The sequence below is a fragment of the Enterobacter sp. BIDMC92 genome (assembly GCF_001030225.1).
GTDB classification, from domain to species: domain Bacteria; phylum Pseudomonadota; class Gammaproteobacteria; order Enterobacterales; family Enterobacteriaceae; genus Enterobacter; species Enterobacter sichuanensis.
This window is the reverse complement of sequence record NZ_KQ087598.1, coordinates 1,090,988-1,147,783: the sequence shown is the minus strand read 5'-3', so window position 1 is coordinate 1,147,783 and position 56,796 is coordinate 1,090,988. Positions and strand designations below refer to the sequence as shown.

The 56,796-nt window shown below is 55.3% G+C and carries 56 protein-coding genes, 1 other RNA gene and 1 other annotated feature (1 of these 58 running past the window's edge); of the genes, 17 read left to right on the top strand and 40 right to left on the bottom strand.

The genetic code is table 11. The features are described 5' to 3' along the window. The 9 genes from SP99_RS05135 to SP99_RS05095 form a co-directional block, all read right to left on the bottom strand. Positions 1–146 carry the 5' portion of an inosine/guanosine kinase gene (locus tag SP99_RS05135; protein WP_025756143.1) on the bottom strand. 1,159 nt of this gene lie to the left of the window's left edge, so the window shows 146 of its 1,305 coding nt (coding positions 1–146); the start codon lies at positions 144–146; its stop codon lies beyond the left edge, outside the window. 62 nt (positions 147–208) lie between these two features. After that, complete coding sequence (hemH, locus tag SP99_RS05130) at positions 209–1,171, bottom strand: ferrochelatase (protein WP_025756144.1); 963 nt, start codon at positions 1,169–1,171, stop codon at positions 209–211. A gap of 124 nt (positions 1,172–1,295) precedes the next feature. Then, entirely contained in the window at positions 1,296–1,940 is a 645-nt protein-coding gene (gene adk, locus SP99_RS05125; RefSeq protein WP_006809841.1) for an adenylate kinase, read from the bottom strand. Between the two features lie 195 nt (positions 1,941–2,135). After that, the gene (gene htpG / locus SP99_RS05120) at positions 2,136–4,010 is read right to left on the bottom strand and encodes a molecular chaperone HtpG (RefSeq protein ID WP_047957907.1); all 1,875 of its coding nucleotides are present in this window, start codon (positions 4,008–4,010) and stop codon (positions 2,136–2,138) included. Positions 4,011–4,120: 110 nt separating this feature from the next. Further along, positions 4,121–4,726, bottom strand: coding sequence for a recombination mediator RecR (recR, locus tag SP99_RS05115; RefSeq protein ID WP_006809843.1), 606 nt, complete (start codon positions 4,724–4,726; stop codon positions 4,121–4,123). Continuing rightward, on the bottom strand, positions 4,726–5,058 hold the full coding sequence (locus SP99_RS05110) for a YbaB/EbfC family nucleoid-associated protein (RefSeq protein ID WP_003858972.1): 333 nt from the start codon (positions 5,056–5,058) through the stop codon (positions 4,726–4,728). The genes recR and SP99_RS05110 overlap by 1 nt, the downstream gene beginning before the upstream one ends. Before the next feature lie 54 nt (positions 5,059–5,112). After that, complete coding sequence (gene dnaX, locus SP99_RS05105) at positions 5,113–7,038, bottom strand: DNA polymerase III subunit gamma/tau (RefSeq protein ID WP_047957906.1); 1,926 nt, start codon at positions 7,036–7,038, stop codon at positions 5,113–5,115. Beyond that, positions 5,719–5,783, bottom strand: a sequence feature (DnaX frameshifting element). Its footprint overlaps the gene before it by 65 nt. Positions 7,039–7,126: 88 nt before the next feature. Next, entirely contained in the window at positions 7,127–7,678 is a 552-nt protein-coding gene (apt, locus tag SP99_RS05100; protein ID WP_000127359.1) for an adenine phosphoribosyltransferase, read from the bottom strand. A gap of 150 nt (positions 7,679–7,828) precedes the next feature. Further along, positions 7,829–8,206, bottom strand: a complete 378-nt coding sequence (locus SP99_RS05095; protein ID WP_025756147.1) for a DUF454 family protein — start codon at positions 8,204–8,206, stop codon at positions 7,829–7,831. Positions 8,207–8,256: 50 nt separating this feature from the next. Here SP99_RS05095 and priC point away from each other — a divergent pair, with 50 nt between their 5' ends. Continuing rightward, a complete protein-coding gene (gene priC, locus SP99_RS05090) occupies positions 8,257–8,784 on the top strand; it encodes a primosomal replication protein N'' (protein WP_047957905.1) in 528 nt (175 codons plus the stop codon). A 14-nt stretch (positions 8,785–8,798) separates the two neighbouring features. Beyond that, positions 8,799–8,972: a pleiotropic regulatory protein RsmS gene (rsmS, locus tag SP99_RS23065; RefSeq protein WP_053060137.1), complete on the top strand. Its 174-nt coding sequence runs from the start codon at positions 8,799–8,801 to the stop codon at positions 8,970–8,972. 32 nt (positions 8,973–9,004) lie between these two features. Here rsmS and mscK read toward each other — a convergent pair whose 3' ends face one another. Together mscK and acrR are read right to left on the bottom strand one after the other, a co-directional pair. Next, positions 9,005–12,361 (bottom strand): mechanosensitive channel MscK, encoded by a 3,357-nt coding sequence (gene mscK, locus SP99_RS05085; RefSeq protein ID WP_047957904.1) that lies wholly within the window; start codon positions 12,359–12,361, stop codon positions 9,005–9,007. A gap of 113 nt (positions 12,362–12,474) precedes the next feature. Next, on the bottom strand, positions 12,475–13,128 hold the full coding sequence (acrR, locus tag SP99_RS05080) for a multidrug efflux transporter transcriptional repressor AcrR (protein ID WP_047957903.1): 654 nt from the start codon (positions 13,126–13,128) through the stop codon (positions 12,475–12,477). 141 nt (positions 13,129–13,269) lie between these two features. Here acrR and acrA point away from each other — a divergent pair, with 141 nt between their 5' ends. The 6 genes from acrA to SP99_RS05050 all read left to right on the top strand — a co-directional run bounded on the left by acrA (position 13,270) and on the right by SP99_RS05050 (position 20,114). Next, positions 13,270–14,463, top strand: coding sequence for a multidrug efflux RND transporter periplasmic adaptor subunit AcrA (acrA, locus tag SP99_RS05075; protein WP_047957902.1), 1,194 nt, complete (start codon positions 13,270–13,272; stop codon positions 14,461–14,463). Positions 14,464–14,485: 22 nt separating this feature from the next. Next, on the top strand, positions 14,486–17,632 hold the full coding sequence (gene acrB, locus SP99_RS05070) for a multidrug efflux RND transporter permease subunit AcrB (RefSeq protein ID WP_047957901.1): 3,147 nt from the start codon (positions 14,486–14,488) through the stop codon (positions 17,630–17,632). A 511-nt stretch (positions 17,633–18,143) separates the two neighbouring features. Further along, positions 18,144–18,518, top strand: coding sequence for an Hha toxicity modulator TomB (tomB, locus tag SP99_RS05065; protein WP_008499288.1), 375 nt, complete (start codon positions 18,144–18,146; stop codon positions 18,516–18,518). Positions 18,519–18,551: 33 nt separating this feature from the next. Next, positions 18,552–18,770: an HHA domain-containing protein gene (locus SP99_RS05060; RefSeq protein WP_008499287.1), complete on the top strand. Its 219-nt coding sequence runs from the start codon at positions 18,552–18,554 to the stop codon at positions 18,768–18,770. 208 nt (positions 18,771–18,978) lie between these two features. Next, entirely contained in the window at positions 18,979–19,530 is a 552-nt protein-coding gene (gene maa, locus SP99_RS05055; RefSeq protein ID WP_047957900.1) for a maltose O-acetyltransferase, read from the top strand. Positions 19,531–19,646: 116 nt separating this feature from the next. After that, positions 19,647–20,114: a YlaC family protein gene (locus tag SP99_RS05050; RefSeq protein ID WP_047957899.1), complete on the top strand. Its 468-nt coding sequence runs from the start codon at positions 19,647–19,649 to the stop codon at positions 20,112–20,114. Here SP99_RS05050 and pdxR read toward each other — a convergent pair. After that, positions 20,086–21,546 (bottom strand): MocR-like pyridoxine biosynthesis transcription factor PdxR, encoded by a 1,461-nt coding sequence (pdxR, locus tag SP99_RS05045; RefSeq protein ID WP_047957898.1) that lies wholly within the window; start codon positions 21,544–21,546, stop codon positions 20,086–20,088. The two genes, SP99_RS05050 and pdxR, sit on opposite strands and share 29 nt — an antisense overlap. A 101-nt stretch (positions 21,547–21,647) precedes the next feature. Between pdxR and SP99_RS05040 the strand changes: the two genes are divergently transcribed. Further along, positions 21,648–22,358: a GNAT family N-acetyltransferase gene (locus SP99_RS05040; protein WP_047957897.1), complete on the top strand. Its 711-nt coding sequence runs from the start codon at positions 21,648–21,650 to the stop codon at positions 22,356–22,358. Here the strand turns inward: SP99_RS05040 and ykgO are convergent. Both ykgO and SP99_RS05035 read right to left on the bottom strand, forming a co-directional pair. Further along, positions 22,355–22,495: a type B 50S ribosomal protein L36 gene (gene ykgO / locus SP99_RS23060; protein ID WP_003859006.1), complete on the bottom strand. Its 141-nt coding sequence runs from the start codon at positions 22,493–22,495 to the stop codon at positions 22,355–22,357. The genes SP99_RS05040 and ykgO overlap by 4 nt on opposite strands. A gap of 2 nt (positions 22,496–22,497) precedes the next feature. Then, positions 22,498–22,758, bottom strand: a complete 261-nt coding sequence (locus SP99_RS05035) for a type B 50S ribosomal protein L31 (protein ID WP_047957896.1) — start codon at positions 22,756–22,758, stop codon at positions 22,498–22,500. Positions 22,759–22,977: 219 nt separating this feature from the next. Here SP99_RS05035 and SP99_RS05030 point away from each other — a divergent pair, with 219 nt between their 5' ends. Then, positions 22,978–24,543, top strand: coding sequence for an EAL domain-containing protein (locus SP99_RS05030; RefSeq protein ID WP_047957895.1), 1,566 nt, complete (start codon positions 22,978–22,980; stop codon positions 24,541–24,543). On the opposite strand, the gene SP99_RS05025 is transcribed toward SP99_RS05030, so the two are convergent. Then, a complete protein-coding gene (locus SP99_RS05025; protein ID WP_024906840.1) occupies positions 24,536–24,808 on the bottom strand; it encodes a metal/formaldehyde-sensitive transcriptional repressor in 273 nt (90 codons plus the stop codon). The genes SP99_RS05030 and SP99_RS05025 overlap by 8 nt on opposite strands. A 136-nt stretch (positions 24,809–24,944) precedes the next feature. On the opposite strand from SP99_RS05025, the gene SP99_RS05020 reads away from it, so the two are divergent. Beyond that, positions 24,945–25,760, top strand: coding sequence for a nickel/cobalt efflux protein RcnA (locus SP99_RS05020; protein WP_047957894.1), 816 nt, complete (start codon positions 24,945–24,947; stop codon positions 25,758–25,760). Between the two features lie 35 nt (positions 25,761–25,795). Here the strand turns inward: SP99_RS05020 and SP99_RS05015 are convergent, their stop codons facing one another. From SP99_RS05015 to yczE, 3 genes are all read right to left on the bottom strand, one after another. Further along, positions 25,796–28,882, bottom strand: coding sequence for a beta-galactosidase (locus SP99_RS05015; protein ID WP_047957893.1), 3,087 nt, complete (start codon positions 28,880–28,882; stop codon positions 25,796–25,798). A gap of 103 nt (positions 28,883–28,985) precedes the next feature. Next, on the bottom strand, positions 28,986–30,056 hold the full coding sequence (locus SP99_RS05010; RefSeq protein ID WP_047957892.1) for a LacI family DNA-binding transcriptional regulator: 1,071 nt from the start codon (positions 30,054–30,056) through the stop codon (positions 28,986–28,988). A gap of 77 nt (positions 30,057–30,133) precedes the next feature. Further along, positions 30,134–30,745, bottom strand: a complete 612-nt coding sequence (gene yczE, locus SP99_RS05005) for a membrane protein YczE (RefSeq protein ID WP_047957891.1) — start codon at positions 30,743–30,745, stop codon at positions 30,134–30,136. A gap of 86 nt (positions 30,746–30,831) precedes the next feature. Here yczE and yczR point away from each other — a divergent pair, with 86 nt between their 5' ends. Then, positions 30,832–32,253 carry a MocR-like transcription factor YczR gene (gene yczR, locus SP99_RS05000; RefSeq protein WP_047957890.1) on the top strand — a complete coding sequence of 474 codons (1,422 nt, stop codon included), beginning with the start codon at positions 30,832–30,834 and terminating at the stop codon, positions 32,251–32,253. Between the two features lie 81 nt (positions 32,254–32,334). Here the strand turns inward: yczR and SP99_RS04995 are convergent, their stop codons facing one another. The 6 genes from SP99_RS04995 to ffs all read right to left on the bottom strand — a co-directional run bounded on the left by SP99_RS04995 (position 32,335) and on the right by ffs (position 35,106). After that, the gene (locus SP99_RS04995) at positions 32,335–32,550 is read right to left on the bottom strand and encodes a hypothetical protein (RefSeq protein WP_023334722.1); all 216 of its coding nucleotides are present in this window, start codon (positions 32,548–32,550) and stop codon (positions 32,335–32,337) included. Next, a complete protein-coding gene (locus SP99_RS04990; RefSeq protein ID WP_025756163.1) occupies positions 32,547–32,798 on the bottom strand; it encodes a hypothetical protein in 252 nt (83 codons plus the stop codon). Before SP99_RS04990 ends, SP99_RS04995 begins: the two co-directional genes overlap by 4 nt. A 406-nt stretch (positions 32,799–33,204) precedes the next feature. Next, positions 33,205–33,813 (bottom strand): SH3 domain-containing protein, encoded by a 609-nt coding sequence (locus SP99_RS24975; RefSeq protein WP_082137890.1) that lies wholly within the window; start codon positions 33,811–33,813, stop codon positions 33,205–33,207. Beyond that, a complete protein-coding gene (locus SP99_RS04980) occupies positions 33,810–34,583 on the bottom strand; it encodes an N-acetylmuramidase domain-containing protein (protein ID WP_231584217.1) in 774 nt (257 codons plus the stop codon). The genes SP99_RS24975 and SP99_RS04980 overlap by 4 nt, the downstream gene beginning before the upstream one ends. Positions 34,584–34,595: 12 nt before the next feature. Continuing rightward, positions 34,596–34,847, bottom strand: coding sequence for a hypothetical protein (locus tag SP99_RS24970; protein WP_225284170.1), 252 nt, complete (start codon positions 34,845–34,847; stop codon positions 34,596–34,598). A gap of 162 nt (positions 34,848–35,009) precedes the next feature. After that, positions 35,010–35,106: signal recognition particle sRNA small type (gene ffs / locus SP99_RS23545), an RNA gene on the bottom strand. A gap of 170 nt (positions 35,107–35,276) precedes the next feature. On the opposite strand from ffs, the gene SP99_RS04975 reads away from it, so the two are divergent. Then, a complete protein-coding gene (locus SP99_RS04975; protein WP_025204849.1) occupies positions 35,277–35,588 on the top strand; it encodes an MGMT family protein in 312 nt (103 codons plus the stop codon). 33 nt (positions 35,589–35,621) lie between these two features. On the opposite strand, the gene SP99_RS04970 is transcribed toward SP99_RS04975, so the two are convergent. Beyond that, on the bottom strand, positions 35,622–36,149 hold the full coding sequence (locus SP99_RS04970) for a YbaY family lipoprotein (RefSeq protein WP_025756165.1): 528 nt from the start codon (positions 36,147–36,149) through the stop codon (positions 35,622–35,624). 203 nt (positions 36,150–36,352) lie between these two features. On the opposite strand from SP99_RS04970, the gene tesB reads away from it, so the two are divergent. Further along, positions 36,353–37,213 (top strand): acyl-CoA thioesterase II, encoded by an 861-nt coding sequence (gene tesB, locus SP99_RS04965; RefSeq protein WP_045285231.1) that lies wholly within the window; start codon positions 36,353–36,355, stop codon positions 37,211–37,213. Positions 37,214–37,379: 166 nt separating this feature from the next. On the opposite strand, the gene amtB is transcribed toward tesB, so the two are convergent. The 5 genes from amtB to SP99_RS04940 all read right to left on the bottom strand — a co-directional run bounded on the left by amtB (position 37,380) and on the right by SP99_RS04940 (position 43,296). Then, positions 37,380–38,666, bottom strand: a complete 1,287-nt coding sequence (gene amtB, locus SP99_RS04960) for an ammonium transporter AmtB (RefSeq protein WP_025756166.1) — start codon at positions 38,664–38,666, stop codon at positions 37,380–37,382. 35 nt (positions 38,667–38,701) lie between these two features. Then, positions 38,702–39,040, bottom strand: a complete 339-nt coding sequence (glnK, locus tag SP99_RS04955) for a P-II family nitrogen regulator (protein ID WP_008503304.1) — start codon at positions 39,038–39,040, stop codon at positions 38,702–38,704. A 220-nt stretch (positions 39,041–39,260) separates the two neighbouring features. Then, positions 39,261–41,042, bottom strand: coding sequence for a SmdB family multidrug efflux ABC transporter permease/ATP-binding protein (locus SP99_RS04950; RefSeq protein WP_047957889.1), 1,782 nt, complete (start codon positions 41,040–41,042; stop codon positions 39,261–39,263). Continuing rightward, on the bottom strand, positions 41,035–42,807 hold the full coding sequence (locus SP99_RS04945; protein ID WP_047957888.1) for a SmdA family multidrug ABC transporter permease/ATP-binding protein: 1,773 nt from the start codon (positions 42,805–42,807) through the stop codon (positions 41,035–41,037). Before SP99_RS04945 ends, SP99_RS04950 begins: the two co-directional genes overlap by 8 nt. Before the next feature lie 30 nt (positions 42,808–42,837). Continuing rightward, positions 42,838–43,296 (bottom strand): Lrp/AsnC family transcriptional regulator, encoded by a 459-nt coding sequence (locus SP99_RS04940; protein ID WP_047347269.1) that lies wholly within the window; start codon positions 43,294–43,296, stop codon positions 42,838–42,840. Positions 43,297–43,411: 115 nt separating this feature from the next. Between SP99_RS04940 and SP99_RS04935 the strand changes: the two genes are divergently transcribed. Next, the gene (locus SP99_RS04935) at positions 43,412–44,458 is read left to right on the top strand and encodes a PLP-dependent cysteine synthase family protein (protein ID WP_047957887.1); all 1,047 of its coding nucleotides are present in this window, start codon (positions 43,412–43,414) and stop codon (positions 44,456–44,458) included. A gap of 41 nt (positions 44,459–44,499) precedes the next feature. Here SP99_RS04935 and cof read toward each other — a convergent pair whose 3' ends face one another. Further along, the gene (gene cof / locus SP99_RS04930; RefSeq protein WP_045285227.1) at positions 44,500–45,318 is read right to left on the bottom strand and encodes an HMP-PP phosphatase; all 819 of its coding nucleotides are present in this window, start codon (positions 45,316–45,318) and stop codon (positions 44,500–44,502) included. Between the two features lie 101 nt (positions 45,319–45,419). On the opposite strand from cof, the gene SP99_RS04925 reads away from it, so the two are divergent. Beyond that, entirely contained in the window at positions 45,420–47,120 is a 1,701-nt protein-coding gene (locus tag SP99_RS04925; protein ID WP_047957886.1) for an SgrR family transcriptional regulator, read from the top strand. Positions 47,121–47,185: 65 nt separating this feature from the next. Next, positions 47,186–47,881 carry a 7-cyano-7-deazaguanine synthase QueC gene (gene queC / locus SP99_RS04920; protein ID WP_047957885.1) on the top strand — a complete coding sequence of 232 codons (696 nt, stop codon included), beginning with the start codon at positions 47,186–47,188 and terminating at the stop codon, positions 47,879–47,881. Positions 47,882–47,883: 2 nt separating this feature from the next. Here queC and SP99_RS04915 read toward each other — a convergent pair whose 3' ends face one another. The 9 genes from SP99_RS04915 to clpP all read right to left on the bottom strand — a co-directional run bounded on the left by SP99_RS04915 (position 47,884) and on the right by clpP (position 56,752). Further along, a complete protein-coding gene (locus tag SP99_RS04915) occupies positions 47,884–48,213 on the bottom strand; it encodes an addiction module antidote protein (protein ID WP_025756173.1) in 330 nt (109 codons plus the stop codon). Continuing rightward, a complete protein-coding gene (locus tag SP99_RS04910; protein WP_047957883.1) occupies positions 48,185–48,550 on the bottom strand; it encodes a type II toxin-antitoxin system RelE/ParE family toxin in 366 nt (121 codons plus the stop codon). The genes SP99_RS04915 and SP99_RS04910 overlap by 29 nt, the downstream gene beginning before the upstream one ends. 48 nt (positions 48,551–48,598) lie before the next feature. After that, complete coding sequence (locus SP99_RS04905) at positions 48,599–48,997, bottom strand: YbgC/FadM family acyl-CoA thioesterase (RefSeq protein ID WP_025756175.1); 399 nt, start codon at positions 48,995–48,997, stop codon at positions 48,599–48,601. A 97-nt stretch (positions 48,998–49,094) separates the two neighbouring features. Next, positions 49,095–49,475, bottom strand: a complete 381-nt coding sequence (locus SP99_RS04900) for a helix-hairpin-helix domain-containing protein (protein ID WP_047957882.1) — start codon at positions 49,473–49,475, stop codon at positions 49,095–49,097. A gap of 147 nt (positions 49,476–49,622) precedes the next feature. After that, positions 49,623–51,494 (bottom strand): peptidylprolyl isomerase, encoded by a 1,872-nt coding sequence (ppiD, locus tag SP99_RS04895; protein WP_047957881.1) that lies wholly within the window; start codon positions 51,492–51,494, stop codon positions 49,623–49,625. 212 nt (positions 51,495–51,706) lie between these two features. Beyond that, a complete protein-coding gene (gene hupB / locus SP99_RS04890) occupies positions 51,707–51,979 on the bottom strand; it encodes a nucleoid-associated protein HU-beta (RefSeq protein ID WP_002444653.1) in 273 nt (90 codons plus the stop codon). Positions 51,980–52,189: 210 nt separating this feature from the next. Beyond that, positions 52,190–54,544, bottom strand: a complete 2,355-nt coding sequence (lon, locus tag SP99_RS04885; protein ID WP_023334706.1) for an endopeptidase La — start codon at positions 54,542–54,544, stop codon at positions 52,190–52,192. Between the two features lie 182 nt (positions 54,545–54,726). Further along, positions 54,727–56,001 (bottom strand): ATP-dependent protease ATP-binding subunit ClpX, encoded by a 1,275-nt coding sequence (clpX, locus tag SP99_RS04880; protein ID WP_008503316.1) that lies wholly within the window; start codon positions 55,999–56,001, stop codon positions 54,727–54,729. Between the two features lie 127 nt (positions 56,002–56,128). Continuing rightward, positions 56,129–56,752: an ATP-dependent Clp endopeptidase proteolytic subunit ClpP gene (gene clpP, locus SP99_RS04875; protein ID WP_008503317.1), complete on the bottom strand. Its 624-nt coding sequence runs from the start codon at positions 56,750–56,752 to the stop codon at positions 56,129–56,131. Between the last annotated feature and the right edge of the window lie 44 nt (positions 56,753–56,796).

Below are 56,796 nucleotides of genomic sequence, written 5' to 3'. Positions count from 1 at the left end.
TTCGCTTCAATGTCCACCAGCGTCTGGTCGATACCGACGACCCAGGCCGCGCTGGTTTCATTTTCAGGCTGGATTTGCTGCAGGAGCGGATCGCGGGCATCGACGGGAAAGTAGTGTTTGGATTTGCGTTTACCGGGAAATTTCATGGTCTGAACTGTACGAAGAATATGGGCCGGGAATGGTAGCACAAACCCGGCCCGGAGTGCGATCAGCGGCTGTTCGTCACCAGCGAGACCATCATGTCGATATGTTCTGGCGAATCGTTAAGCGCCGGAATGTACTCGTACTTTTCACCGCCAGCCTCAAGGAAAAATTCCCGGTTTTGCACCGCGATCTCCTCCAGCGTTTCCAGGCAGTCAGCCGAGAAGCCCGGCGACATCACCTGAACATGCTTCACGCCCTTCTCACCGAGCATTTTGAGGGTTTCATCGGTGTACGGTGTCAGCCACGGCTCGCGACCGAAGCGCGACTGGAAGGTCATCATCACCTTCTCCGGCGGCAGGCCAAGGGCGGAGACCAGTTCGCGGGTGGTATCGCGACAGCGCTGCGGGTAATCATCCCCTTCGTTGGCGAAACGCTGCGGGATGCCGTGATAGGAGAGCAGCAGCAGATCCGGCTCGCCGTGTTTTTCAAACGACGCGCGCGCGCTGTTGGCAAGCGCCTTGATGTACAGCTCGTTATCCGCATAGTCGCGAATAAAGGTCACGCCCGGAATGCGGCGGCGGGTCGCCAGAATGCGGGCCAGCTCGTCCCAGACGGCGGCCACCGTCGAGCAGGAGTACTGCGGGTAGAGCGCCAGCACCACGATATGGTCCACGCCCTGCGCCAGCAGCGAGTCCACCGCGCTTTCCAGGGACGGTTTGCCATAGCTCATGCCGAGCGCGACGGGCATCTCCGGCAGGCGGGCAGCCAGCGCTTTTTCCTGGCGACGGCTGTAAACCATCAGCGGCGAGCCCTCTTCCATCCACACGGACTGATAGAGTTTGGCGACGCGCGGAGAACGGATCGGCAGAATGACGCCACGCAGCAGCGGCCACCACAGCAGCCGCGGAAAATCCACGACGCGCGTGTCGCTTAAAAATTGTCGCAGGTAGCGTTTTACCGCGTCTGATGTAGGTGCTTCTGGAGTACCCAGATTGGCAAGCAGGATGCCGGTTTTCGCCTGACTCATTCACGCCTCTTAACCATTTGAATGGTTGTCAATTGTAGCGGAAATGCGTTTAAACGAAACCCATTGCTGTAATAGGTAAGATGAGAATTTTTCTCACCCGGTGGCCCGGGTGAGAGAGATGCGATTAGCCGAGGATTTTTTCCAGCTCAGCACGCACGTCAGCCACGGCTTTGGTGCCGTCAACTTTCGCGTATTTGGTGTTACCCGCCTGCGCTTCTTTGGTGTAGTAGCCGATCAGCGGCGCAGTCATCTGATGGTATTCCACCAGGCGCTTACGCACGGTCTCTTCCTGATCGTCTTTACGGGTGGTCAGCTCTTCGCCGGTCACGTCGTCTTTGCCTTCAACCTTAGGTGGGTTGAATTTGATGTGGTAAACGCGGCCAGACGCAGCGTGTACGCGACGGCCAACGATACGGTCAACGATCAGCTCGTCCGGTACGTCGAACTCCAGAACGTAGTCCACGTTGATGCCCGCTTCTTTCATGGCGTCAGCCTGAGGAATGGTGCGTGGGAAACCGTCCAGCAGGAAACCGTTACGGCAGTCTTCCTGAGCAATGCGCTCTTTGACCAGAGCAATTACCAGCTCGTCGGTCACCAGCTTGCCTGCGTCCATGATGTCTTTCGCCTGTTTACCCAGCTCGGAGCCAGATTTAACAGCGGCGCGCAGCATATCACCGGTGGAGATTTGCGGAATACCGTATTTCTCCATGATGAACTGAGCCTGAGTTCCTTTACCCGCGCCCGGAGCGCCAAGCAGAATAATACGCATTGCGAAAATCCCCTCAAAAGTCGTTTCAATTTTTCAAAAGCGCTAAACAATACCACCAGAACGGGCATCGCTCAAGGAAGGCAGGAAGGCTGAAACGGTTAATGGGGGGAGATAATTTGGGATAGTGCGGTCTGGTGCCCTCACCCTGGCCCTCTCCCTCAGGGAGAGGGAGAAGACCAGGAGAGGCGTGGTCAGTTACGCCAGCAGCAGCGCATTCACACGTTTAATGAAGAGGTTAGGATCTTCCAGCGTGCCGCGTTCGGCCAGCAGGGACTGATCCAGCAGGAGTTCAACCCACTCGGCAAAGCGGGCTTCGTCCTGGGTATCCGCCGCGCGTTTCACCAGAGGATGATCCGGGTTCAGCTCGAAAATATATTTCACTTCCGGCACCGCCTGGCCCGCAGCCGCGAACAGCTTCGCCATCTGGGTGCTCATTTCATCGGCATCGGTGGTGACAATGGCCGGAGTGTCGGTCAGACGGTGAGTGAAACGCACCTCTTTTACGCGCTCGCCCAGCAGCGTTTTCACGCGCTCAATGAACGGCTCCAGCGCCTTCTCGGCTTCTTTCGCATTTTCATCAACTTCATCTGCCAGCTTGTCGATGGACTCGTCCGCCTTAGCAACAGACTGGAACGCCTTACCGTCGAACTCGGTCAGGTAGTTCATCATCCATTCGTCAATGCGGTCGGACAGCAGCAGTACTTCGATGCCTTTCTTGCGCAACAGCTCCAGGTGCGGGCTGCTCTTCGCCGCGGCGTAGCTGTCAGCAGTGATGTAGTAGATCTTCTCCTGCCCTTCTTTCATGCGGGAGATGTACTCTTCCAGCGACACGGTCTGCGCGGAGGAGTCGGTATGCGTAGAGGCAAAGCGCAGCAGTTTAGCGATGGTTTCAACGTTCGCCATGTCTTCAGCCGGGCCTTCTTTCAGCACCAGACCGAACTGTTTCCAGAAGGTCTGATATTTTTCCGCATCGTCTTTCGCCAGTTTTTCCAGCATCTGCAGCGCACGTTTGGTCAGGGCGTTGCGCAAGTTACGGGTGACGGTGCTGTCCTGCAGAATTTCGCGGGAGACGTTCAGCGGCAGATCGTTGGAATCTATCAGGCCGCGCACAAAGCGCAGGTAGTTCGGCATGAACTGCTCGGCATCGTCCATGATGAAGACGCGCTGCACGTACAGCTTCAGGCCGTGCTTGTGATCGCGGTTCCACATGTCCCACGGCGCCTGCGCCGGGATGTACAGCAGGCTGGTGTACTCCTGCTTACCTTCTACGCGGTTGTGGCTCCAGGTCAGCGGGTCGGTAAAGTCGTGGGCGATATGCTTGTAGAACTCGTTGTATTCGTCGTCCTTGATTTCAGCCTTGTTGCGCGTCCACAGCGCCTGCGCCTTGTTGATTTTCTCCCAGGAAACGACGGTTTCACCGTCTTTCTCTTCCTGTTTTTCAATCTCAACCGGCAGCGCGATGTGATCGGAGTACTTGCTGATGATGGAGCGTACGCGCCAGTCGTTCAGGAAATCATCTTCCCCTTCACGCAGGTGCAGAGTGATTTCGGTCCCGCGATCCGCTTTGGTGATGTCATCAACGGTGTATTCGCCTTCACCTTTCGATTCCCACAGCACGCCATTCTCCGCGCTGTCGCCCGCCGCGCGGGTGCGCACGGTGACTTTGTCCGCCACGATGAACGCCGAGTAGAAACCCACACCGAACTGACCGATCAGCTGGCTGTCTTTCGCCTGGTCAGAGCCCATGGACTCGAGGAACGCTTTGGTGCCGGATTTCGCGATGGTCCCGAGGTGGTCGATCACCTCGTCGCGGTTCATCCCGATGCCGTTATCGGCGATAGTCAGAGTGCGGTTCTCTTTATTGAAAGAGACGCGCACGCGCAGCTCACCGTCGCCTTCGTACAGATCCGGGTTAGACAGCGCGCGGAAGCGCAGCTTGTCCGCCGCATCGGAGGCGTTGGAAATCAGCTCACGCAGAAAAATTTCTTTGTTGGAATACAGGGAATGGATCATCAGGTGCAGAAGCTGTTTTACTTCTGACTGGAAACCGCGGGTTTCTTGTCCTTTCATCTATGTCGACCTCAACAATGCCATTTAATGGGGTTTTAAAACGTTGAGGGAGAGATGGGGATAAGGGGGGAAATTTTCAAGCGAAGGCGGCAAACGCCGCCTCCGTTTGGTCAGAAAATAATCTTGTGACGTCCTGCCAGTGAGTGGGACAACGTGGTGCCGTCCACCATCTCCAGCTCGCCGCCGACCGGCACGCCGTGGGCGATGCGGCTGGCGTCAACGCCATACTGCGCACACAGCTCAGCGATGTAGTTGGCAGTAGCTTCTCCTTCCACCGTGGGGTTGGTGGCGAGGATCACCTCTTTGATCGTTTCGGACTCAAGACGCTGTTCAAGGCGGTCAAGACCGATATCGTCCGGGCCAATACCGTCCAGCGGGGAGAGATGCCCCATCAGCACGAAATAGCGGCCGGAAAACTGCCCGGTTTGTTCGATGGCGTAGATGTCCGCCGGACTCTCCACCACGCAAATCTGACCGTTTTCCTGACGACGCGGGTTCGTGCAGATGTTACAAACATCCTGCTCGGTAAAGGTACGGCAATCCGCACAGTGACCAATCTCTGACATGGCGCGGGTTAAAGCCTGCGCCAGGCGCATCCCGCCGCTGCGGTCGCGCTGCAATAGCGTAAACGCCATGCGCTGCGCCGACTTCGGGCCAACGCCCGGCAGGCAGCGCAGTGCTTCCATTAACTGCGTGAGCAGCGGACTGGTTTGCATCAGAATGGCATCTTGAAGCCAGGCGGCAGTTGCATACCGCTGGAAACGGAGGCCATTTTCTCTTTCTGAGTTTCGTCGATACGGCGCGCAGCATCGTTAAACGCGGCAGCAACCAGATCTTCCAGCATCTCTTTGTCGTCTTCGAGCAGGCTCGGGTCGATTTCAACGCGACGGCAGTTATGTGCACCGTTGATGGTCACTTTGACCAGACCGGCACCGGATTCACCCGTGACTTCCAGCTGAGCGATCTCTTCCTGCATCTTCTGCATTTTTTCCTGCATCTGCTGAGCCTGCTTCATCAGGCCACCCAGACCGCCTTTTCCACCAAACATAGGCATCTCTCTTCTTTCACGTTTAAGGATTACAACCGTAAGTCAGACTCACGATCAAATGGGGCGAATACTCTCTTCATCCAGATCGGCGTCGAAGAACCGGCGCAGGGTCTGAATGTTGTTATCCGCAATAATCGCCTCGCGCGCCTGCGCGAGCTTCTCTTCATAAATGGCCTGACGCCACTCCAGCGGCGTTTTCACCGCCGGATTATCATCTTCAATGATAGTCAATTCAACCGGTGAACCCTGTAAAGCAGCCAGCGCCTCGGCCAGCGCCTTTTGCGCACCGGGTGAATTCAGGTGGCGTTGACCCGGACGCAGGTGCAAACGCACCTGATTGCCGTCCTGCTCTTTCCAGGCATTCAGCGCGACCTGCTCGACCAGCTTCGGCAACTGAAGCTGGCTGACCTCAGCGGCCCAGGCGTCGCGCGCAATAGCCTCTTCGGCAAGCTTCGCGGCCAGCTCCGGCGTTTTTTCATGCTCCAGCGCCTTTTTCAGCGCTTTCGGCGTGGCAACCACTTCCTTGACCGTTTCGACAACGGTGGTCGCCTTCCAGCGGTAAGCCTCTTCTTTCACCGGGGCTTTCTGCTCGAGCGCGGACGGTGCCGGACGCGACTGTACGCGCTCCGTTACCGAGGCCAGTCGTTCAAGCGCGGCGTTGTTCACCGGCCGCGCTCTTCCTGGCGCTGCCGGTTCACTCTTTTTTGGTTTGGTTACTCCCTGGGCACGCTGCAGTTGGCTGCGTGCGGCAAGCACCGAACTGGTGGCATCCGACAGCGGCACGTTCTGCGCCGGCGGTGTCGGCTGCGGCGGTACCTGCTGCGGCGACATCACCGCCGTTGGGGCGACCGGGGCGAAAGACTGCCGTGGCGCCTCAGGCTCCGGCAGCGGCATGCGCGGGTGAAACGCCAGCGCGCGCAGCAGCGTCATTTCAACGCCCATCCTCGGGTCCGGCGCGAACGGTAACTCTTTACGGCCAATCAGCAGCGTCTGGTAGTAGAGCTGCACGTCGGCAGGCGGCACGGTGCGGGCTAGTTCACGCATCCGCTGTTCAATGGCGGCCATATCCGCACCAATGGCCGACGGAGAAAGCTGCAGCATTGCCACGCGGTGCAGCAGGCTAAGCATCTCAACCAGCAGCCCTTCCCATTCAATACCCCGTGCGGCTGCGGCATTCACCAGCGACATTACGCGTTCACCGTTGGCGGCAATCATCGCCTCAATAAGCGAAAGCGCCTGATCGTCATCCAGCGTACCGAGCATGGTGCTGACCGCGTCAGTCGAGAGCTTGCCGTCACCGCTGGCAATCGCCTGGTCGGTGAGGCTTAACGCATCACGCAGGCTGCCGTCTGCGGCGCGGGCCAGCAGTTGCAGGGCGCGCGGTTCGTGGACAATCTTCTCTTCGTCAAGAATGTGCTCAAGCTGCGTACGGATCTGCTCAACGTCCAGCGCCTTCAGATGGAACTGCAGACAGCGCGATAAAATCGTGACCGGCAGTTTTTGCGGATCGGTGGTCGCCAGCAGGAATTTCACGTGCGCAGGCGGCTCTTCCAGCGTTTTCAGCAGGGCGTTGAAGCTGTGGCGGGACAGCATGTGCACTTCATCGATCAGGTAGACCTTGAAGCGGCCGCGCGCCGGGGCGTACTGGACGTTGTCCAGCAGGTCGCGGGTATCTTCAACTTTGGTGCGTGAGGCGGCGTCGATCTCGATCAGATCGACAAAACGCCCCTGCTCGATCTCCCGGCAGTTATCACACACGCCGCAGGGGGTGGCGGTGATCCCGGTTTCGCAGTTAAGACCTTTTGCCAGCAAACGGGCAATAGAGGTCTTACCGACGCCGCGGGTGCCGGAGAAAAGATAAGCGTGATGGATGCGACCTAGCGACAAGCCGTTCGCCAGGGCCGTCAGCACATGCTCCTGACCGACAACGTCAGCAAAGGTTTGTGGTCGCCATTTACGGGCTAACACCTGATAACTCATGGGCAGGCTCTGCAACGCTGGAAGGTGAATTTATGGAGGGGAATGCTATCACAACCTCACCCATTGAGCGAGGTTGTGAAAACCGGGATTAATGACCCGGGAAAGGCACCAGGCTGTAGCTGGTAATGCCCTGTTTTTCCAGGCGCTGCTCACCGCCGAGATCGAACAGGTTGATGATGAAGGCCGCGTCGGTCACTTCGCCACCCAGACGACGAATCAGCTTCACGGTTGCTTCGATAGTGCCGCCGGTTGCCAGCAGGTCGTCAACCACCAGCACTTTGTCGCCAGGCTTGATCGCATCAACGTGGATCTCCAGCTGATCGGTGCCGTACTCCAGCTCATAGCTCTCGGCGATGGTTTCACGCGGCAGCTTGCGCGGTTTACGCACTGGCACAAACCCTACGCCCATCGCCAGCGCAACCGGTGCGCCAAACAGGAAGCCGCGGGCTTCGGTACCTACTACTTTGGTGATCCCGGCGTTTTTATAACGCTCGACCAACAGTTCAATGCTGAGGGCGTACGCTTTCGGGTCTTCCAGCAAGCTGGTGACATCACGGAAAAGAATGCCAGGCTTTGGATAGTCCTGGATGCTTTTGATGCTGTTTTTCAGATATTCAAGCTGCTGTGCAGTTGCGGTCATCGGTTTTGCCTAAATGAAACAGTGTTACTCACGGCGCGCAACGAGTCGGCCAAGGCAACAATTGTTTAACCTTTGACCAGGCGCACCTGTGCTCGAAAACGGTCGAATTTACTGGCTGCGCGTGATAATTGCAACAGCCATGATGAGGCTTCAGTGCTTTTGTTGCTTTTCATCAACCACGGGGATCCGCCACATGAAGATGAGCAGACAGGTGAGTATGACCAGCAACAGGATCCGCACCCACAGCATTTTCACCAGCCATAAAGACATCGCGAAGGTGATGAGGATCACCGCGATCGCGCGCGGCTTCGCACCGGGCGGCATGGCCCGGTGTTTTTGCCAGTGCCGCAAATAGCCACCAAACCACGAGCGATACAGCAGCCAGTGGTGAAAACGCGGTGACGAGCGGGCGAAGCACCAGGCCGCCAGCAGGATAAACGGCGTGGTCGGCAGCAGGGGCAAAACCACGCCCAGCGTGCCAAGCACTACCGCGAGCCAGCCAATGATGATTAAAATAGTACGCTGCATAATGCGAATCGTTATCAAACTGAACGGCTACTTTACCACTGGAGAGCGCCTTGAAAACAGCCTTGCTTCTGGAGATGCTGCAAAAACAGCTGAGCGCCCTGCGAGCCGAGGCCACCCCTCTGCTGGGGCACGCCACGCTGAAGCCGCGCTTTGACCGGCTGCTTTTTCGTACCCGCGGCACGGTCATCGAGGAGTATATTGCGGAAGCGCAGACCAACCTCGACGAGCTGCGCCATGCCGTTGAGCGTGAACAGCCTGAACAGGTGGCGTGGCTCGCTGAGCATCTCACTGAGCAGATTACCGCCCTGCACCGCGAAATTGCCGCCTGGCCGCTGCGCGCCTGGGACAGTGCCTCGCCGGGGCTCGGCAAATGGCAGCGAAAGCGGCTGGAAAATCAGGAGTTTGAACGCCGGCTGTTTGAGATGAAGCGCGAACGCGAAGTGCGGCTGAACAACAGCGAAACGCTGGAAGAACAGCAGCTATTGATGCGCGAGATCGGCGCGCTTGAAGGTCGCATAGTCCGCTGCCGTCAGGCGCTGGAGGAGATTGAGCGCGTCATTGAACGTTTGACCCGTTAACAGGAGCCATACTTATGTCACTGGAAAATGCACCCGATGAGGTCAAACTGGCCGTCGATTTGATTATGCTGCTGGAGAATCATGAGATCCCTGCAGAAACGGTACTGAAGGCGCTGGAGATTGTGCGTCGGGATTTTGAGGGAAAACTTTCCCCTCACCCTACCCTCTCCCCAGAGGGGAGAGGGTAAAAGCAGTCCGCACCCGATTATTCCCTCTCCCTTCAAGGGAGAGGGTTAGGATGAGGATCGTCCCCCTTAATCTCGCGCTTCACTTCCGTATGCTCATCACCTTTTTCATTACGCAGGTGAACCTCAAGCTGGTTGAAGGCGATATTAATATCGTTTTCACGACACAGGCGATCGATAGAACGGTTCAGCTCATCCACCGTGTAGCTGCGGTCACGCAGTTCACGCACGTATAAACGCAGTTCATGATCCAGCGTGCTCGGCCCAAAGGTGGTGAAGAACACTGCCGGGGCCGGATCGTGCATCACTTTCGGATGTTCCGACGCCGCCTTGAGCAGCACCTCTTTCACCTTCTCCAGATCCGATCCATACGCCACACCCAGGCGGATCACCACGCGCGTCACCGTGTCGGAGAGCGACCAGTTGATCAGACGCTCGGTCACAAACGCTTTGTTCGGGATGATCACCTCTTTACGATCGAAGTCGGTGATGGTGGTGGCACGAATACGGATCTTGCTGACCGTACCGGAGAAGGTGCCGATGGTGACGGTATCGCCGATACGCACCGGACGTTCGAACAGGATAATCAGACCAGAGACAAAGTTACCGAAGATCTCCTGCAGACCAAAACCCAGACCGACCGAGAGCGCGGCTGCCAGCCACTGCAGTTTGTCCCACGACACGCCAAGCGAGCCAAAGACCGTCATCGCCCCCACAATAATGATGACGTAGTTGAGGATCGTGGTAATGGCGTACGAGGCCCCCTGGCGCAGATTCAGACGCGACAGAACCAGCACTTCCAGCAGGCCCGGCAGGTTGCGAATCAGTGCCCAGGCCACGACCGACGACACCAGAGCAAACAGCAGGCTACCCATGGTCACGCTTTTCATGACCGCCGCGCCGGCTTCGGTTCCGTTGTATTGCCAGAGGGTAATGCTGTCGAGATAGGCGAAAACGGTAATAAGATCGGACCAGATTGCCCAGAACATCACGGCAAACAGCGCGATCATCACCAGCATGGTGATACGCAGCGTCTGCTGGTTAACCTGCTCCAGCGCGATGGTCGGCTCTTCCTGTGGCTCAGCCCCTTCGGCCCCCTCTTTCACCTGATGCTGACGACGCGCGATGGCGCGGCGATAGGCAATGCGACGGGCCGCTACGCTCAGGCCTCGCAGCACGGTCTGGTAGAGCAGATTCCAGACGATCACCAGATAGACCGTTTCAATCCAGCGTCCGGACAGGCGCAGCGTGGTATAGAAGTAGCCCGTCGCCGTAAGCACCATCAGCGCCAGCGGAATGATCGCCAGCACCGTCACGGTGGCCAGACGAATATTGTGGGACTCTTTATCACGCCAGCTGTCGCGGCACATCGGCCACATCAGGATAGCAATCAGCAGCAGGTTCAGCAGGATGACCAGCTGGCCCAGCACATCATCCATCAGATGCAGCGGGGAAAGTTCAGAGACAACCGACCAGAAGTGCAGCGGCAGGAGCGCCAGGCTGATGCGCACAATCTGACGACGCCAGTGGCTGGTCAGCTGGGCAGGCATGTTGAAATGACGCACGGCCACGCCGTCTTTTTCCAGCACCTTCCAGCACACGCCGAACACCAGCCAGAACAGCGCCAGTTTTTTACTGAACGCCCACAGCAGATCGCTGACGTTAAGCTGCATGGTGAGCAGGATCAGGCCCACCGCCAGGATAATCAGGCATACCGGCAGGGCACGAATGAGGTCGATCAGAATCGCTTTTGGCGTATGCAGCTGGCTATCGTTTCGCAGTTGCCCCACTTCAGACGCCAGTTTGGCCTGGTATTTTTTCAGCCAGCCCAGACGCCAGCGAATCAGACCCGCGATCAGCAGCAGCGGTAACCCCGCCAGGAAGGCAATCATCACCGCAGGCCAGGCTTTCTCCCAGTTCACGGTGATTTTCATGCTCTTGATCTGCGTTTTCAGCGTCTCCGGGAAGGATTTCACCCAGTCCCAGTCCATGGGTTTGTTGCTGTTTACCCAGAAAATCTGCTGGGTCAGGATCTCCTGCAGGCTTTTCGAGACGCTCACCAGCTGCTGCTGGTTGATTTGCAGGTTAATGGCCATCATCAGCTGGTTGCCCAGCTGTTTGTTGAGCTGGTCCAGCAGCTCGCGACGCATATCAACAACCTGAAGCAGCGCATCGTGCACTTCAGGATTCACGTCGCTGGAATGGCCCTCTTCAATTTTGGCGACAAAGGCATCGCTCTGGAACAGGGCATCGCGCTGCTGGTTAACGTCGAATTGTTCCAGACGTAAATCCGCAATGCGGTTGGTCATGTCCTCCAGCTCATCGGCGGACGGGAGCGTCTGCTGCTGCTGGTAGAGAATACGCGACAGCAGGAGGCTGCCTTTGAGGACCGCGATCTGCTCTTTGATATTGCGTTCCGCCTGCAGCGCGCGATCCAGCCAGTTTTTAACTTTGATATTTTGCTGAACCAGCGAGTTGCCGTTTTCTGTCGCCAGTATCAGGCGCTGGCTAAGCTGATGGTTAGCCTCAAGCTCCTGTTTCACCAGCGGGTTCGCCTGGATGCGGGCGGTTTCGTCAGGTGAGACGGCCTCCTGGGCGGTTTTTTCCGTCAGCGTCAGACGCTTGCTGTTAACCGCCTCCTGCAACAGCTGAAGCTGGTGTTCCAGGCGATTAATATTTGCGGTGACGTAATCACGCTGCTTCTGCAGCGTATCCTGCAGCACCGTGTTCCCTTCCAGGCTTTTGCGCTGCTGTTCGATCTGCGCATTGAGCAAAGTCTGCTGCACCAGCAGCAGGGTTTGCTGGGTCGGGCGCAGTGTGCCTTCCCCCACCGTCGTGCCATTCAGACGGTTGCGAATTTGCTGCAGCTGCTGAGACGCGGCGTACATCGCGTTTTGCACACGCTCGGGCTGGGTCTGCAGGGAGACCAGCTGGCTGTTATAGGTTGCGAGATCGGATTGCGCGGTTTGCAGGTCGTCGAGTAACTGCGCAACGCGCGATTCCAGCTGACGCAGGGAGAGCGTCGAGAGCGTTTTGCGCGTTTCGTCGTCGTTATCGACGTCACTCAGGGCATTCAGCGATTCCGTCGCTTTACGCATATTTTCAGGGGCCTGCGCCACCTTCTGACGAAGCTGGGCGGTTTCGGCTTTGACACGCTCAATTTTATCCAGCGTTTCCAGCGTTTCCGTTAAATCCTGCTGGATAAGCTTATCCTGAGGAGAGAGGTCTTTCTGTTTGTTCAGGGTGTCGAGTTGCGACTGAACATCGGCACGCGAGGGGATATCATTGCTGTTATCGGCGCGGGCCCAGGTCAGCGGCGCCGTAGCGAAGAAAAACAGCATCGCAAAGAGCAATGCAAAAACAGGATGTTGCGAGCGATTGATGGGCAGCATAATTGTGAATGATGTCAGAAGATGACCGAAAATAGTCCGGCGTGAAGAATATCACGCTCGCCTGAAGCAGAATAGCGCGAACGTTATCCTCTGAGATAAATCCTGGAAAGGCCTCAGGCAGTCAGCGAAGGCGCATCGCTGCGCAGGGTCGGACAGAGCTGTAGCATTTCCAGTAAAATCGCGACGTAGCTGCGGGCTTCCGCTTTGAGGTCAAAGGATTGCGGCGCAAAGAGCCAGTTTTCCATCAGACCGGAAATGTAGCTGCGCATCAGGATAGCCGCCCGGCGGGTGAACAGATTGGCCGGTAACAGTTTTGCCTCCATGCACAGCCGCAGGTTGTGCTCAATACGGTCATAACTTTCCAGGCTAAGGCTGCGCTGCGCCTGCTGCACCACCGCCATCTCCCCCACGAACTCGCATTTATGGAAGATAATTTCCATCATTAACCTGCGACGTTCTTCAACTACCGTCGCTTCAAGGATATATACTAATATTTCTCTTAATACTGAGAGTGGATCGTCAGGGAATTTTGCCCGATACTCACTCTCGAGATCGCTAATGCTGGACTCTGAAAGCTCCCAGATTTCACTGAACAGATCTGACTTGTCTTTAAAATGCCAGTAAATCGCTCCCCGCGTCACACCGGCAGCCTGAGCAATTTGAGCCAGCGAGGTGGATGACACCCCCTGCTGGGAAAACAAACGTATTGCCACATCCAGAATGTGTTGTCGGGTTTCCAGCGCTTGTTGTTTGGTTTTTCGTGCCATAGGTGAGTGAATTTACAGGAGTCAGATTTACATACATTTGTGAATGTATGTACCATAGCATGACGATAATATAAACGCAGCAATGGGTTTTTGGACTCAGGACCATTGATCAATTTGAAATCGGACACTCGAGGTTTACATATGAACAAAAACAGAGGGTTAACGCCTCTGGCGGTCGTTCTGATGCTCTCAGGCAGCTTAGCGCTAACAGGATGTGACGACAAACCGGCTCAACAAGGAGCTCAGCAGGCGCCAGAAGTCGGCGTCGTGACGCTCAAATCTGAACCTCTACAAATCACCACCGAATTACCCGGCCGTACCAGTGCTTACCGCATTGCGGAAGTGCGTCCTCAGGTTAGCGGCATTATCCTGAAACGTAACTTTACTGAAGGCGGTGATGTACAGGCCGGTGAGTCTCTGTATCAGATTGATCCTGCAACCTATCAGGCATCGTATGAAAGCGCGAAAGGCGACCTGGCGAAAGCGCAAGCCGCAGCCAAAATTGCCCAGCTGACGCTGAACCGTTACCAGAAACTGCTCGGGACTAAGTACATCAGCCAACAGGATTATGATACTGCCCTGGCGGATGCCCAGCAGGCAAACGCGGCTGTGGTAGCAGCAAAAGCGGCCGTTGAAACCGCGCGCATCAACCTGGCCTATACCAAAGTGACCTCCCCTATCAGCGGTCGTATTGGTAAGTCTTCCGTGACGGAAGGGGCGCTGGTGCAGAACGGCCAGAGCTCGGCGCTGGCGACCGTACAGCAGCTTGATCCGATCTACGTTGACGTTACGCAGTCCAGCAACGACTTCCTGCGTCTGAAACAGGAGCTGGCTAACGGCACCCTGAAACAGGAAAACGGCAAAGCCAAAGTGGAGCTGATTACCAACGACGGTATCAAGTTCCCACAGGAAGGTACCCTGGAGTTCTCTGATGTGACGGTCGACCAGACCACCGGTTCCATCACCTTACGTGCGATTTTCCCGAATCCTGACAAAAATCTGCTGCCAGGGATGTTTGTTCGCGCACGTCTGGAAGAAGGAACGAATCCAACCGCCCTTCTGGTTCCACAACAGGGTGTGACCCGTACGCCGCGCGGCGATGCGAGCGCACTGGTTGTTGGGGCAGATGACAAAGTTGAAATGCGCAATATCACCGCCACCCAGGCGATTGGCGATAAATGGCTGGTGACGGAAGGTCTGAAAGATGGCGATCGCGTGATTGTTACTGGTTTGCAAAAAGTTCGTCCTGGCGCGCAGGTTAAAGCACAGGAAGTGAAATCTGACGATAAACAACAAGCTTCGGCCGCTGGCCAGTCAGAACAAACCAAGTCTTAACTTAAACAGGAGCCGTTAAGACATGCCTAATTTCTTTATCGATCGCCCCATATTTGCGTGGGTGATCGCCATTATCATCATGCTGGCTGGGGGACTTGCGATCCTGAAGCTGCCTGTCGCGCAATATCCAACGATTGCGCCTCCGGCGGTGACAATTTCCGCAACCTATCCAGGGGCTGATGCGAAAACGGTGCAGGACACCGTGACGCAGGTTATCGAACAGAACATGAACGGTATCGATAACCTGATGTACATGTCCTCAAACAGTGACTCAACCGGTACCGTGCAGATCACCCTGACCTTCGAGTCAGGTACGGATGCTGACATTGCGCAGGTTCAGGTGCAGAACAAGCTGCAGCTGGCGATGCCATTGCTGCCGCAGGAAGTGCAACAGCAGGGCGTGAGCGTCGAGAAATCGTCCAGTAGCTTCCTGATGGTTGTCGGCGTTATCAACACCAACGGCACCATGACGCAGGAGGATATTTCCGACTACGTGGGCGCCAACATGAAAGACGCCATCAGCCGTACCTCCGGTGTGGGTGACGTGCAGCTGTTCGGTTCCCAGTACGCGATGCGTATCTGGATGGATCCGAACAAACTGAACAACTTCCAGCTGACCCCGGTTGATGTAATTAACGCCATTAAAGCGCAGAACGCCCAGGTGGCAGCCGGTCAGTTAGGCGGTACGCCGCCGGTGAAAGGCCAGCAGCTTAACGCCTCGATCATCGCGCAGACCCGTCTGACCTCTGCTGATGAGTTCAGCAAAATTCTGCTGAAAGTGAATCAGGACGGTTCGCAGGTTCGCCTGCGCGACGTGGCGAAAGTTGAGCTGGGCGGTGAGAACTACGACATCATCGCGAAGTTCAACGGTAAACCGGCTTCGGGTCTGGGGATCAAACTGGCGACAGGCGCTAACGCCCTGGACACCGCCACGGCGATCCGTGCAGAACTGAAGAAAATGGAACCGTTCTTCCCGTCAGGTCTGAAGATCGTTTATCCGTACGACACCACGCCGTTCGTTAAAATCTCGATCCACGAAGTGGTGAAGACGCTGGCAGAAGCGATCATTCTGGTCTTCCTGGTAATGTATCTGTTCCTGCAAAACTTCCGTGCGACGCTTATCCCAACTATCGCCGTTCCGGTCGTTCTGCTGGGGACATTTGCCATTCTCGCGGCCTTTGGCTTCTCGATAAACACCCTGACGATGTTCGGGATGGTGCTCGCCATCGGCTTGCTGGTGGATGACGCCATCGTGGTGGTAGAAAACGTCGAGCGTGTCATGGCGGAGGAAGGTCTACCGCCGAAAGAAGCGACCCGTAAATCAATGGGTCAGATCCAGGGCGCGCTGGTCGGTATTGCGATGGTCCTGTCTGCGGTATTTATCCCGATGGCCTTCTTCGGGGGCTCTACCGGTGCGATTTACCGTCAGTTCTCGATTACCATCGTCTCGGCGATGGCGCTGTCGGTGCTGGTGGCGTTGATCCTGACGCCTGCGCTGTGTGCCACAATGCTGAAGCCGATTCAGAAAGGCGGCCATGGCGAGCACAAAGGATTCTTCGGCTGGTTTAACCGCATGTTTGATAAGAGCACGCACCACTACACCGACAGCGTGGGTAACATCCTGCGCAGCACCGGTCGTTATCTGCTGCTCTATATCATCATCGTGGTGGGTATGGCTTTCCTGTTCGTTCGTCTGCCAAGCTCGTTCCTGCCGGATGAAGATCAGGGCGTGTTCCTGACGATGGCACAGCTTCCGGCGGGTGCGTCGCAAGAGCGTACCCAAAAAGTGCTGGATGAAGTGACGGACTACTACCTCACCAAAGAGAAAGCCAACGTTGAGTCTGTGTTTGCGGTTAACGGCTTTGGTTTTGCGGGTCGTGGCCAGAACACCGGTATAGCCTTCGTCTCTCTGAAAGACTGGGCGGAACGCCCGGGTAAAGAGAACAAAGTTGAGGCCATTACCGGCCGTGCAATGGGCACCTTCTCGCAAATTAAAGATGCGATGGTCTTCGCCTTCAACCTGCCAGCGATTGTTGAACTGGGTACCGCGACCGGTTTCGACTTCCAGCTGATCGACCAGGGCGGTCTGGGTCACGAAAAACTGACGCAGGCGCGTAACCAGTTGTTTGGTGAAGTCGCGAAACATCCTGACCTGCTGGTCGGCGTGCGTCCAAACGGCCTGGAAGATACGCCGCAGTTCAAAATCGACATCGACCAGGAGAAAGCTCAGGCGCTGGGCGTGTCCATCAGTGACATCAATACCACACTGGGTGCAGCCTGGGGCGGTAGCTACGTTAACGACTTCATCGACCGCGGTCGAGTGAAGAAAGTGTACGTGATGTCAGAAGCGCAATACCGCATGTTGCCGAACGATATCAATAACTGGTTCGTGCGTGGCAGCAACGGTCAGATGGTGCCGTTCTCGGCGTTCTCTACGTCGCGCTGGGAGTACGGTTCACCGCGTCTGGAACGCTATAACGGTCTGCCATCTATGGAGATCCTGGGTCAGGCTGCGCCGGGCCGAAGCACCGGTGAAGCCATGAACCTGATGGAAGAGCTGGCAAGCAAACTGCCTTCGGGTATCGGCTATGACTGGACCGGTATGTCCTATCAGGAACGTCTGTCCGGTAACCAGGCCCCTGCTCTGTACGCCATTTCACTGATTGTGGTCTTCCTGTGTCTGGCGGCACTGTATGAGAGCTGGTCTATTCCGTTCTCGGTTATGCTGGTGGTGCCACTCGGGGTTATCGGTGCGCTGCTTGCAGCGACGTTCCGTGGACTGACCAACGACGTGTACTTCCAGGTAGGCCTGCTGACAACCATTGGCTTGTCGGCGAAGAACGCGATACTTATCGTCGAATTCGCCAAAGATCTGATGGAGAAAGAAGGCAAAGGTCTGATTGAGGCGACGCTGGAGGCGGTTCGTATGCGTCTGCGCCCTATCCTGATGACGTCCCTGGCGTTTATCCTCGGCGTACTGCCGCTGGTTATCAGCTCCGGTGCGGGCTCCGGCGCGCAGAACGCGGTTGGTACAGGGGTTATGGGCGGTATGATCACCGCGACCGTACTGGCTATCTTCTTCGTACCGGTGTTCTTCGTGGTGGTTCGCCGCCGCTTCAGCCGTAAGAATGAAGATATTGAGCACAGTCATTCGGTAGAACCTCACTGATACCGGTTCCACATGATAAAAAGGCCGCATTCGCGGCCTTTTTCATTTTCAGAAAAAATCATAAATTACGCTTATTGTCGTTCCATTTATTTTCTGCCATCTTAATTAGACATATCATAATTAATGGATAACTTAATCGGTGAATTCAGGATTTTTTTAATTTCATTTCCCCGCTTAAGTTGTTAGGAATATTCCTAATAAGAAGTTCTGACAAAGAGAACTCCGGAACTGAACTTTTCTCGTTGTTTACGCTAAGCCAATGAAAGGTAAGGAAGCGATAAAAAGCCAGTGTTAATTGGGTTCAAAAAGTTCTCTTCTGGAGGAACAATTGCGTTAACGCTCGCAGTCTGCAGTTTTATTTGTAATTTTTCGTAATAGCGCGATGAAATCCTGATGAGAGTGGCTTATAGTTAGAGTTATCAGGAACACCGCACCCGTGTGGCTAAGTATGTTGTATCCATCCCGACAATGATGTTCGGTGAGTAAGAAATCACTCAGAAGGGGATGCGCTATGGACGAGTACTCGCCAAAAAGGCATGATATCGCGCAGTTGAAATTTCTCTGCGAATCCTTGTACCATGACTGCCTTGCCAACCTTGATGAAAGCAACCATGGCTGGGTAAACGACCCAACGTCTGCCATCAATTTACAGTTGAATGAGTTGATAGAGCATATCGCAACCTTCGCACTTAATTATAAAATTAAGTACAATGAAGATAATAAGCTCATTGAGCAAATTGATGAATACCTGGATGACACCTTTATGTTGTTCAGCAGTTACGGCATTAACGCCCAGGATTTGCAAAAATGGCGTAAATCGGGAAACCGGCTATTCCGCTGTTTCGTCAACGTGAGCAGAGCTAACCCGGTTAGTCTTTCCTGTTAAAATTATTACAATTACTAATACTAAGGTGAATTTATGTCTGATAAACCACTCACTAAGATCGATTATTTGATGCGCCTGCGACGTTGTCAGTCAATTGACACCCTCGAACGCGTCATTGAAAAGAATAAATACGAGCTTTCTGATAATGAACTGGCGGTATTTTATTCAGCCGCTGACCATCGTCTTGCTGAGCTGACCATGAATAAGCTGTATGACAAAATCCCAACGTCGGTATGGAAATTTGTCCGTTAATCATTGAAAGGTGTCTGTAGAGTTCTACGCCACGTTCTGAACGATATTTACCTGTCCCGTTAGACCTCCTGTGCGTATGCCAGGTCTCCGTGTAAAACGTGTTCATCAGCAACAATGTTGTGACTACAGTCACACAGGCTTACCGGGAACGTTCCCCTTCTGGTCTGTTCCGATTACCCTGCGGTAATGACATCCAGAGAGGTTTCCCATGAGCTTAGAAAAACAGAAGATGATTGCCGGTGAACATTACCGCCCCGGTGATGAGACGTTACGGGCCGACCGACTGCGAGCCCGCCATCTTATTTATCGCTATAACCACACCGCGCCGGATGAAAAAACAGAACGCCAGAACATTCTGGCGGAACTTCTGGGGCAAAGCGAAGGGGCTTATATTGAACCGAGCTTCCGCTGTGACTATGGATATAACATTTATCTCGGCAAAAACTTTTACGCTAACTTCGATTGCGTGATGCTGGATGTCTGCCCCATTCATATTGGCGATAACTGCATGCTCGCACCGGGTGTGCATATTTATACGGCTACCCATCCCCTGGACGCGGAAGCGCGTAATAGCGGCGTGGAGTTTGGAAAACCCGTCACCATTGGAAATAATGTCTGGCTCGGTGGTCGGGCGGTCATTAACCCTGGCGTCACGATAGGGGATAATGTGGTGGTGGCCTCCGGTGCTGTCGTGACGAAAGACGTTCCGGCTAACGTCGTCGTGGGCGGTAACCCGGCAAAAATCATCAAAACGCTGTGAGGGACTGGGAGCCAACTGTTATGGTCTTTTAGCGTCAGACTGTTACTTTTTTCAGCCTGATGGCTCCCCTAAAATTGGCGGTCACCCTGTATTGTCAACTCTCATGAAGGCAAAAAATGACCGAGATACAGCGCCTGCTCATCGCCACTATCGACGATCTTAACGTCCGCGAAAAGCGCGATAATCGCCCGCGCTTTAGCATTAGCTTTATCCGCAAACATCCTGGCCTGTTTGTCGCCATGTATGCCGCCTGGCTGGCGACGCTTATTGTGATGCTCAAGTCCGAAACGCTGGTGGACTCCGTCTGGCTGCTGGTGGTGCTGTTTGTCGTCTTTAATGCCTTTTTCTTTTTTGACGTGAACCCGCGCTACCGTTACGAGGATATCGATGTCCTCGATTTCCGGGTCTGCTACAACGGCGAATGGTACAACACGCGTTTCGTACCTGGGGAGCTTATCGACAGCATCATGCACTCTCCGGCAGTGAAAACCGAGCAAAAAGAGAAGCTGCAGAAAATGGTTTCCACTAAAGGTCAGCTCTCTTTCTACGATGTTTTTACCCTTTCCCGCCCTGCTGCTGCGTAATGAGCGCCTGAATACGTCGGATCCCCGGCGCAAACTGCGAAGCAGAGGTATTGCCGTAACCTAACACCAGACCGGTTTTCCCCTGCTTCGCCTCCAGGTAATACCCGCTCAACGCAGCGGGTGCCAGCTGAAACGCCCTCGCCTGCTCCACCAGCTTCTGGTCGTCAATCCCGTCTATCGCCAGCGTCAGATGCATGCCGCCTTCACCCGCCAGAATGCGGTGAGGGGTATGAAGCTCTGTAACCAGCACTTCACGCAGTTGGCGGTAGCGTTTGCGATAGAGCCGACGCATGGCGGCGAGATGGCGGGCATAATGGCCCTCTTCAATAAACAACGCCAGGGTACGTTGCTCCGCGCGATGCCCTCCGCGCAATAGCGAGCCAATGGCCGGACGAGCCGCTGTCGCCAGCGCTGGCGGCAACACCATGAATCCCATTCTGAGCGACGGAAACAGCGTCTTACTGAACGTCCCCAGATAGACCACGGGAGCATTCGCCACCATTCCCAGCATCGCCGGTACGGGCTCACCGGCATAACGGAATTCGCTGTCGTAGTCGTCCTCAATAATCCAGGCGTTATGCTCTCTGGCCAGCGCCAGCAGGGCCAGACGCCGCCGGGCACTGAGCACGCTCCCGTAAGGAAACTGATGTGAGGGTGAGGTAAAAATTAACGCGGGAGAAGGTGCATTCAGTCCCTCCCAGCACATTCCCTCGTCATCCACCGGGATCCCCTTCATCGTCAGGCCGGTTTTAACAAACGCGCTTTTTGCCCCACTGTAGCCGGGGTTTTCTACCCAGGCGATATCCCCCGGCTCGCTCAACAGCATCGTGCACAGGTTGACGCCTTCAAGCGCGCCTTCAGTGATCACTATCTGGCTGGCGTCACAGTCAATGCCGCGGGACAAGGCTAGGTGCCGGGCAATCGCTGCCCGCAGCGACGGCTCGCCGGCGGGGTCGCCGTAACCTAACAGGGCGCTTCCCTCCTCCCGCATCACGCGGTCATACAACCGCCGCCATAGCGGCAGAGGGAAATAGTTAATGGCGGGTGTCCCCGGCGTAAAGGCAAGAACCGGGGTATCCCGCTGCACCGGTGCAGGCAGCAGGCTGACCCGTCTGGCAAGCGTGATGGCAGGGTCCGGCAATGACCTCGGGACAGCACGCTGCGCAAACAGTGTTACCCGCGTTCCCTGGCGATTACGCTGCAGATACCCTTCGAGGGTGAGCTGGTCCAGCGCCGCATTGACGGTATTGCGGGAAAGGGAGAGCTGCCGGGCCAGCGTGCGCGAACCGGAAAGCTGGCTGCCGGAGCGGAGTCTTCCGCTCAGAATGGCCTCCCGCAAAGCCAGATAGAGCGTACGCTGGAGCGTCTCCTCGCCACGTTTTTTCAGCGCTGCATTGAGCAAGGTATACAGTTCATCACCCGGAATATTCATCTCACCTCCTCGTGGCGCCATCAAAACATAACCTGGTGGTTCTTTTTAAGGAACCAGCAATTCATTAGTCTGAAACTCTTTTCAACGTCACGGAGATGAAGATGAATACAATCAATCAGTTTGGGCAGCCCGTGGGCGAACCGCTTATCGACTGGCAACCCCGTCCACATCCGTCCCGGGTGGTACTTCAGGGTCGTTACTGCCGGCTTGAGCCGCTGCGGGTGGAGCATGCTAACGCGCTGTTCTGCGCGTATGCTCAGGCCGAAGATACCCGCAGCTGGACGTGGCTTCTGCGTGAGCCCGATGCCACCGCAGAGGCGTTCGCCGGATGGGTCGCGAGCGTGAGTGAGTTATCCGATCCCATGCACTTTACCGTTATCGATAACCAGACCCAATCTCCGGTCGGCACGCTGGCCCTGATGCGGATCGATCCTAAAAACGGCGTTGTGGAAGTGGGGCACGTTCACTTCTCTCCCCTGTTAAGCCGCACACCTATGTCAACAGAAGCGCAATATCTGCTGATGCAGTATGTTTTTGATACCCTTGGTTACCGGCGTTATGAATGGAAATGCAATAGTCTGAACGAACCGTCCCGCAAAGCGGCCCTGCGTCTGGGTTTTCAGTTTGAGGGGCGTTTTCGCCAGGCGCTGGTGACAAAAGGACATAACCGGGACACCGACTGGTTTTCAATCCTCGACAAAGAGTGGCCAGCGCTGGCAAGCGCCTTTGAAGGCTGGCTTGCCACCGACAATTTTACTGCCGATGGCAAACAGAAAAGATCCCTGGAAAGCTGGCGAGTAACGCGCGTCTAGCGTCTTTTTTTACGTCCCTGAACCGCCTTAAAACGCGGATTAGATTTGCAAATCACATATAAGCGTCCCTTGCGTTTGACTATCTGGCAATCCGGGTGACGCTGTTTTGCGCTACGTAATGAGTTAAGTACCTGCATGATTAGCCCCGCTTCGCATTGATAAAACCGCCATAACGCTTACGGAAGCGCGCCGCGCTGCCATCCGTGGAGAACGTTTTCTGCTTGCCGGTATAAAACGGGTGCGATTTTGACGAGACATCAAGGGTGATGTACGGATACGTTTCACCGTCGAGCTCAATTTCGCGGTCGGTGCTAATGGTTGAGCCAATTTTAAAATATTCATTGGCGCTGGTGTCGTGGAAGACCACGGTACGATAAGTGGGATGGATATCTGGTTTCATCATAAACCTCTTATGTTTTGTTATAACATAACAAAATAATATCCAGGCCAGGCTGTAAAAACAACCCCTCTATCAGGGTGATATTTTCGGGTTTCCCTGAGATAAAATGAAAACCATGCCACCCACGTGCTATAACTATATCATTTCGCGGTAAAAACTTTCTCTTCAGGCAGGGAACTCAGGGCTCAGGAGCGGGCATACGAGGAAGGAAACGACAGCATGAAAACCCGACATCTGGTCAGTCTGGTGACCGGCATACTTATCTTTTCTGTGCTGGTCCCCATTTGCCTGAGCATCTGGCTGGCTCATCGCCAGGCGGAAGATAAATTTGTCGATGCCCTGGATAACTATGCCTCACGCGTGCTGATACGCACCGACAGGGTCGTGGATCAGGCGAAAGAAGCGCTCGATCACCTGCAGGCCTTTGAGGGCGTGCCGTGTAGCCCTTTGCATTTGAGGGAGATGCGACGGGTCGCTTTCTCGTGGCGATATATCCAGGAAGTGATTTATATCGACAGCCTCAAACCGCTCTGCTCCTCCCTGGAGCAAACCAGTCATGCGTCCCCTTTCCCGCCGCCGATGCGCATTACCGAAGATGGTTACAGTGCATGGCTGACCACCCAAAACGATCTTGGGTTTAATCACTACATGGCTGTGCTGGGTAAAGGACATTATCTGGTCATGGTCGATCCGGCTTCGCTGGTGGATGTGATCCCTTTCGGTGAGATAGCGATTGATGCCGCCCTGGTCGGAAGTGCAACACGCCGCATCTTCGCCAGCAGCAATACACTCGATCCGCACATCCGGGACATGATTAAGGGTCAGGAGATGACCAGCGTTCAGTACAACGGTTCGATGTATGTGATGAAGCCCGTCCCCGAACTGGGGTTTACCGTTGTCGCATGGGCGACGCTCAAACCGCTGGCTGAAACCTGGCACCGGCAGCTGCTGTTCTGGCTGCCCTTCGGCATTCTGATAAGCCTGCTTGCCGCGCTTTTTGTCCTGCGGATACTGCGTCGCATCCAGTCGCCGCGCAATCGCCTGCTTGACGCCATTAACAGCCGCGATTTTGTGGTTCACTATCAGCCCATCGTGGCGCTGTGTAGCGGGAAAATTGTTGGCGCAGAAGCGCTGACGCGCTGGCCCCAGCCAGACGGAAGCAGTCTTTCTCCTGATATCTTTGTGCCGCTGGCCGAGCAAACGGGGCTCATTTCGCAGCTGACGCAGTTGGTCATCGAAAAAGTATTTGAAGACATGGGCCACTGGCTGCATTTGCACGGTGACCAGCACATCTCCATCAACCTCGCCCCCGCCGATTTGACCTCCGGCACGCTGCCGCCGCTGCTGAGCCACTTGCTGAATAAGTGGCAAGTCCATCCCGGGCAGATCGCCCTTGAGTTAACCGAGCGTGGCTTTGCCGATCCTCAAATTAGCGCGCCGGCTATCGCCGCATTCCGCCGGGCGGGCCATCCTGTCTATATTGATGATTTTGGAACGGGCTACTCCAGCCTGAGCTATCTGCAGGACCTTGATGTCGACACGCTCAAGATTGATAAATCATTCGTGGATGCGCTGGAGTATAAAAACGTGACGCCGCACATTATTGAAATGGCGAAATCGCTGAAGCTGGCGATGGTTGCGGAGGGAGTCGAAACCGCAGGGCAACTCGCCTGGCTGCACCGACACGGCGTGCAGTATGGGCAGGGGTGGTACTACAGCAAAGCGCTGCCCAAAACGGAATTTATTCTCTGGGCAGAACACAACCTCGAAACGCACGCTACTTAAGATAAGATTTGATCACCTGCAACACCACGCCAAGATCGGCTTCACGCTGCGCTTCTTCGGGCTCTTTCACCACGTGATCGGTTAAATGCCCTTCGATCACCTGCATCATCATGCCGTTAACCGCGCCACGGATTGCCGCCAGCTGCTGTAGCACCTCGGCGCATTCGTGATCGCTGTTCAGCATTTTCTCCAGAGCGTTACTTTGACCCTGAATTTTCTTCAGGCGGGTCAATAACATTTTCTTGTCGCGAACGGTATGTGACATCGGGTGATCCCTTCTCTTTTTTGGCATTTAAAGCATATCACGCTCTACTCCCCCTGAGTATTTTTCTACTGGGGGGTAGTATTAACCTACTGGGGGGGAGTACTATCTAAGCACGCTTTTCACTCCGGAATTTTCCATGAACGATTTTGCTTCACTTCTGCAGCAGGGCAATGCCTGGCTGTTTGTTCCCAGCGCTATTCTGCTCGGCGCGCTACATGGCCTGGAGCCGGGTCACTCAAAAACGATGATGGCGGCCTTTATTGTAGCCATCCGCGGCACGCTGAAGCAGGCGGTGCTGCTCGGTCTGGCAGCCACACTTTCCCATACGGCGGTAGTCTGGGTTATTGCCATGGCGGGATTATGGTTTGGTCGGGGCTGGGATGCGCATACTTCAGAGCCGTGGTTCCAGCTGATTTCGGGAGTCTTGATTGTCCTGATCGCCCTGTGGATGGCGTGGCGGACCTGGAAAGAGAGCCAGCCGCACGATCATCACCACCATCATCACGACCATGACCATGACCATGACCACCAGCATGATCACCACCACGAACATCCGCTGGTTGATGAGGAGTGGCGGGACGCTCACCAGCGCGCCCACGCGCAGGATATTAACCGGCGCTTCAGCGGCCAAAACGTCACCACCGGACAGATCGTGGTGTTTGGCCTGACCGGCGGGCTCATCCCCTGCCCGGCATCCATCACCGTTCTGCTTATCTGCCTGCAGCTCAAGCATTTTGCCCTGGGCGCAACGCTGGTGTTCAGCTTTAGTATTGGTCTGGCGATCACCCTGGTCGCTTCCGGCGCGATTGCCGCCTTAAGCCTCAAACACGCGACAAAACGCTGGCCCGGGTTTAGCGAACTTTCCCGAAAAGCGCCGTGGATCTCCGCTGCGCTGATTACTGTTGTAGGGATTTACATGAGCCTGCACGGCCTGAGCGGGATTCTGGGGTAAGCAGGCGGCCACGCCCTGTGGCCGCCTCTCACGGGTCAGTTAAGCGTCTGCCGCCAACTGAAGGTATAACGCAGCTGGCGTTGCTGGAGGATAAATTCCGGCGAGACGCTGGGGCTCCAGGAGTCATCGCCGCCCACGCCCATATGGAATGCATCAAGATTGAGCCAGCATCCCGGCTCTGCACGCAGCAGATGCTGATGGGTTGTCTCTCGCAGCTGCTGCTGGCTGTAGCGGCTCACCGAGAAATGGAAGCGGCCATCCAGCTGATGCGTTCCCAGCACCAGCTCGCGGGTATCACAGCGCAAGCCATTTTCCGTCGGGAAGATATACGGCGTGTGCATGGCGTCCAGGGGTAATCTCCAGCGCCCCTGCTGTGCCGCCAGCTTTCGGTCCGGATAGTTTTCATGCGGGCCCAGACCCAGCCAGCGAACGTTCTCCGGCGTTTCGGCGAGATGCACGCTCAGGCCAACGCGCGCGGGTTCCGGGATATCGGACGCAATATCCACCTGAATATCGCCGTGCAACCTCCCCTGGCTGTCCACCCGCCACACCTTACGGCTCAGGAACAGCGCTTTTCCGCGATATTCCCAGGCATGCAGCGTCGTCACTACAGCCTCATTGGCACGCTGCTCGCCTTCACAATGCAACACCCGCGGGGTTAAATCGTACATTCCCGCCGCCTTCCAGCGCTCAACCCATGCATCAGGGTCAATTCGCGTGGCCTCGCTTACGCCGATATCATTATCCAGCGGCGCGCGGGTAAAGTTATCCCTCAGCGGTGAACGCAGCGTTTCAACACCATTGTTCAGCCACTGCGTCAGGTTTCCTGAAGCACGATCGAAAAGCCATCGCTGCTGCCGGTGCGTCAGGATCATCATGGCATCGCTTTGCGCCAGCACCGGCGGCTCACCTACCGGGTCAGGCAGTGCAATAAACAGCGGCGTCGGGAGCTGCCACTGCGCCCAGGCACAGCGATGGTTGGCAGGAGACCACGGCGTCGCCCGCGGCTGATAAACCTCAACGTTCAGCCAGACCTCACCCGGTTCAGCCTTTATCTCTGGCAGGGCGATCTCCAGACGCTGAGCGCCTTCAGGCGCCATCGCGAGCGTCACCTCGCCCGAAGCCAGCACCTCCCCGTCCCGGGCAACCGTCCATCTCAGCACCTCGTTATCGGTGTGACGGAACAGGTAGCCGCTTTGCACCTCTATCACCAGCGGAGAGGTGCTGACCCGCGTAAAGGTGAAGAATTGCTGTGCGCGTTGCGCCTCATACAGTGCCGGATGCGGTGTGCGATCGGGGAACACCAGCCCGTTCAGGCAGAACTGCCGGTCATTCGGTTTATCGCCAAAATCACCGCCGTAGGCCCAGAAGGCGTTGCCCTTTTCGTCTCTCTTCGTCAAAGCCTGATCGACCCAGTCCCAGACAAACCCACCCTGCAGGCGAGGATGGCTGCGAAACGCCTGCCAGTATTTCGCGAACCCGCCGAAGCTGTTACCCATCGCATGTGCATATTCGCAAAGGATCAGCGGCCGCGTTTCATCCGGCATGCCGATCCATTTCTTGATCGACCATTTCGGCACCGCCGGGAAAGGCTGATCCTGATCGACACGGGCGTACATCGGACAGACGATATCCGTCGCCGCTGTATTCGCCCCACCGCCTTCGTATTGTACCGGACGCGTCGGGTCCGTGGATTTCACCCAGCGATACAGTGCGTCGTGGTTTGCGCCGTGCCCGGACTCATTGCCCAGCGACCAGATGATAATGGAGGGGTGATTACGATCGCGCTGCACCATGCGGGTCACACGCTCGCTCATGGCGGGCAGCCAGCGCGGATCGTCAGCAAGACGGCTCATCGGCACCATGCCGTGGGTTTCGATATTGGCTTCATCAACAACGTACAGGCCATAGCGATCGCACAGCCGGTACCACAGGGGGTGGTTCGGGTAGTGCGAGCAGCGCACGGCGTTGAAGTTGTGCTGTTTCATCAGTTCGATATCGCGACGCATCGTCGCTTCGTCCATCACCTGGCCGTTTTCCGGATGATGCTCGTGCCGGTTAACCCCGCGGATCAGCAGGGGTTTACCGTTGAGTTTCAACAGACCGTTGCTGATTTCAACCCGGCGGAAGCCAACGTCACAGGCTTCACTCTCCAGCACGTTGCCCTGCGCATCGCGAAGCGCGATCGTCAGGCGATAGAGTTCCGGCGTTTCCGCACTCCATAACGCGGGGGACACCACGGGGATTGCCGCCGTTAACCGCTCGGCCCAGTTTCCGCGTTCATCCACAATGGCAGAGCCAGGCTGTTGGGTGACGCTTGCACAGCGCTCACCGTTGCGCCACAAGGTCATCGCCACGTCGCACGCCGCGAAGTCAGCGCCCGCCAGCGCGACCTCCACGTTCAGCACCGCGCGGTCCAGATCCGCGTTCAGGTCGGTAACAACATGGTAATCCGCAATGTGCGTCTCAGGCTTATGCAGCAAGGACACATCGCGGAAAATACCGCTCATGCGCCACATGTCCTGATCTTCCAGATAACTGCCGTCGCACCAGCGTAATACCATCACCGCGAGGCGGTTCTGCCCGGGGCGTAATGCCGTTGTCAGGTCAAATTCAGCGGGCAGTCGACTGTCCTGGGAATAACCTATCCACTGCCCGTTACACCACAAATGAAACGCCGCGTTCACGCCGTCAAAAATAATGCGGGTTTGCCCGGCCTGTAAGACGCCCATGTCAAATGTGAGCGAGTAACAACCGGTAGGATTTTCTTGCGGAACAAAAGGTGGGTTAACCGGTATCGGATAAGTCACATTGGTGTAGATGGGCGTGTCAAATCCCTGCATCTGCCAGTTAGACGGCACGGGCATGGCCACAGCATCTGCGCAATCTTCGGTAACCCATGCCTGAGGAACCTGCTCGGGGGCAGCAAAGTAGCTGAACCGCCACATCCCGTTGAGGCAGCGCCTGCTGACAGATCCGGCGTCATCCCGGGCGGATTGTTCATCACGCCAGCTGTATAACGGCGTGTGTGCCGCCAGACGGTTCCACTGGGTAACCCCCGGGTTTTCCCAGTCGCGTCGGGCGAGAATGGCGCTGAGGGTCAGCGATGGAGTATGGGACATAGTAACCTCTTTGCGAAGCGCTCACAATTTTAGTTAACATGCCCTGGCATCCGGTAACGGTAAAGCGAACGTTTGCGGGGTAGCGAGTCAGATCACAAAAGTCTTACTTGCGGGCCAGTTGCTCCGCCAGTAGCGCCAGGCTTCTGAGCTGTTGCGCCAGTGTCTCGTGCTCCGCCTGCTGGGGGGCGTAGCGCGCGCTGGAGTGGCGGGTCACCAGCGTCACCGGCAGCTGAACCTGCCAGCACGCTTCGTCCCCGGTGGGCGCCAGCAACCACTCCACGCTGCGTTCACCTGCCTCGCGAAACGCCTGGCGAATGGTCGTCAACGGTGGGGAAAACCAGGCGCTGTCCGCCGTATCGTCGAACCCGACCACGGATATCTGACCCGGGATCGCGATCCCTTTTTCCGCGCAGGCGCGCATCACCCCGAGGGCCATTTGATCGTTGGCCACCAGAATCGCATCCGGTAATGCCGGCGCAGATAACAGCAAATGCCCCTTCTCATATCCGCTGGCCGCGCTCCAGTCACCGTAGGCCACGGCGGCGGCGTCAAGACCCGCCCTTGCCAGGGCCGCTTTCCAGCCCGCCAGACGTGCCCGTGCGGAGACCGAACTTTCCGGCCCGCTCAGCAGGGCAATGCGCTGATGCCCCAGCGAAAGCAGATGCTCAACGCCCAGACGTGCGCCCTCCGCGGCATTAAAGACGAGACTATTGACCTGCGCTGAAGGGGAGACATCGAGAAACAGCACCGGGACAGGCAATGCCAGCGCCCTGAGCTGTTCGGCATGCGGATCGTCAAGCGGAACATTCACCAGCAGCGCTTCCACGCGCTGCGCCAGCAACGCCTGAATCGCGGCCTGACACTGGTGCGGCTGTTCCACCATCGAAATGAGGACGCTCGCCCCCTGTTCTGCCGCCCGGGATTTCACCGCCGAGACAATTTGCGAAGGGGCGTGCAGGGCCAGATCGGTGGTGATGAGCCCCAGCGTGCGGGTGCGTTTCCCCGCCAGTTGCTGTGCCCGAAGGTTAGGCACGTAGTGCAGCTCCGCCATCGCCTGCTGCACCTTTTCCCGGGTGCGGGCAGACACATGTTCCGCGTCGTTAATGACGCGGGAAACGGTCTGATAAGAAACCCCCGCAAGGAGGGCGACATCATAGAGTGTGATTGCTTTCATGCATGCTGGCATCGCGTGTTTCGGAGGTCCTATTCTGGCACAGCGACGCCCTGAAAAACATGTGAGCGCTTCGCAAATTAAACAACCCGCTCCGGCTGGGGGATGTCCTCAATCCGCGGCTTCTGACGGAACCAGGGCAGACAGAGCTGGATAAGCGGGCCAATCGTCAGGGCATACAATACGGTTCCCACTCCAAACGTGCCGCCAAGCACGCAGCCAATCAGCAGGACAGACACCTCAATGGAGGTACGCACGCTGCGAATAGACCATCCCATCCGGGCATGAATGCCGGTCATCAGGCCATCGCGCGGGCCCGGGCCGAAACCGGCTCCGATGTACATGCTGGTCGCAATCGCGTTCATCACAATCCCGCCCACCAGCAGCGTGAGTCGAATGGGCAACGAACTCACCTCCGGGATGAATGCCATGCTGGCATCCGCCGCCAGACCAATACAAATCACGTTACTGATTGTGCCGAGCCCCGGCATCTGACGCAGGGGGATCCACAGCAGCAGTACCGCGGCACCGGTTAAAATGATCACCGTCCCGATACTCATCCCCAGCTGCATCCCTACCCCAAGGTGAAAAACATCCCAGGGATCGACCCCTAAATCGGAACGAATAAACATCGCGGTGGAAAGACCATACAGCCCCAGACCGACATACAGTTGTAGCAAACGACGTACCATTTTTCGCTTCTCCAGTGAACCAGGCTTTCATCCTGACCTAAAATGGCACTATGATTAATGTCCAGTTTTCAAATAGTGGACTGCATATGTCATCACGCCGCTTCGGAAGCCAGTCTCTGATACGCCTGTTAGGCCACTGGCAGCAAACCTCTTCCCGCACGCCACTCTGGCGTCAGCTGGCCGATGCATTGCGTCTGTTAATCCTTGATGGCCGGCTGGCACTGAATACGCGGCTGCCGGGCGAGCGCGAACTGGCCTCTGCGCTGGACGTAAGCCGAACGACCATCAGCAGCGCCCTCGCCCATCTGCGTGAAGAAGGTTACCTGGAAAGCCGTCACGGCAGCGGGTCACGCGTGATCCTCCCGGATACACGCGCCGTTCCCACCCTCTCAGCGGCGAGCGCCGCACTGGATCTCTCCACCGCCGCCCTCAACGCCGGACCTGAGATCCACCAGGCGTATACCCATGCGCTCACGGCCATTACGCAGCACCTCTCGCTGACGGGCTACGACCAGCTTGGGCTGCCAGCACTGCGGGAAGCCATTGCTGCGCGCTATACCGCGCGGGGTCTTCCCACCCGTGCGGATGAAGTGATGGTGGTGAATGGCGCCGTCAGCGGCTTTGCGCTGGTGCTGCGGATGATGACCGGACCGGGGGATCGCGTCGTGGTTGATCATCCCACCTATCCGCTGGCGATTGCCGCCATCCAGGGGGCGCAGTGTCGGCCCGTGGGGGTGTCGCTGCCGGAAACGGGCTGGGATACGGACGGCTTCGCGGCAACGCTTGCCCAGACAGCGCCGCGGCTGGCGTATCTGATGCCAGACTTTCATAACCCGACCGGGCGATGTATGGATAGCGCCACCCGTCAGGCCATCACCGATATTGCCGCACAAACCCGTACGGCACTGGTGGTGGATGAGACGATGGTGGATCTCTGGTTTGATTCGCCTCCCCCACCGCCGCTGGCCGCCTTTAACCCGCAGGCCACCGTCATCACGCTGGGCTCTGCCGGAAAAAGTTTCTGGGGCGGGCTGCGTCTCGGCTGGATCCGCGCCTCCTCGCGCACTATCGCCATGCTCGCTCAAACGCGGGACACGCTGGATTTAGGATCGCCGCTGCTGGAGCAACTGGCAACGCTGTGGCTCATGAACAACAGCGAGACCTTTCTGCCCGCACGCCGGAAGATGCTGGCGGAGCGACGCGATCGCTGCGGTGACCTTTTGCGTGAACATTTCCCGGAGTGGACATTTCATGAAGCGGAAGGCGGGCTTTCTTACTGGATAGAACTCCCGGGCATGCTGGCAACGCAGCTTGCTGCGCGAGCCGAGATTCTGGGGATCAACCTGGGGACCGGAACGCGATTTGGTTTATCGGGCGCGTTTGACCGCTACTTACGCATGCCCTTCTCGCTCGAACCGGCAGAACTTGAACAGGCATTGCTGCGGATCAAACCGCTATGGCTTGCTCTGAATAAAAACGTGCCGCCGGTGAAACGCAGCGTCATTTAATATTTAAAAGTTTGAAGCAGATCATAAAATAAAAACTGCTGACTGTAACAGATGCAGTCAGCAGTTTTCACCGTTCAGTCGTTAATGCTGAGCAGGAATAGGAAAACCTTTCAGTGAAATAACGAAGCTTTCACCGTCTTTCTTTATTTTTGCGCCCGTATCACACCAGTCAGACGCAATACGAAAGAACTCATCACTTCCGACATTCCAGCCAAGACGTACATGCTTCACGTAGCCTGAACGCAACAGATCGCAGGCCTCTTTGTAGTCACTGGCAGTTGACAGTTGTTGTTTCATTTTCTCTTCTTCAGCAGTTTACGTAGAGCTTTGATTTCTTTAGGAGTAAAAGGAGAAACACTCTCTTCTTCCGTATGCTGATTATCAATATCCTCTTCCGATACTCCCGCCTCTTCTACTGCTTCAAACGCCAGCAGCAGCAGTTTCTCCGTCGTCACGCTTAAATTCTCGTTATTGTGTTCCGCATAGTGGCGAAGCCTTTCTTTAAGCGCGTCATCGATCTTCACGTTTAATACTGCAGTAGCCATGTTTGTCACTTCCCTTCGGAATAAGTACTTTATTTAATACACGAAGTTAACAATGTTATCCAGATATATATTTTTTTGAATTATGTTAGAAAAAAGACATCCGATTATAAAATGCCAGTCTATTATTACAGGTTTATGACAATAATATTTCAGCGAGATGAAATATATATTACATGCTATAAGCTTAGTCTTAATGGGGATTAACGTCTCAGAAAGAGACAAAAATCAGGGGAAGAACGCCGGGAGCCACAAATGGGTGGGTCCCTGACGGCTAGCTATAACTCTTATTTTCAGTGACATAGGGTGCGGTCATGCGGGGAAAATAGCGTTACGGATTAGCTTAATGAGATTGCCGATGCGAAAGCATCGCCCGGCAATATTGAATTCAGGGGGAGAAATAAACCGATCAGGATGCAGGAGGCGTTAACGGCTGAACGTCATTGCTATTCACCCAGCCATGCGTCGTTTTTCCGCTACGGGCGACAAACTCTACCTCTGCCCAGCCAGCCTGGGTTTGTATTACCCCTACTACGTCTCCTTTAACGATCCAGGCTTTACGCCGGGTCGCGGCATCAGGCGTAGAGCTCAGATAAGCCCGCGGGCTGCTTACCTTCATCAGCGTTTGCCACTGTGTCTGCCGCGTCCTCTCCAGTTCCAGACCTGTCGCAATTTCAGGCATCAGCACATTCATACACCCAGCATGGTTTTGCCCATCAGGAATGGCTAATGTGACACCCGCGGTATTCGCGGCAATATGGCCCGCGAGCACAGATGAAGACCATGAAGTGATGGTGTCTGGCTGTTGCGCTGAAACATGGCCTGTCAGAAAGAAAGTGCAGGTACGTTTTACGCTGTCTTCAGCCGATTCAGAGTAATACCCGGTGATATTGCCCGTCGGTGAGACGGCGACTAACAAACCTTCATATACGCCAGACTGTAGCGTCGTGGCATACGAAGAAAACGCCGCCATTAAGACTGAAAAACCGCAAACTATGCGCATCATTTTAATTTTCATCTCCGCCCCTGCTCCAGGCTTTCATAAGTTCTGCGAATTTTAACGTCATAATCACCGAAATCGCTTCCGTTATAGTTGAATGCCATATTATAAAAGTCCTTATTTACCATTGCTGACAGTAGTGAGCTGTTCTTATTGCACAAATGTAAAAAAGCATTTAATTGCTTACCGGCATTAGACTTCATATCTTTTAAAAATGTGCCGAGATCTTTATAACCGCACGATTCGTAATTAAATCCCATAATCTGGAACATCCCCCATGAACACGATTTTATCGCAGCTTCAGCATCAAGTGCGTAAGCCTTCGCCAGGGTATTCCATGCAGAAAGCTGGTCGATATTGTTTTTTTGCCATTCCGGACCCGCTTTCTTTACATATTTATAAGACAAAAAAGGGTGGGTTTGATCGTATTTCCTTTTGGTGTATTTACGGAAAATATGCGCTTCATACGCAATAATCGGTAGATTTAAAGCATTAAACCCAGATCGTCCGCCCGACTTCACAATAGAAAAAGCTTTGATGATATTCAGTTCTACCCGACGATTAAGATTTTCCCAGGCTTCAGTAAAGTCCTGCTCCGTCAGCGATACAGCCCCATCAATTCCAGGTGCCATCAGCTTGCTTCGCTCAAGGGTTTCATCTGCTACGTTGTAGCGCTCTTTTCTCAGATAATTGTTAACCAGCTGACGGACGCTATTTTCATTGGCAGAAGGTTGCCTAAAAAATGAAGACGTGAAAGACGATTGTTGATACACAAGGGGATATTTCATCGCAGCAGCAACTCATCCACGGAAAGTCTTCCCTTCTGGCTCAATAACCCCATCGGGATGCTGGAAACGCAAATGAATGGACTGAAACTGGCTGATGGTTCTGATAATAATCCCATCTTCTGGGATGTCATACTGGATGATAGGCTTAATGAGATTAAACAGGTATTGCACGATAATCACGTCGCGCTGAAAGTTTCCTGCTTTACCTGGCGTTCCTACGGCACTTTTCAGTAAAGGTGACAAACGTCTGAGAGAATTATCCATTTCTGAGTACGCATAAATGAAAAAATATACGGTTAGTGGGAAAACGCACCTCGTGATCGACAGCATAAAGCTGCTCACATCCAGCAGACATTGATACGCCACTTGCGCCGCACCAGGTAAACACTGAAAACAGGAATTATTGGGAGCACAAATGGGTGGGGGCCCTGCCAGCTACATCCCGGCACACACGTCGTCTGCCCTGGCTGCTTCCTTCCGGACCTGACCTGGTGAACAGAGTAGCGTTGCGGGAGAACCAACAGAGCCCCCATTGAGAGCGTTGATAACCAACGCGCTGGCGCATTATCCCTGTGCTAACGTCCAATTGCAAGCCGCCAGAAACCGGATGCTGGTTTCTTGCGCAAACAGGCGCAGCAATCATGACCATCTTCGTTTACCATGGTTGCCCAGAACATCCCCACAGGTGAAGGTATGGACGAACACGACTCCTTTCCACAGCGTGTATGGCAAATAGTGGCCTCTGTTCCAGAAGGGTATGTCACTACTTATGGTGATGTGGCGCGTCTGGCGGGGTCCCCTCGTGCGGCGCGACAGGTGGGCGGCGTCCTCAAACGGCTACCGGAAGGCAGTACGTTGCCCTGGCATCGGGTGGTGAATCGACACGGTGCCATCTCGCTCACCGGGCCAGATCTTCAGCGCCAGCGTCAGGCGTTACTGTCAGAGGGTGTGCAGGTTTCCGGGTCGGGGCAGATCGATTTGCAGAAATACCGCTGGGTGTACTGACCCCTCTCCCGCAGGAGAGGGGAAATACACTCATTACATCTGAGTGGGTGGGGTTGGCAGGGACGGCTGACCGGTCGCCGGGGCGACAGGCACTTCAGTCTGCTGCACAGGGACCAGGTTCAGGTCGATTTTTGTCCCACCGTTGTTGATCGCTTCCTGGACCGTATCGGTGATAAAGACCAGCTTACCGTTAATCGTTACCGCGGCACTCAGCAGAATACGGGCATTAGGCTGTACGTCCGATGGGTTATACGGTAACACGAAGCTAAACGGCGCCTGCTTGCCTTCTGTCCGGACGGCACGCTGAGCCACAACCTTCGAAGGTGCGTCGGCCAGGGAAGCATCCGACAGGGTCACCGTTAATACCGCATCCGGCGGTAACGCCACTTTCTGTTTAATCCAGATAGTACCGGAAACGTTAGGCTGCTGAATGGATTGCTGCGAAAGGGTATTGATCCCGTTCGGATCTGCCGCTGGCACTGGCACCTGGGCGCTCTTACCGGCACAGGCGGACAACGCCACCGCAATAGCTACACCACTTAGCATGGGCACGAGTTTCATTGAAGTCTCCTTATCATCAATGCACCAGCGGGATCGATCCCATCCGATGTCGTTTCAATCACATAACGCATATAAGTGTGGCACAAATCACTGATTAATGCCTGAAATCGTCCCGATATTCAGATTAATCTACCCATCGGACCACTTTCATTTCTGCGTTATACTCAGCCTATCTTTCGCTACGGCGTTTATTGAGGACAACTATGAGTCAGGCACTGAACAATCTGCTGACATTACTGAACCTGGAAAAAATTGAGGAAGGACTCTTTCGCGGACAGAGCGAAGATTTAGGCTTACGCCAGGTCTTCGGTGGGCAAGTCGTAGGACAAGCGCTGTACGCTGCAAAGGAGACTGTCCCGGCAGACCGTCTGGTGCATTCATTCCACAGCTACTTCTTACGTCCTGGCGATAGCGCAAAACCGATTGTGTATGATGTTGAAGTCCTGAGAGATGGCAACAGTTTCAGCGCACGACGCGTCGCGGCTATCCAGAACGGAAAGCCCATCTTTTACATGACCGCCTCTTTCCAGGCACCGGAGCCTGGCTACGAACATCAGAAAGAGATGCCCCCGGCCCCGTCCCCCGACTCGCTGCAATCAGAGACCGATATCGCCCGTGCGCTGGCGCATCTGCTTCCGCCACAGGTTAAAGAGAAGTTTCTCTGCGATAAGCCGCTTGAGATCCGCCCCGTCGAGTTCCACAACCCGATGAAAGGTCACACCGCGGAACCGAAGCGCCAGGTCTGGATCCGGGCTAACGGTACCGTACCAGAGGACTTCCGCGTTCATCAGTATCTGCTGGGTTATGCGTCAGATTTCAACTTCCTGCCGGTGGCGCTGCAGCCACACGGCGTCGGCTTCCTCGAAAAAGGGATGCAGGTTGCGACGATTGATCACTCCATGTGGTTCCACCGTCCGTTCAATATGAACGAGTGGTTGCTCTACAGCGTGGAGAGCACGTCGGCATCAAGCGCGCGTGGGTTTGTGCGTGGAGAGTTTTATACGCAGGATGGCGTGCTGGTCGCCTCGACGGTGCAGGAAGGGGTAATGCGTAACAGAGGGTGATTTGGCCCTCTCCCACAGGGAGAGGGAATAAACACAAAAAACGGCAACCGAAGTTGCCGTTTTGCTTTTACCTTGTGCGGCCTGATGCCCTCACCCTGCCCCTCTCCCACAGGGAGAGGGAACAAACACTAAAAACGGCAACCGAAGTTGCCGTTTTGCTTTTACCTTAGGCGTTATACGCATTCTCGCCGTGACTGTTGACGTCCAGACCTTCGCGTTCCTGCTCTTCCGGTACACGCAGGCCGACCGTCATATCCGCCAGTTTGTAGCCAATGAAAGCGACAACGGCAGACCATACAACGGTGATCGCAATACTTTCCAGCTGCACCAGCACCTGATGAACCATGGTCACGCCTTCCGCATAGCCCACGCCACCCAGTGATTTCGCCGCGAAGATACCGGTCATGATACAACCGATAATGCCGCACACGCCGTGCACGCCAAACACATCGCAAGGGTCATCCACGCGCAGAAGACGTTTCAGCGCCGTCACGCCCCACAGACCCGCCAGACCCGACACCAGGCCGACCAGCAGCGCACCACCTACACCGACATACCCACACGCAGGGGTGATACCGACCAGACCGGCAATCGCACCCGAGCAGGCACCCAGCAGGGAAGGTTTACCGCGCACCGCCCACTCGCCGAATACCCAGGAGAGGATCGCACCCGCCGTGGCCACAACGGTGTTCACAAAGGCCAGCGCGGCAATTTCGTTCGCGGCACTTGCTGAGCCTGCGTTAAAACCAAACCAGCCAAAGTAGAGGATCGCTGTACCGGTAAAGACCATCGGCAGGTTGTGCGGTTTGAACGCTTCTTTACCGAAGCCCACGCGTTTGCCAATCAGGTAGGCACCCACCAGACCCGCTACTGCGGCGTTAATGTGCACAACGGTACCGCCTGCGAAGTCCAGCGCACCGTGCGTCGCCAGCAGACCGCCACCCCAGACCATGTGCGCAATCGGCACATAGGAGAGCGTCAGCCAGACCACCACGAAGATCAGGACGGCAGAGAAGCGAATACGCTCGGCGAGTGCGCCCACAATCAGCCCGACGGTAATGCAGGCGAACGAGCCCTGGAACGCCACGTGAATATACTGATAGAAACTGCCCATCAGCGCGGTCAGTTCAATATTTTTCAGCATCACCCAGTCGAAGTTACCGAAGAATGCGTTGCCGGTGCCGAAAGCGAGCGAGTACCCGTAAACCACCCACAGCACGCAGACCAGTGCGAAGGTCACGGCAACCTGCGTCAGCATGGAGAGAACGTTTTTGCCACGGATCAGGCCGCCGTAGAACAGCGCAATGCCCGGAATGGACATGAACAGCACCAGCGCGGTGCTGATCATCATAAAGGCGTTATCGGCTTTGTCTGCCACCGCAGGCGCGGCCAGCGCTAGGCCCGGCAGCAGCGCCAGCGAACCCAGACCCGTTTTAAGTGTTGCTATCTTCATTTTCTCGATCCCTATCACTGTGTGCCAGGCGTTAATTACAGTGCCGCTTCGTCAGATTCGCCGGTACGGATGCGAATGACGCGCTGCAGTTCGGCAACGAAAATTTTGCCGTCGCCAATTTTGCCGGTGTAGGCCGCTTTGCTAATGACATCAATGACTTCATCAAGCTGATCGTCAGCAATCGCGACATCAATTTTTACTTTTGGCAGAAAGTTAACGCTGTATTCCGCCCCGCGATAAAGCTCGGCATGACCCTTCTGACGACCAAAGCCTTTCACTTCGGTGACAGTCAGTCCCTGAATACCCATTGAAGACAGCGCTTCACGCACGTCTTCGAGTTTGAATGGTTTGATTACAACCGTAACCAGCTTCATAGATCCCCTCCAGTCAGAATTCGGTAATGGCCGCAGCTTACGCAGAAGCTATTGCAAGGGGTGTGCCAGAAATGAAAACCGGAGGGAACAGCGGTGTGATGAGCATTACACGGTCCTGATTAACGAACCGGCGAAAAAAAACGCACCATGCCGGTGCAGGGTGCGTTTCAGTTTTGCACCAACAGGAATGACTGTTAGCGCATCGCCTCATTTTAGTGCATCAGGCGCTAAGCGACTCTTCATCGCGCACGCTGGCTGCCAGCTCTTCGCCCGCCAGCTGCAGCTGGTACATCTGCCAGTAACGCCCTTTGGCCTCAAGAAGTTCGCGGTGCGTACCGCGCTCAACGGCGTGTCCGCGATGTAGCACCAGGATCGTGTCCGCATCGACGATGGTGGACAGGCGGTGGGCAATCACCACCAGCGTGGTATGGTCGCGTACGGCAGCCAGTGCCTGCTGGATGGCCTGCTCGGTGCCGGAGTCAATGCTGGCCGTCGCTTCATCCAGAATCAGGATCTGCGGCGTTTCAATCAGCACGCGCGCCAGCGCCAGAAGCTGTTTTTGTCCAACAGAAAGATTGTTTCCCTGCTCGCCCAGTTTCGTCCTGATGCCGTCGCTAAACCCGCGTGCCAGCTCTGCCAGCTGCACTTTTTCCAGCACGTCCCAGACCTGCTCCTCAGTGTAGTCTCGCCCCAGGGTTACGTTGGCGTAGAAGGTATCGGCCAGGACGACCGGATCCTGCTGCACCATCGCAACGCCTTTGCGTAACACGGTGTGGCTGAGAGACGCCAGCGGGCGTCCGTCGAGGCGAATTTCACCGCGGCTGACCGGGTAATACCCCATTAACAGGCTGGCTAGCGTGCTCTTGCCGCTGCCGGTATGCCCCACCAGCGCCACGAACCCGCGTGACGGAACGGCAAGCGAGATATCCTGCAGCACCAGCTGGTCGTCGCGGTAGGCAAAGGAGACGTTATCAAAGGCAATCGCCCCGCTTTGCAGAGGACGATCATCGTTACCGTAGGTCTGACGCGGCCTGTCCATCAGCTCGAATACGCGCTCCCCTGCCACCACCGCCTGCTGGAGCATCGACTGCTGCGTCGTCAACTCGATCAAGGGTTCGTTCAGGCGGCCAAGGTAGCTGATAAAGGCGTATAACACGCCTACCTCAATGGTCCCTTGTGTGGTCAGGCCAAAAAGCATCAGCAGCCCGCAAAGCACCAGCGCGGAGAAGAGGCTCAGCAGCGGGCGCAACAGGAACCCATCAAGCCGCAGCGTCTGCATGCGCGCCATATAGTGCGAACGGCTGGCTTCCCCCATCCGCTCACCAAAACGTGCCTGCTGGCGGAACTGCTGGATGACGCTCATGCCGTTGATCACTTCGTTGAAGCCATCATTGATATCGGCCAGGTAGGTGCGCACCCGACGCACAATCGGCGTGCTGTAGCGTTGATAGATAACCATCACGATCAGCACTGCCGGGAAGATAGTGATGGCCACCAGCGCCATGCGCCAGTCGAGGCTGAACATCGCCACCAGCATCGCGCCAATCAGCGCTGCGCTGCGCAACACGGTTGCCACCACGGTCACGTACAGATCGCGGATCACCTCGGTGTCGTTGGTCACGCGCGAAATCACCTGCCCGACGGGCTGGATATCAAACTCGCTGAGCGGCTGGCGAAGCGCGGCGTCCATGACGTCCGTGCGCAACTGCTGTACGACGCCCACGGCGGCCCGGTTAAACAGCAGCGACTGGGCATAGTGGAGACCGGTGGCCGCCAGCTGCAAACCTACGTAGGCCACGCCCAGGCCCACCACCAGCCCCAGTGGCAGGTAGCTTTTGGCAACCATATTGTCGATGAAGTAGCTGATGAGCAGCGGGCCGCTCACTTCAGCCACTGCAGCAATCCACAGTAAAAGCACGGCCACGGCCAGCGGTTTACGCCACGGCGAGCCATAGGCCAGCAGACGTTTCAGCGTCGGCCACATTGTTCCGAGCTTACGCATTGTCGGCCTCCTCAGCGTGTTCTGGCGCATCGTCCAGCGCCGCTTCAAGCTGTTGATAGCGATACATATCTCGATACCAGCCTGGTTGCTCCGCAAGTGTTTCGTGCTGCCCGCGCTGGGCAATATGCCCATGTTGTAATACCAGAATTTCGCTGGCTTCCGTCAGCGCCGACAAACGGTGGGCGCTGATAATCACCGTGCGCCCGTCACCCCACTGGCGCAGGTTATGCAGGATCTGATGTTCGGTACGGCCATCCACGGCGGAAAGGGCATCATCCAGAATCAGGATTTCCGCATTCAGCAACAGCGCACGCGCAATCGAGATACGCTGTTTTTGTCCCCCGGACAGCATCACGCCCCGTTCCCCGACTTCTGTTTCGTAGCCCTGCGGCAGGCGCAGAATGTCATCATGTACGCTGGCTAACCGCGCCACATGCTCAATCTCTTCCTGCGTCGCCCTCGGGCGTCCAAGGGCAATGTTGTTTGCCACGGTGTCTGAAAACAGGAACGGCGTCTGGCTGACGACCGCCAGTCGGCCTCGCCACTCATCCAGCATCAGCCTTGTCAGTGGAATATCATGGAAGCGAATATCGCCCTGCGTAACGTCAAAATGGCGCTGGAGCAGTGAGAGCACGGTACTTTTGCCGGATCCTGTCGGGCCACAGATGCCCAGCATCTGGCCGGGCTGAAGGGTAAAGCTGACGTTCTCCAGTACCGGATGTTCCGTTTGCGGATAGACAAACTGGCGGATGTCGACTTTCATGACGCCGCGCCCTTCTGGTACCACTTCACTACCGTCATTGACCACCGGCGCTTCGGCCAGCATGGCGCGAATGCGGCTGTAGGCAGCGCTGCCGCGCTCCACGATGTTAAACATCCAGGCCAGCGCCAGCATCGGCCAGATCATCAGCCCCAGATACATGGCAAAGCTGGTCAGTTGCCCCAGGGTTAACGTCCCCTGTACCACCATCCAGCTTCCGCCGCCAATCGCCAGCAGGTTGGCCATGCCAATCGCGATATAGATGGTCGGGTCAAACCGGGCGTCAATACGCGCGACGCGCATGTTCTTCGCCCCCGTGTCGGCGGCATCGGCCGCAAATAGTGCCGACTGTCTGTCTTCCAGGCCAAACGCTTTGATCATCCGGATGCTGGTCATGCTCTCCTGGGTGCGGTCGTTTAGCGACGAAAACGCCGCCTGCGCCAGCTTGAAACGCTCGTGCAGCTGTTCGCCGTAGCGGTTGATCGCCAGTGCCATGAGCGGCATCGGCAACAGGGCAAGCAGGGTTAACTGCCAGCTGATCTGTGTGGACATGACGATCAGCACCGCACAGCCCATCACCAGCGAGTCCACCAGCGTCAGCACCCCTTCCCCGGCGGCAAAGACCACGCGATCGACGTCGTTAGTGGCGCGCGCGATAAGATCCCCGGTGCGATGGCGCAGATAAAATTCGGGATGCTGCCGGCTCAGCTGGCGGTAAAAATCCTCACGCAACTCTACAGCCAGCTGGTAGGATGCGCCAAACAGCAGCACGCGCCAGACGTAGCGCAGCAGATAAACAATGACGGCCGTCAGCACCAGCGTACCAACCCACATCAGCACCCGTGCGGTGGTGTAATGCTGTTCGGTGACGCCATCCACGACGTATCCCACCACTTTCGGCGGGATCAACTGCAAAATGGCAATGATTATAAGCAGGCATACGGCGCCGAGGTAGCGTTGCCACTCCCGACGAAAGTACCAGCTTAGTTGGGCAAATAATCGCACGCGGTTTGTTCCTGAAGGTATTTTACGAAGCTATTCAATAGGTAACGCTGTGGTGTATTTAATCTGTTCCATGGCGAAGCTCGAGGTGACGTCCGATAATCCCGGTACGCTGTTCACCAGCCGTTTGTAGAAGTCATCATAGCGCTTCATGTCGGCCACCTGAACGCGCATCAGGTAATCGTACTCGCCGGCCATCCGCCAGAAACCGAGCACTTCCGGCATTTCCGAGACCTGCGTGACAAAGCGGCTATACCATTCGCTGCTGTGATGCTGCGTTTTTATCAGGACAAAAGCCGTCAACCCAAGCCCCAGTTTTTCGGGATCTAATAACGCGACGCGTCCCAGAAGAATACCGTCATCCTCAAGCTTCTTCAGGCGCTTCCAGCACGGTGTGGTGGTCAGATTAACGGCATCGGCCAGCGCCTGCAAAGAGAGGGTACAGTCACTCTGCAGTAATGACAGGAGCTTACGGTCAATTTTATCTAGCATACCCACCTCACAGAGAAAATTTTTCTCCCTTGATTCTATTTTAAAGGCCAGATAGCAACAATTTTTTCTGTGCTTTTCGCTATGCTAGGCACAAAATGACAAACGGATAACTACGATGAATAGCACTTGGGTTAAACATGCGATCAGCGAAATCAATGCCGACTATCAGCGCTCGGCGGATACGCACCTGATTCGCCTTTCCCTGCCGGGATTTGACGGCATACAGCTCTATCTGAAAGACGAAAGCACCCATCCTACCGGTAGCCTGAAGCATCGCCTGGCGCGCTCACTGTTTTTATACGGTTTATGTAACGGCTGGATTAAAGAAGGCACCACCATTATTGAATCCTCATCCGGTTCAACGGCGGTGTCCGAAGCCTATTTTGCCCGCCTGTTGGGTCTGCCCTTTATCGCAGTCATGCCCTCCTGCACCGCCAGACGCAAAATCGAACAGATCGAATTTTATGGCGGTCGCTGCCACTTTGTGGAAAGCGCCTGCGAAATCTACGCCGCCTCTGAAATGCTGGCCCGTGAGCTCAACGGTCACTATATGGACCAGTTCACCTTCGCCGAGCGCGCGACGGACTGGCGCGGCAATAACAACATTGCCGACAGTATCTTCCGCCAGATGACTCACGAGCCACATCCGGTTCCCTCGTACATTGTGATGAGCGCAGGTACGGGCGGCACCTCAGCCACGATCGGACGCTACATTCGCTGTCAGGGCTACGATACCCAACTGATGGTGGTAGATCCGCAGAACTCCGTATTCCTCGACTACTGGCAAAACCGCGATGCCAGCCTGCGCAGCCCGGTGGGAAGCAAAATTGAAGGGATTGGCCGCCCGCGCGTGGAGCCGTCGTTCATTCCGGATGTCGTGGATGAGATGATGCGCGTGCCGGATGCCGCAAGCGTGGCAACGGCGCACTGGCTGGAGACGCAGCTGGGCCGTAAAGTCGGCGCATCGACGGGCACAAATATGTGGGGCGCACTGCAGCTTGCCGCACGTATGCGCGACGCGGGCCGCACGGGTTCTGTCGTCACGCTGTTGTGCGACAGTGGCGAGCGCTACCTTGAGACCTACTACAATGCGGAATGGGTGCAGGCCAACATCGGCGATATCGCTCCGTGGAAAGCGCAGATTGCGCAACTGCTGAAGTAAAAAAAAGCCAGACCGAAGTCTGGCTTGCTGGAAGGGTCTCACTATTCGGGGGAATATGGGAGGGTGTTATTGTCCAGCCAATGCATCAAAAAATGGGACACTGCTTCGTTGCGGCAGTGTCCTATAACCGGCAGATGAGGAAGCGCCGCTTTTAGCTGCGCCATCGCATTCCCCATAATCAGACCGCGGCCGACGCTGCCCAGCATCTCCCGGTCGTTCATGGCATCGCCAAACGCCATGCAATCCTGAAGCGTTAAGCCCAGGTGGTCACTCAGTACCGCCAGGGCTGAACCTTTGTTACAGCCCACAGGCAACACCTCCAGACAATCCACTGCCGAGAAGGTCAGATGCGCCCGGTTCCCCAGCACCTCATTGAGCTGAACGCGTAAACGGCACAGATCGTCATGATCGCCACAGAAACAGATCTTGGTCACCGCATGGGCGGGGATCTTACGCAGATCGATAAGCTGGTATCTAAAACCGCTGTAGACATGCGCATGCAACAACGCCGGAATATCACGCCCGGTAAACCAGCCCCGATCGTTAAAGACGTGGATGCTGGCCTGCGTGTCCCAGGTACTGTGCAACACGATATCTGCCACTTCCGGGTCGAGATCCTGGCGGTGCAGTACCTCCCCTTCGACAGAGTGAATTCGCGTCCCGTTGCCGGTGATCAGAAAGGCGTCGAGGGAGAAGGCGCCCAGAAGATGACGCATTTCCAGTACATGACGGCCAGTGGCAAAGGTCAGGGTGACGTTACGCTCGTGCAGGCGCTTCAGCGTGTTCAGGGTTTTCTCCCCTAAACGGTGATCCGGCATTAACAACGTACCGTCCATATCAAATGCAGCGAGCCGAGCCATGGTTACTCCCGAAATGTGATGCGGTTAACTTGTGCATCAGTATCGTGTGAGATATACGGAAGTAATAGTGAATAGATGATTATTATTGTTCCGGGTTTCTTATGCGCCAGCTCAACCGACTCAATCAGTATCACCGCCTCTGGCAGCCTTCAAAGGGGGCAATGCAGCAGGTCACCATCAGCGAACTGGCTGCCCGCTGTTTTTGCAGCGAACGACATGTCCGCACGCTGCTGCGTCAGGCCCAGGACGCGGGCTGGCTGAGCTGGCGAGCGCAGTCTGGTCGCGGCAAACGGGGAGAGCTGACGTTCCATGTCGCCCCGGAGTCACTGCGTAATGCGATGATGGAAGAGGCGCTGAAGCGCGGACAGCAGCACAACGTGCTGGAACTGGCCCAGCTTGCCCCCGAAGAACTGCGGTCATTGCTGCACCCGTTTTTAGGCGGGCAGTGGCAAAACGACACGCCGACGCTGCGTATCCCCTATTACCGCGCACTGGATCCGCTTGAACCCGGCTTTCTGCCCGGTCGCGCGGAACAGCATCTGGCAGGACAGATTTTTGCCGGGCTGACGCGTTTTCATGGCAACTCCAGTGAACCCACAGGCGATCTCGCCCATCACTGGGCGGTGTCGGAGGACGGTCTGCGCTGGCATTTTTATATTCGCTCCACCCTGCACTGGCATAATGGCGATAAGGTCGAAACCGGGCAGCTTCAGCAAAGCCTGAACGCGCTTCTTGCCCTGCCAGCCCTGCGTAAACTGTTCCAGAGCGTTTTGCGTATTGACGTCACCCACCCTCAGTGTCTGACATTTACTCTGCACCAGCCGGATTACTGGCTGGCACACCGCCTGGCCACCTATTGCAGCCGCCTTGCCCATCCCGAACAGCCCATGACGGGTTGTGGCCCTTTCAGGCTCAGCGTGTATGAACCCGATCTGGTTCGTCTGGAGAGCCATGAACAGTACCATCTCAGCCACCCGCTGCTTAAGGCTATCGAGTACTGGATCACCCCGACGCTGTTTGACTCTGAGCTGGGTACCAGCTGCCGTCATCCTGTGCAGATAGCCATTGGCGAACCGGATGAACTTGAGAGTTTGCGTCTGGTCACTAACAGCACCAGTCTGGGCTTTTGTTATCTCACCCTGAAGCAAAGCCCACGTCTGAGTGAACTGCAGGCGCGACGACTCATTAATATCATTCATCTCTCAACGCTTCTGCATACGCTCCCGCTCAATGAAGGGCTGATTACCCCAACAGAGGAGTTACTGCCCGGCTGGGCAATTCCTCAGTGGCCGGATTTAACCCATGTCCCTCTGCCGGAGAGGTTAACCCTGCTGTACCATTTGCCCGTCGAGCTACACACGATGGCGCGTCAGCTAAAACAGTATCTTGCCCAGCAGGGCTGCGCGCTTACGGTTATCTTTTATGATGCGAAAACCTGGGACGGATGCCAGCAACTGGCGGACGCGGACATCATGATGGGCGACAGACTGATTGGCGAAGCACCGGAATACACGCTTGAGCAGTGGCTGCGTTGTGATGCCCTCTGGCCACACCTGCTGAGCGCGCCGCAATATGCTCATCTGCAGGCGACGCTGGATGCGGTCCAGACCCAGGCTAATGAACAGGACCGGCATGCGGGCCTGAAGGCGATATTTAGCCGGCTGATGGAGAACGCGGTCATCACCCCACTGTTCAATTATCAATACCAGATCAGCGCCCCGCCGGGGGTCAACGGCATACGCCTTAACACCCGCGGCTGGTTTGACTTTACCGAAGCCTGGCTGCCCGCCCCCAAATCGTGAAGAAGCTGGTCGCCGTCGTGGTCAGACGGTAACATAACGTTTTTACGTAACTGTCGAGATGATTTATGAAACGTGCCGTCGTCGTGTTCAGCGGAGGACAAGACTCTACTACCTGCCTGGTCCAGGCCCTTCATCAGTACGATGAAGTTCACTGTGTCACTTTCGATTATGGTCAGCGCCATCGCGCTGAAATCGACGTTGCCCGTGAACTGGCCCTCAAACTGGGCGCACGCGCGCACAAGGTGCTGGACGTTACGCTGTTAAATGAACTGGCCGTCAGCAGCCTCACCCGGGACAGTATTCCCGTCCCGGACTACGAACCTGACGCCAGCGGTATTCCGAACACCTTCGTTCCTGGCCGTAATATCCTTTTCCTGACCCTGACGGCAATTTACGCCTACCAGGTACAAGCCGAAGCGGTGATAACCGGCGTATGCGAGACCGACTTCTCCGGCTATCCGGACTGTCGCGATGAGTTCGTTAAAGCGTTAAACCACGCCGTCAATCTCGGCATGGCGAAAGAGACGCGCTTTGAAACGCCGCTGATGTGGCTGGATAAAGCCGAAACCTGGGCGCTGGCGGACTACTGGGGCAAGCTAGACCTGGTTCGCAGTGAAACCCTCACCTGCTACAACGGCATCAAAGGTGACGGTTGCGGCCAGTGCGCCGCCTGCAACCTGCGCGCTAACGGGTTGAATCATTATCTTGCCGATAAAGCTGGCGTAATGGCCGCAATGCAGAAAAAGACCGGGCTTAAATAGGGTTATTTGACCGTGCTGTCGAACAGTTTGACACCGGCAGCACGGGTCACTTTCATCAGGGTTGTCAGCGTTGGGTTGCCATTGTCAGACAAGGTTCGGTATAGCTGCTGACGGGACAAGCCTGCTTTGGCAGCAATTTCACCTATGCCACCGCGGGCTTCGATAACGCGTCTTAACGCGATTAAATATGCAGGGATTCCCTGATCTTCATAAATCTCATCTAACGCCACCTGCAGGTATAGCTGAGCGTAGGAAGGGTTTTCACGAAGCATTTTTACAACGGCTTCATCATGGCTGACGGAACTAGAAAATTCTTGTTGGCTTTTGCTCATCGGATTTATCCTTTTGATGATCATTCCAGTAATCTATTGCCAGCTTAACATCAATCTTTTGACTCTTTTTGTCACCGCCGATCAGCAACAACAGGATCTTCCGATGTTGAAGCGCAAAATAGATTCGATAGCCGGGACCACAATCAATTTTCAATTCCCAAATACCCTCTCTGAGGTATCGGTAATCGCCGAAATTCCCTTTCTCAGCACGGTCAATTCGCAGAAGGATCCGAAACGCTAACTCCGGATCCTTTCGCTTCATCTTCGCTACCCACTCCTCGAACGGCACTTTTCCGTCGCGGGTCCGGTAACGTTCAACAACGTAGTCCCTGTCCATTATTCTATCCCTGAAAAAACTTTTTGTCTTTTATAAAAGACAAAACTCCTAAGCGATCATCAACTCCAGCTTTTCCCGCAACTCCCCTTCAAGCGGCAGCGCTTTCTGCGTTTTCAGATCGATACAGACAAAGGTAATTAGCGCATCAGCCACCACCTGCCCTTCAGGATCCAGTGTGACAACCTGACTGAGGACACCACTCTTCCCGTTTAGCTGTTGTACCTGGCTGGTCACGGTGAGCACATCACCCAGTACGGCCGGACGGCGGTAGTTGATGTTGATGTTGACGACCACGAACGCGATGTTATGCGCGGTCAGCCACTGAAAGCTTTCGCTGTTTTCCAGCCCGTCCCAGCGCGCTTCTTCAAGAAACTCAAGATAGCGTGCATTGTTCACATGCTGGTAAACGTCGAGGTGAAAACCGCGTACTTTGATTTTTGTCTGCATAGCGCAATAGCCTTTAGTTGTTATAGGATCAGAGGTCATCACTGGTATGACCTCTTTATCCTGGCAAATTATCGCCGCAGTGCAAGTAATTGTGAGATTACAGCGTCAGGTGTGAGAGGTTGCGTTCAACCAGCGCGCTTCCCATCCCCGGAACCTGTTTGAGATCATCGACGGTTTTGAAAGGTCCGTACTCTTCGCGGTAGCTGACGATAGCCTGCGCTTTTTTCAGGCCGACACCATTCATCGCGCGGGCCAGATCTTCCGCCGATGCCGAATTGATACTCACCCGCGTACCGTCATCGTCCCCTTTTTTACCGGCATCCGTCGCTTTGGTTTGCCCCTGCACTGACGCAGCGTCGTCGGTCTTACTCTGTACCGTCTGTGGTTTAGCGGCAGGCGTCGCCGCCTGCGCGCCAGCGCTCATCCCGGTGGTGGCAATAGCCAGCGTAATTAACAGTGCTTTGATTCCACGTTTCATGCTGTATCTCCTTGTTTGTTGACAGCCCCGTCACGATAGCCATCGATGAAAACAGGCACAAACGGCAGATTGCAGAAATGGAAAAGGCCGCGAAAGCGGCCTTGAGTTTTTGCAGAGCGTTACGAAAATCTGCGAGCAGATACGTAATTATTGCTGCTGAGTCATCACATCACCCAGCTTGATTTTGGCATCTTTACGCAGGTTGCTCATCATCGCTTCGAAAGCGATCTGGGCATTGTTCTGGGTAATGCCCTGAACCATCGCTTTCTTCTGCGCTTCTGGCAGAGTGCCGGCTTTCACTTCATCGAGCGCCAGCAGAACGACGTTACCCTGCATATCAGTCGTGGAGCCGAAGCTCGGTTTATCCTTCGCAGGCAGGCTCAGACCAAATGCAGCCTGGCTGACAGGATCCTGGCTCGTACGGCTCAGCGTTTTCGCCTCACCGAAGCTCAGGCCAGCCGCTTTCAACGCGTCCTCTTTACCCGCTTTCAGATCAACCAGAATCTTTTCAGCATCCAGTTTCGCCTGCTGTTCCGCTTTATTGTGCTTAACCTGGGCGACAACCTGATCCTTCACTTCCGCCAGCGGTTTGACCGCTTCTGGCTTGTGCTCGCTAACACGCAGAACGAACGCACGATCGCCATCAACGGTAATGATGTCAGAGTTACTGCCTGGCGTGCCGTTCTCGCCGACCAGCCCACCGTTAAAGATGGCATCTGAAACCGGTTTGAAGTTCAGCTCTTCCGGCAGGTTATCACGGCCAAACCAGCCCGTTTCAACCGCTTTCACGCCAGCCGCCTGCTCTGCACCCGCCAGAGATTCGTTGTCGTTGCTGGCCGCATCGCTCACTTTCTGCTGCAGTGCGTAGTAGGCATCCAGCGCTTTTTCCTGCTTCACTTTCGCCGCGATGTCATCACGAACTTCAGCCAGTGGTTTGGTTTTCGCAGGGATGATGTCGTCCAGACGAACCACCAGGAAACCAACGGAAGATTTAACAACACCAGACAACTGGCCTTTGTCTTTCAGACCGGTATTTTTCAGTTCATCAGGGGTCGTTGCCTCTTCCAGCCAGCCCATATCCCCACCGTTTTTCGCGGAGATAATATCGGTGGATTTCGCTTTCGCAATGGTCGCGAAATCTGCGCCTTTATTCAGTTCATCCAGTACCGCTTTGGCATCAGCCTCGGTTTTGGTCTGAATCACGCTGTAGCGGTTGCGCTGCGGCTGAGTGAACTGATCCTGATGCTGATCGTAGTAAGACTGGATCTCCGCGTCAGACGCGCTTTCCTGCAATGCAGCCGCATCCAGCTTGATGTAGCTCACGCGGAACTGCTCCGGAGAAACAAAGGAATTCTTGTTCTGCTCGTACCAGATGTTAACGTCAGCGTCGCTTACCTGCTGTTTCGCCGCCAGGGCGTTCACGTCAATGGTCGCTTCACGCACAACGCGTTGCTGCGCTACCAGCGCAGCCAGTTCGTCCGTTTCACCTTTGAGCATGAAGTCAGTACCCACGACGGCATTGATGAGCTGCTGGGTAGTCAGTTGGTTACGCAGCGCCTGCGCGTATTGATCGGCGGTCATGCCCATCTGGTTGACGATGCTGTTGTAACGTGCGTTATCGAATTTGCCGTTAGACTGGAAGGCTTGCGTGGAGAAAATGGCTTTTTTCACCTGCTCGTCGCTGATGCCGAGGCCCAGTTTTTTGGCATACTGGTCCAGCAGAGCTTCGTCGATAAGACGGTTCAGCGTCTGTTGGCGCAGGGTCTTCATATACCCTTCGTTCGCCGCCAGTTCAGAGAATTGGTCGCCCAGCTGTTGCTGCATACGGTTACGTTCACCGGCAAAAGCATTCTCGAACTGACCACGACTGATCTCCTGGCCATTCACTTTTGCGGCATAGTTCGCGCCACCGCCAATAAGGTAACTGCTCACGCCGGTCAATATGAACGACACGATAATGATACCGAAAATAATCTTGAGCACGAGACTGTTAGCAGCCGTGCGTAAGCTGTCCATCATGGTGTAACAACACTCCGCTGTAGGTGACTGATTACCTGACGCTGACGGTAAATCCTGCCCGTCGCGCGTGAAGGCCTATTGTGACAAGAAAACGGGGCGATTGTCAGCCCACAACTCGCATAAACTCGTACAAATCAGGTCTGGACAAACAAAAAAGGCACATCAAACGATGCGCCCTTGTACTATCCGGCTTCCCTGAAACGGGAAAGCAATCAGTTTACTGCGTCTTTCAGCGCTTTACCTGCACGGAAACCCGGCACTTTAGCAGCAGCGATGGTGATCTCTTTACCGGTCTGAGGGTTGCGGCCAGTACGGGCAGCACGCTCTTTAACAGCAAAAGTACCGAAGCCTACCAGTGCAACGTCGTCCCCAGCCTGCAGAGATTCAGTAACAGAAGCAATTAATGCATCTAACGCACGTCCAGCTGCAGCTTTAGAAATATCAGCACCAGCAGCAATTTTGTCAATCAGTTGAGATTTATTCACTGTTCTCTTCCTCTCTTTATAATTTATATCGCGTCTGAATCCTTCACAACGCGACCGCGCAGCAGTTATATCAGGCCTGCCATGACCTTACAACACCCGTTGTTGATGGCTGACCTAATCAGCAATCTAAATTAGCTATACAAAAAAAGGCTGGCAAGTGCGAAATCACTTACCAGCCTTGTTTTTATTGACGCTCTTTGCGCGAGGTCACTATTTTGCGGTTACAACCTGCATTCCGGAAGGTTCATTCTGCAATGCGAGACTAAGAACTTCCTCAATTCGCTTAACAGGATGGATCTGCAGATCGGCAATCACGTTGTCCGGAATCTCTTCCAGATCGCGTTTGTTTTCGTACGGGATCAATACGGTTTTGATCCCACCGCGATGTGCCGCCAGAAGTTTTTCTTTTAACCCACCGATTGGCAGAACCTGACCACGCAGGGTGATTTCACCGGTCATCGCCACATCGGCGCGCACCGGGTTGCCGGTCAGACAGGATACCAGCGCGGTACACATGGCAATACCCGCGCTTGGGCCATCTTTCGGCGTTGCCCCTTCAGGAACGTGAACGTGGATGTCGCGTTTTTCATAGAAATCCGGGTTGATGCCCAGTTTTTCCGCGCGCGCGCGCACCACGGTCAGCGCCGCCTGAATGGACTCCTGCATCACTTCACCCAGAGAACCGGTGTAGGTCAGTTTGCCTTTGCCCGGGACACAAGCGGTTTCGATGGTCAGCAGATCGCCGCCCACTTCCGTCCATGCCAGACCGGTCACCTGGCCCACACGGTTTTCGTTGTCCGCGCGACCATAGTCGAAACGCTGAACGCCGAGATAGGCATGCAGATTGTCGCCGTTGATCACAATGTGTTTCAGGCTCTTATCCAGCAGCAGCTGTTTCACCGCTTTACGACACAGTTTAGAGATTTCACGCTCAAGGCTACGCACGCCCGCTTCACGGGTGTAGTAACGGATAATGCCAATAATCGCGCTGTCCTCTACGGTCAGCTCGTTGGCTTTCAGCGCGTTACGCTCTATCTGTTTCGGCAGCAGGTGCTGCTTAGCAATGTTCAGCTTCTCATCTTCGGTATAACCGGAGAGACGAATCACTTCCATACGGTCCAGCAGCGGGGCCGGAATATTCATGGAGTTCGACGTCGCGACAAACATGACGTCGCTCAGGTCGTAGTCCACTTCCAGGTAGTGATCGCTGAACGCCACGTTCTGTTCTGGATCAAGCACTTCCAGCAGCGCCGAGGCCGGATCGCCACGCATGTCCGAGGACATTTTGTCGATCTCATCGAGCAGGAACAGCGGGTTTTTAACGCCCACTTTCGCCATTTTCTGGATCAGTTTACCCGGCATAGAACCGATGTAGGTACGGCGGTGACCGCGGATTTCCGCTTCATCGCGTACGCCACCCAGCGCCATACGGATATACTTACGGCCGGTCGCTTTGGCGATGGACTGGCCCAGAGAGGTTTTACCCACCCCCGGCGGTCCTACCAGGCACAGAATAGGGCCTTTAATTTTGTTTACACGGCTCTGTACCGCAAGGTATTCAAGAATACGGTCTTTCACACGTTCCAGGCCGTAGTGGTCGGTATCCAGGATTTCCTGTGCCTGACGCAGGTCTTTTTTGACCTTGCTGCGGGCGTTCCACGGAACCTGTACCATCCACTCAATGTAGCCGCGCACCACGGTCGCTTCCGCCGACATCGGAGACATCATTTTCAGCTTCTGCAGTTCTGCTTCCGCTTTCTCTTTCGCCTCTTTCGGCATCTTCGCCGCATCGATCTTGCGCTTCAGCGCTTCGTTTTCGTCCGGCGCGTCGTCCATCTCGCCGAGCTCTTTCTGAATGGCTTTCATTTGCTCATTCAGATAGTACTCACGTTGAGATTTCTCCATCTGCTTTTTCACGCGGTTGCGAATACGCTTCTCAACCTGCAGCAGATCGATTTCAGACTCCATCATCGCCATCAGATATTCCAGACGTTCGTTAACGTCGGACATTTCCAGCACGGACTGCTTGTCAGCCAGCTTCAGCGGCATATGGGCTGCGATGGTGTCCGCCAGACGCGCAGGATCGTCGATGCTGTTCAGCGACGTCAGCACTTCTGGTGGGATTTTCTTGTTCAGCTTGATGTAGCCTTCAAACTGGCTAATCGCGGTGCGCACCAGCACTTCCTGCTCGCGCTCATCCAGTTCAGGCGAATCAAGGTACTCTGCCTTCGCGGAGAAGTGTTCGCCATCGTCTGACAGAGTGGTAATACGCGCACGCTGCAGACCTTCTACCAGCACCTTCACGGTGCCGTCAGGCAGCTTCAGCATCTGCAAAATAGAGGCCACGGTCCCGACGGTGAAAAGATCGTTTACACCCGGCTCATCCGTTGATGCTTCTTTCTGCGCCACCAGCATGATTTTTTTATCATGATCCATAGCGGCTTCGAGGCAACGGATAGATTTTTCCCGCCCTACAAATAAGGGTATGACCATGTGCGGATAAACCACCACATCGCGCAACGGCAATACGGGGATTTCAATGCGTTCAGAACGCTCAGGATTCATAGAGCTCTCTCTTAGTTAGTGTCCGCCAGGTAAGCTGGTCATGTCACTGTGCTTCACATAACCATTAACATGTATCCAGTATATGGGGATGTTTCCCACACATTCAACGCTATGAATAAGGAAAAAGTAAAGGGGAGATAAAATCCCCCCTTTTTGATTAACTGCTTGTATGATTTGGTGAATTATTCGCCAGATGCCTGCTGTGCTTCCGGTTTACCGTAAATCAACAGTGGCTTGGTTTGACCGCTAATCACAGACTCGTCAATCACCACTTTTTCCACGTCTTCCATTGAAGGCAGATCGTACATGGTGTCGAGCAGAGCCGCTTCAACGATAGAACGCAGACCACGCGCGCCGGTTTTACGGCTCATTGCTTTTTTGGCAATCGCATCCAGCGCTTCGTCACGGAATTCCAGGTCAACACCTTCCAGATTGAACAGCGCCTGATACTGCTTGGTCAGCGCATTTTTCGGCTCTTTCAGGATCTGGATCAGCGCCTCTTCACTCAGTTCATTCAGGGTTGCCACCACCGGCAGACGACCGATGAATTCAGGGATCAGGCCGAACTTGATCAGATCTTCTGGTTCAACCTGTGCCAGGAGCTCGCCTTCGTTCGGTTTTTCGGACGTTGATTTCACCGTTGCGCCAAAACCAATGCCGGAGCCGGTTTCAACACGGTGGGAGATGACTTTATCCAGACCGGCAAACGCACCGCCACAGATGAACAGGATCTTGGAGGTATCAACCTGCAGGAACTCCTGCTGAGGGTGTTTACGTCCCCCCTGCGGCGGAACAGCAGCCACCGTCCCTTCAATCAGCTTCAGCAGTGCCTGCTGTACGCCTTCACCTGATACATCACGGGTGATGGACGGGTTGTCTGATTTACGGGAGATCTTGTCGATCTCATCGATGTAAACGATCCCACGCTGGGCTTTCTGTACGTCGTAATCGCACTTCTGCAGCAGTTTCTGGATGATGTTTTCAACGTCCTCACCCACATAACCGGCTTCGGTCAGGGTGGTGGCATCCGCCATGGTGAACGGTACATCCAGCAGACGCGCCAGGGTTTCAGCCAGCAGCGTTTTACCGGACCCGGTTGGGCCGATCAGCAGAATGTTACTTTTACCCAGTTCTACGCCATTGCTGGTATCGCCGTTGCGCAGACGTTTGTAGTGGTTGTATACCGCTACCGCCAGTACTTTCTTGGCCTGCTCCTGACCGATGACATAGTCGTCAAGGTGATGACGAATTTCATGCGGCGTTGGCAGCGCGCTGCGCTCGCGGTGTGGCGCGACTTCTTTAATCTCTTCGCGAATGATGTCGTTACATAAATCGACACATTCGTCGCAGATATACACGGACGGCCCGGCAATCAGTTTACGCACTTCATGCTGGCTTTTGCCGCAAAAAGAGCAGTACAGCAGTTTGCCCGAACCATCTTTGCGTTTATCTGTCATGAGTCCAAACCTCTTTTTAAGTTCTTTGTGCCGCACATGACGACGCAAATGCCATTCTAAGACGCAAGCTGCTCTCAGGCAGAGTGCCGCCCTACCTTAGTATAGCGGCACACTCGCGTCGCGGGCATCAATTACGATGGGTCAACACGGAGTCGACTAAGCCGTACTCAACTGCTTCTGAAGCAGAGAGGAAGCGATCGCGCTCGGTATCGCGCTCGATCTGCTCGAGGGGTTGACCCGTATGCTGCGCCATAAGTTCATTCATGCGCGCTTTTACTTTCAGGATTTCGCGGGCGTGGATTTCAATATCCGTCGCCTGCCCCTGGTAACCGCCCAGCGGCTGGTGAATCATCACGCGGGAATTCGGCAAGCAGAAACGCTTACCCTTAGCCCCTGCTGTTAACAGGAACGCGCCCATAGATGCAGCCTGACCCATACAGATAGTGCTTACATCAGGCTTGATGAATTGCATGGTGTCATAAATGGACATACCTGCTGTAATCACGCCACCCGGGGAGTTAATGTACAGGTAAATGTCTTTTTCCGGGTTTTCCGCTTCCAGAAACAGCATCTGCGCCACGATCAGGTTAGCCATGTGGTCTTCCACCTGGCCTGTCAGAAAGATAACGCGTTCCTTGAGCAGACGGGAATAGATATCAAAAGAACGCTCACCACGTGAGGTCTGTTCAATAACCATTGGCACCAGAGCCATATGGGGTGCAAAGTTATCTCGTTCGCCACTGTATGACATTTCCGTCTCCTGGATCAAAATTGAAAACACCTGCTGTACTGATT

Coding starts and splice junctions, on each gene's coding strand:
- amtB (WP_025756166.1), bottom strand. CDS start 38,666: ATGAAGATAGCAACACTTAAAACGGGTCTGGGTTCGCTGGCGCTGCTG.
- hemH (WP_025756144.1), bottom strand. CDS start 1,171: ATGAGTCAGGCGAAAACCGGCATCCTGCTTGCCAATCTGGGTACTCCA.
- SP99_RS05060 (WP_008499287.1), top strand. CDS start 18,552: ATGTCTGATAAACCACTCACTAAGATCGATTATTTGATGCGCCTGCGA.
- SP99_RS04910 (WP_047957883.1), bottom strand. CDS start 48,550: ATGGACAGGGACTACGTTGTTGAACGTTACCGGACCCGCGACGGAAAA.
- SP99_RS04990 (WP_025756163.1), bottom strand. CDS start 32,798: ATGGCTACTGCAGTATTAAACGTGAAGATCGATGACGCGCTTAAAGAA.
- acrR (WP_047957903.1), bottom strand. CDS start 13,128: ATGGCACGAAAAACCAAACAACAAGCGCTGGAAACCCGACAACACATT.
- SP99_RS04975 (WP_025204849.1), top strand. CDS start 35,277: ATGGACGAACACGACTCCTTTCCACAGCGTGTATGGCAAATAGTGGCC.
- SP99_RS04950 (WP_047957889.1), bottom strand. CDS start 41,042: ATGCGTAAGCTCGGAACAATGTGGCCGACGCTGAAACGTCTGCTGGCC.
- acrB (WP_047957901.1), top strand. CDS start 14,486: ATGCCTAATTTCTTTATCGATCGCCCCATATTTGCGTGGGTGATCGCC.
- SP99_RS24970 (WP_225284170.1), bottom strand. CDS start 34,847: ATGGATAATTCTCTCAGACGTTTGTCACCTTTACTGAAAAGTGCCGTA.
- SP99_RS05110 (WP_003858972.1), bottom strand. CDS start 5,058: ATGTTTGGTGGAAAAGGCGGTCTGGGTGGCCTGATGAAGCAGGCTCAG.
- yczE (WP_047957891.1), bottom strand. CDS start 30,745: ATGGTACGTCGTTTGCTACAACTGTATGTCGGTCTGGGGCTGTATGGT.
- SP99_RS05025 (WP_024906840.1), bottom strand. CDS start 24,808: ATGTCACATACCGTTCGCGACAAGAAAATGTTATTGACCCGCCTGAAG.
- rsmS (WP_053060137.1), top strand. CDS start 8,799: ATGTCACTGGAAAATGCACCCGATGAGGTCAAACTGGCCGTCGATTTG.
- SP99_RS04970 (WP_025756165.1), bottom strand. CDS start 36,149: ATGAAACTCGTGCCCATGCTAAGTGGTGTAGCTATTGCGGTGGCGTTG.
- lon (WP_023334706.1), bottom strand. CDS start 54,544: ATGAATCCTGAGCGTTCTGAACGCATTGAAATCCCCGTATTGCCGTTG.
- SP99_RS04940 (WP_047347269.1), bottom strand. CDS start 43,296: ATGCTAGATAAAATTGACCGTAAGCTCCTGTCATTACTGCAGAGTGAC.
- SP99_RS05030 (WP_047957895.1), top strand. CDS start 22,978: ATGAAAACCCGACATCTGGTCAGTCTGGTGACCGGCATACTTATCTTT.
- ppiD (WP_047957881.1), bottom strand. CDS start 51,494: ATGATGGACAGCTTACGCACGGCTGCTAACAGTCTCGTGCTCAAGATT.
- SP99_RS05010 (WP_047957892.1), bottom strand. CDS start 30,056: ATGAAAGCAATCACACTCTATGATGTCGCCCTCCTTGCGGGGGTTTCT.
- cof (WP_045285227.1), bottom strand. CDS start 45,318: ATGGCTCGGCTCGCTGCATTTGATATGGACGGTACGTTGTTAATGCCG.
- SP99_RS05040 (WP_047957897.1), top strand. CDS start 21,648: ATGAATACAATCAATCAGTTTGGGCAGCCCGTGGGCGAACCGCTTATC.
- SP99_RS04915 (WP_025756173.1), bottom strand. CDS start 48,213: ATGAGCAAAAGCCAACAAGAATTTTCTAGTTCCGTCAGCCATGATGAA.
- acrA (WP_047957902.1), top strand. CDS start 13,270: ATGAACAAAAACAGAGGGTTAACGCCTCTGGCGGTCGTTCTGATGCTC.
- SP99_RS04995 (WP_023334722.1), bottom strand. CDS start 32,550: ATGAAACAACAACTGTCAACTGCCAGTGACTACAAAGAGGCCTGCGAT.
- adk (WP_006809841.1), bottom strand. CDS start 1,940: ATGCGTATTATTCTGCTTGGCGCTCCGGGCGCGGGTAAAGGAACTCAG.
- apt (WP_000127359.1), bottom strand. CDS start 7,678: ATGACCGCAACTGCACAGCAGCTTGAATATCTGAAAAACAGCATCAAA.
- glnK (WP_008503304.1), bottom strand. CDS start 39,040: ATGAAGCTGGTTACGGTTGTAATCAAACCATTCAAACTCGAAGACGTG.
- maa (WP_047957900.1), top strand. CDS start 18,979: ATGAGCTTAGAAAAACAGAAGATGATTGCCGGTGAACATTACCGCCCC.
- tesB (WP_045285231.1), top strand. CDS start 36,353: ATGAGTCAGGCACTGAACAATCTGCTGACATTACTGAACCTGGAAAAA.
- SP99_RS05050 (WP_047957899.1), top strand. CDS start 19,647: ATGACCGAGATACAGCGCCTGCTCATCGCCACTATCGACGATCTTAAC.
- tomB (WP_008499288.1), top strand. CDS start 18,144: ATGGACGAGTACTCGCCAAAAAGGCATGATATCGCGCAGTTGAAATTT.
- SP99_RS24975 (WP_082137890.1), bottom strand. CDS start 33,813: ATGAAAATTAAAATGATGCGCATAGTTTGCGGTTTTTCAGTCTTAATG.
- SP99_RS04980 (WP_231584217.1), bottom strand. CDS start 34,583: ATGAAATATCCCCTTGTGTATCAACAATCGTCTTTCACGTCTTCATTT.
- SP99_RS05095 (WP_025756147.1), bottom strand. CDS start 8,206: ATGCAGCGTACTATTTTAATCATCATTGGCTGGCTCGCGGTAGTGCTT.
- recR (WP_006809843.1), bottom strand. CDS start 4,726: ATGCAAACCAGTCCGCTGCTCACGCAGTTAATGGAAGCACTGCGCTGC.
- SP99_RS04935 (WP_047957887.1), top strand. CDS start 43,412: ATGAATAGCACTTGGGTTAAACATGCGATCAGCGAAATCAATGCCGAC.
- SP99_RS04925 (WP_047957886.1), top strand. CDS start 45,420: ATGCGCCAGCTCAACCGACTCAATCAGTATCACCGCCTCTGGCAGCCT.
- SP99_RS05020 (WP_047957894.1), top strand. CDS start 24,945: ATGAACGATTTTGCTTCACTTCTGCAGCAGGGCAATGCCTGGCTGTTT.
- clpX (WP_008503316.1), bottom strand. CDS start 56,001: ATGACAGATAAACGCAAAGATGGTTCGGGCAAACTGCTGTACTGCTCT.
- dnaX (WP_047957906.1), bottom strand. CDS start 7,038: ATGAGTTATCAGGTGTTAGCCCGTAAATGGCGACCACAAACCTTTGCT.
- SP99_RS05015 (WP_047957893.1), bottom strand. CDS start 28,882: ATGTCCCATACTCCATCGCTGACCCTCAGCGCCATTCTCGCCCGACGC.
- queC (WP_047957885.1), top strand. CDS start 47,186: ATGAAACGTGCCGTCGTCGTGTTCAGCGGAGGACAAGACTCTACTACC.
- SP99_RS04905 (WP_025756175.1), bottom strand. CDS start 48,997: ATGCAGACAAAAATCAAAGTACGCGGTTTTCACCTCGACGTTTACCAG.
- mscK (WP_047957904.1), bottom strand. CDS start 12,361: ATGCTGCCCATCAATCGCTCGCAACATCCTGTTTTTGCATTGCTCTTT.
- yczR (WP_047957890.1), top strand. CDS start 30,832: ATGTCATCACGCCGCTTCGGAAGCCAGTCTCTGATACGCCTGTTAGGC.
- SP99_RS04900 (WP_047957882.1), bottom strand. CDS start 49,475: ATGAAACGTGGAATCAAAGCACTGTTAATTACGCTGGCTATTGCCACC.
- pdxR (WP_047957898.1), bottom strand. CDS start 21,546: ATGAATATTCCGGGTGATGAACTGTATACCTTGCTCAATGCAGCGCTG.
- ykgO (WP_003859006.1), bottom strand. CDS start 22,495: ATGCAGGTACTTAACTCATTACGTAGCGCAAAACAGCGTCACCCGGAT.
- clpP (WP_008503317.1), bottom strand. CDS start 56,752: ATGTCATACAGTGGCGAACGAGATAACTTTGCACCCCATATGGCTCTG.
- SP99_RS05035 (WP_047957896.1), bottom strand. CDS start 22,758: ATGAAACCAGATATCCATCCCACTTATCGTACCGTGGTCTTCCACGAC.
- htpG (WP_047957907.1), bottom strand. CDS start 4,010: ATGAAAGGACAAGAAACCCGCGGTTTCCAGTCAGAAGTAAAACAGCTT.